The following is a 54,902-nucleotide window of genomic DNA, read 5'->3' on the forward strand; positions in this document are numbered from 1 at the left end:
AACAATCGTAGAGCGGCTGGTGATGCAGATCCTCCAGAGTAACCGGAAAGCCGGGGGCGCAGACGGGATAGTAGTGATCGGTCCGCAGCATTTCCGTGCGCACCGTGTCGGCCGGGCGCAGCGAATAGCGGATCTCGACCGCCGCGCCCTCGGCCATTTCGCGGGGCTCCCACAACTCGGTGAAGATGTTCAGATGCACTTCCGGGTGCAGGGCGCGAAAGGCGGGCAGGCGAGGGGCCAGCCAGTTCACCGCGAAGGTGATGTTGCACTGCACCTGCACCGTGTTCTGCCGGTCGCCGGTCACGGCCTGCGTCCCCCGAACCAGTGTCCGGAACGCTTCGCGGACCACCGGCAGATAGGTGATCCCGGCCTCGGTCAGTTCCAGCGCCCTGGGGCGGCGGTGGAACAGGGGCTGGCCCAGATAACCCTCCAGCGACTTGATCTGCTGGCTCACCGCGCTTTGCGTCATGTTCAGGTCGCGCGCCGCGCCCGTGAAGGACAGGTGGCGCGCCGCCGCTTCGAACGTGCGGAGCCAGCCGAGCGGTGGGAGAGACGTCTTCATCGCATAACCTTGCCATAAGCGATACTAATGAGAAAGTCGTGATTTTTTCGTTGGTCAAAGAGGGGCAGCGGATGCAGGTTTTCCCAAACCCAAGGCGTATGCCGTGGCAACCGGGAGAATCGAGATGAGCGTTACCAATCTGCGGCCGAATATCGATCACTGGCAGGAACGCGTGGACATGGCCGCCGCCTTCCGCTGGACCGAGCGTCTGAACATGCATGAAGGGGTGGCCAACCATTTCAGCTTGGCCGTGAACGAGGATGGCACCCGGTTCCTGATGAACCCGAACCAGATGCACTTTGCGCGCATCCGCGCCTCCGACCTGTTGCTGCTCGACGCCGACGACCCGGACACCATGAACAAGCCCGGCGCGCCGGACCCGACTGCCTGGGGTCTGCACGGGTCCATCCACCGGCAATGCCCGCATGCGCGTTGCGTCATGCATGTGCATTCGATCTTTGCCACCGTTCTGGCCTCGCTCGCCGACAGCAACCTGCCGCCGATCGACCAGAATACAGCCACCTTCTACAACCGCTACGTGATCGACGAGGAATTCGGAGGTCTGGCCTTCGAGAGCGAGGGTGAACGCTGCGCCACGATGCTGCAGGACCCGAAGAAGAAAGTCATGATCATGGGCAATCACGGCGTTCTGGTCATCGGCAGCGATACGGCGGATGCGCTGAACAGGCTCTATTATTTCGAGCGTGCAGCCGAAACCTTCATCCGCGCCTTGCAGACGGGGCAGAAGCTTCGGGTGCTGTCGGACGAAATCGCCGAAAAAACCGCTCAGGAACTCGACGACTATCCCGGTCAGGCCGAGGCGCATATGCGCGAGATCAAGGCCATTCTCGATACCGAAGGCTCGACCTACGCCCAGTAGGAAAGCCGCGATGATGGACACGGACATGCTCGGTGGCCTTTCGGCAAGCCGCAACCGTGCTGCTGCCTGTGCGCAGCAGAAGAAGGCAGTGCATTGGAAACGTGAAAAGGCCCTGAACACATGGACGCCCGAGTTCCCCTGAACGACGCCACCGACTACAGCAGGCGATTCGCGGCCAAGCCCCGGCCACTGACGCTGGAACAGGCCGCCTGGATGACACCGCCGACGCAACTGGTGGATACCGAGGGCATGATCGACGTGCCCCGGATGCGGCGCTATCGCCAGAACCGTCTGCGCGAACAGATGAAGGCGCACGGACTCGCGGCGGTGATCCTGACCGATCCGCTGTCCATCCGCTACGCCACCGGCGTCCGCAACTGCACCCTGTTCCAGATGCACATTCACGCGGGCTATCTTTTTCTGCCCGCCGAAGGCCCGGTGATCTATTTCGACAGCGAGCCGGGGCGCGAGACCGGGGCGCAGCTTGAGACCATCGACGAGATCCGCGCGGACCTGATGCCGCTCAGCTACATGTTCGCGGGCTACCGCCACCAGGAATGGTGCGCCAAGTGGGCGAAACAGATGAAGGCCCTGGTGGCCGAGCACTGTGGCGGCGAAACCCGGATCGGGGTCGAACGCACCGCGCCTCTGCCGCATCAGGCGCTGGAAAAAGAGGGTCTGACATTGGCCGATGCGGGCGAGGCGCTGGCCCACGCGCGAAAGATCAAGTCGCCGGAAGAGATCCTGTGCATGAACCAGACCATCGCCGTGGCCGAGGACGGCATGACCCGGATGCGCAATCACCTGGTCAACGGCATCACCGAACAGCAACTCTGGAGCCACATGTGGGCCGCCAATATCGAGGGCGGCGGCGAATGGATCGACTATCGCCTGCTGGCCTCGGGCGAGCGGACCAACCCGTGGCAGCAGGAGGCCAGCAGCCGCACCATCCGCGCAGGCGACCTGGTGGTGTTCGACTGCGGCTTGGTCGGTCCTTGGAGCTATGGCGCCGACATTTCGCGCGCCTATCACTGCGGGCCCGGGCGACCGTCGGACGAGCAGTGCAGGCTCTATCAATATGCCCACAACGAGGTGATGCACAACGCCTCGCTGCTGCGCCCGGGCATCAGCTTCCGCGAGCTGATCGACCGGCGCTATCGCCAGCCCGACGGCTACAACGAACAGACCTATCCCTGCATGATGCACGGCCTGGGCATGGCCGACGAATACCCGGTGATCTACTACCCCGAGGATGAGCAGTTCCATTACGACGGCGAGTTGGAGCCGGGAATGGTGATCTGCGTCGAAAGCTATGTGGGCAAGCTGGGCGGGCACGAGGGGGTCAAGCTCGAGGACCAATACGTCATCACCGACACAGGCGCGATTTGTCTGTCGCGCTACCCGTTCGAAGACGCGCTGCTGTCGCGCGAGATCTGAGTTTTGGCAAACAGGGAGACGCCAAAATGACCGATGCCATATCGACCCTAAACAAGGCGATCGAACCGATCCAGGGTGAACGGATGGAGGAGATGAGCCGGGAATGGAACTACCACCCCAAGCTACCGCTCCATAACCCCTCCATCTTCCGCTGGCCTCCCGATCCGGCTTTCCTGGCGCGTTGGCTGGCCCGCAACTGGCTGACGCTGAGCGAGCGGGTGATGATGACGCTCCTCGCCATTGCGCTGTGGTTTTTCTTCTACCCGTCGCTGGAAACGGCCCGGACTTTCGCTTTCGGCTGGATCCTGCAGGTATGGGTGGTGAATTTCGCGATGATCTTTGCCATGGCCGGCGGCCTGCACTGGTATTTCTACATGCGCAAGCGGCAGGGCAAGAAGCTGAAGTTCGAACACCGGGACCAGGGCAAGGACAACAAGCTTTGGGATTTCAACGACCAGGTCAAAGACAACATGTTCTGGTCGCTGGGTTCGGGTGTGCTGCAGCTGACCGGGTTCCAGGTTGTCACCATGTGGCTGATGGCCAACGGCTATGCGCCGGTCATCACCTTTGCCGAGCACCCGGTCTGGTTCGTTCTGTGGCTTATCATCCTGCCGATGTGGTCGGCCTTGCATTTCTACTGGGTGCACCGGTTGCTGCATCAGCCGTTTCTCTACAAACGGGTGCATTCGCTGCATCATCGCAACGTGAACATTGGGCCGTGGTCGGGGTTCTCGATGCATCCGGTCGAGCATTTCCTCTACCTGAGCACGCTCTGCATCCACTGGATCGTGCCGTCGCATCCGATCCACCTGTATTTCCACATCGTGTTCCAGGGGCCGGGCGCGGCGATGACCCACACCGGTTACGAAGACCTGCTGATCAAGGACAAGCGGCGGCTGGCGCTGGGCACCTTCTATCACCAGCTGCACCACCGCTATTACGAGTGCAACTACGGCAATCAGGAGATGCCCTGGGACCGCTGGTTCGGCACCTTCCACGACGGCTCGCCCGAGGCGACCGCCGAGACCCGCGCCCGCAAGAAGCGCATGTTCGGCTGAGGGTCTTCGGACTTCAGGACGCCGACGCCCGTACCGACCGCGGCGAGGTGCCGAATTCGGCGCGAAACGCGCGGGTCATGGCGCTTGGATCGTCATAGCCGGCGCGCAGGGCGATCTCGCCGATGGGCAGATCGGTTTCGGCCACCAGTTTGCGCGCCAGGTTCAGCCGCAGACGGCGGTAGACCTGCGTCGGGCTTGCGCCCAGATCGGCGCGCATCCGCGCCTCGAGCACCTTTTGCGAGCGGCCGACGCGCCGCGCGATCTCGGGGATCGACAGCGGTGTTTCCAGATGCTCCTGCATCAATGCCAGCGCCCGGTTGACGAAGGCGCTGGCCGATCCCGCCCCGCCCATATGCGACCGGGCCGAGTCTCGGGTCATGAACAGTTGGGCGACTTCCAGCGCCAGCGCCTGACCCTGATCGCGTCCGATGAGATGCATCACAAGGTCGAAGGCGGCCATGGCGCCCGAACAGGTGATGCGGTTGCCGTCGATGACGTAGCGCTCGCGGCAGGTGGCGACCTCGGGGAAACGTTCAGAAAAAGCCGTCAGTTCCTCCCAATGGATGGTGGCGCGATGACCGTCGAGCAGCCCGGCCTCGGCCAGCAGCCAGCTTCCGGTATCCATGCCGGCCATGGCGCGAAACCGGGTAGCGGCCGCACGCAGGCTGGCCTGCGTGCGCCAGCCGCTGTGACCGAGAAAGCCGTAGGAAGGCATCACCACCAGCATGTCTCCCGCCGCGTTGCTGAGCGTGTCATGCGGCGAAACCTGCAGGCCCGAGGATGACGTGACCGGACCTGCGGTCAGGGACAGGAACTGCCAGCGATAAAGCGCGCGGGCTGACAGGGTGTTGGCCGCCCGCATCGGCTCGACCGTGTTGGCGAGGCAATGGTTGGAAAACCCGTCGAACAGCAGTACGCCGAAATGTTGCGTTGCAGAGTATGATTTCGTCCATTCTTGCACGAAGAATATCTAACCCTGCATGATCCAGTACGCAAGACCCGCAAGTGTAGGCGCAACGCCGGCATGTGGAGAACAGCAATGCAATACGGACTGTCCGAAGAACAGGAAATGATCGTCTCGACCGTCCGCAGTTTCGTGGAGAAAGAGATCTATCCGCACGAGGAATTGGTGGAACGCACTGGCGAAGTGCCCAAGGAGATTGCCGATGAGATCAAGCGCAAGACGATCGCGCTTGGCTTCTACGCCTGCAACTTTCCGGAAAGCGTGGGCTGCGCCGGTCTGAACCACCTGGAATTCGCCCTGGTCGAGCGGGAACTAGGGCGCGGATCGATGGCGCTGAACCACTTTTTCGGACGGCCGCAGAACATCCTGATGGCCTGCGCGGGTGATCAGGTCGAACGCTACCTGATGCCCGCCGTGCGCGGCGAAAAGATGGACGCGCTGGCCATGACCGAACCCGGCGCGGGGTCGGACGTGCGCGGCATGAAATGCTCGGCCGTGCGCGACGGCGGCGACTGGGTGGTGAACGGCACCAAGCATTTCATCTCGGGCGCCGAACATGCCGATTTCATCATCGTGTTCATCGCGACGGGCGAGGATCAGACGCCGAAAGGCCCCAAGAAGCGGATCACCGCGTTTCTGGTGGATCGGGGCACGCCGGGTTTCACCATCCGCAACGGCTACAAATCCGTCAGCCATCGCGGCTACAAGAACATGATCCTGGAATTCGACGACTGCCGCCTGCCGGATGCGCAGGTGCTGGGGCAGGTCGACGGCGGGTTCGAGGTCATGAACACCTGGCTCTATGCAACGCGGATCACGGTCGCGGCGATGTGCGTCGGCCGGGCGCGGCGGGCGTTCGATTACGCCCTGGACTATGCGGCCACGCGCGAGCAGTTCGGCCAGAAGATCGGTAAATTCCAAGGTGTTTCTTTCCAGATCGCCGACATGATCACCGAAATCGACGCCGCCGACCTGCTGACATTGGCTGCAGCGGACCGGCTGGACAAGGGCCTGCCCGCCAATCGCGAGATCGCATCGGCCAAGCTTTATGCCTCTGAAATGTTGGCGCGCGTGACCGATGCGGCGATTCAGGTGCATGGCGGCATGGGGTTGATGGACGACTATCCGCTGGAGCGGTTCTGGCGCGATGCCCGGGTCGAACGGATCTGGGACGGAACGTCCGAGATCCAGCGCCACATCATCAGCCGCGACTTGCTGCGGGCAATGGGCGCATGAACGTGTCGTCGGATCTGCCGGACGCTGCAGCGGTTTCATTGCAAGACAAGTCCGGCGCCTTGAAGCGGCTGCTGGGGTTCCGGTCGCTGGCGGTGATCGGCGGCGGCGCGTGGTGTGCCGAGGTGATCCGGCAAGTGCGCAAACTCGGCTTCACGGGACCGGTCTGGCCGGTGCATCCGAGGGCGCAGGAAATCGCCGGCGAAAGGGTCTATGCCACGATCGAAGACCTTCCCGACGCGCCCGATGCGGGTTTTGTCGGCATCAACCGGCGCGCCACGGTCGAGGCGGTTGCCGCCTTGTCGCGTGCGGGCGCGGGCGGAGCGGTCTGTTTCGCATCGGGCTTTACCGAGGCCCGGGCCGAGGATGCCGACGGGGCGGATCTGCAGGCGCAACTGGTGGCGGCGGCGGGCGACATGCCGATCCTGGGCCCTAACTGCTACGGGTTCGTCAATGCGCTGGACCAGGTGGCGATCTGGCCGGACCAGCACGGCATGCGCCCGGTCGAAAGCGGCGTGGCCATACTGACCCAAAGCTCGAACATCGCCATCAACATGACGATGCAGCGCCGCGCGCTGCCGTTGGCGTTCATGTTGACCTGCGGAAACCAGGCCCAGACGCATCAGGCCGAGATTGCCATGGCATTGTTGGAGGATCCCCGGATCACCGCCGTTGGGGTGCATATCGAAGGGTTCGGCGACCTCCGCAAATGGGAGGCGCTGGCCGCGCGGGCGCGGGCGCGTGATGTTCCGATCGTGGCGCTCAAGATGGGCCGTTCAGAGCAGGCGCAGGCGGCGACGATCTCGCATACCGCCTCGCTCGCGGGAGGTGACGCCGGGGCGCAGGCGTTTCTGGACCGTTTGGGGATCGCACGGCTAGGGGATGTGCCGAGTTTCCTGGAGACACTCAAGCTGTTGCACGTCGCGGGCCGGTTGGAGGGCAATGGCCTTGGCATGATCAGTTGCTCCGGCGGCGAAGCGAGCCTGGCGGCGGACATGGCGATGGGACGCGATCTGCGCTTCCCGCCGCTGACCGCAGTCCAGCGCGGCGACCTGAGAGCGGCGCTTGGGCCGATGGTGGCCTTGGCCAATCCGCTCGATTATCACACCTATATCTGGCGGGACACGGCCGCGATGACACGCGCCTGGAAAGGCATGACCGGGTCACATGTGGCTCTAACACTGTCCATTGTGGACTATCCGCACACGGATGCCACCGATTGGGAATGCGCCACGCAAGCGGCGCTGAACTGCGCGCAGGAATCCGGAAGACCCTTTGCCGTGGTGGCCACCTTGCCCGAATTGATGCCCGACGTCGTCGCCCGGCAGCTGATCGCGGGAGGCGTGATCCCCTTCGCCGGTCTGCACGAGGCGCTGGCGGCCGCCGAGGCAGCCGCACGCCCTTTGCCGGCACCGGCCGATCCGGTTCTGCTGCCGGGAAATGGCGAGGCCGACACCACTCTGACCGAGGCCGAGGCGAAGGAAGCGCTTGCCGAATTCGGAGTGAAGGTTCCGCGCAGCGTGACCGTTCGTGCCAATCAGGCGGAAACGGCGGTCCGCCACCTGACCGGTCCCTTTGCGGTCAAGGGTGTCGGTCTTGCGCACAAGTCCGAACATGGCGCGGTGCTGCTGGACGTAAGCGCGCGGGATATCGGAGAGGCCGCGCGGCAGGTGGGTACCGAGGAGGTATTGATCGAGGAAATGGCAACCGGCGGCGTTGCGGAACTGCTGGTCGGCGTCACGCGCGATCCGGCGCATGGATTCGTGCTGACGCTCGGTGCCGGTGGCGTCCTGACCGAGATCCTGCGCGACACCGTTTCGCTGCTGATTCCCTCGGACCGCGACGCGATGCGCGCGGCCTTGGGCAAACTGGCATGTGCGCCTCTGCTGTCAGGGTATCGCGGCAAGCCCGGTGCGGATATCGAAGCGGTTCTCGACGCCGCCGAGGCGGTTCAGGCCTATGTGATTGCCAATGCCGGGACCATCAGCGAAGTTGAAATAAACCCACTCATTTGCACCGCCGGCGGAGCGGTCGCTGTGGACGCCCTCATCCGAAAGGCAAGCTCATGAATCCAGTCAAGACCAAGCGCGACGGCGCCATCCTGCAGGTTACCCTGGATCGACCCAAGGCGAACGCGATCGATCTGGCGACGAGCCGGATCATGGGCGAGGTGTTCCGGGATTTCCGCGATGATCCGGACCTGCGGGTTGCGATCCTGACCGGCGGCGGCGAAAAGTTCTTCTGCCCCGGCTGGGACCTGAAGGCCGCCGCCGACGGTGACGCAGTAGACGGCGACTATGGCGTCGGCGGTTTCGGCGGGTTGCAGGAGTTGCGGGACATGAACAAGCCCGTCATCGCCGCGGTCAACGGCATTGCCTGCGGCGGCGGGCTGGAGCTGGCGCTGAGCGCGGACATGATACTGGCGGCAGACCACGCGACCTTCGCCCTGCCCGAAATCCGGTCCGGCACCGTTGCGGATGCTGCCAGCGTCAAGCTGCCCAAGCGCATTCCCTATCACATCGCCATGGAGCTGCTGTTGACCGGACGCTGGTTTGATGCCGAGGAGGCGCATCGCTGGGGGTTGGTGAACGAGATCGTGCCGGCGGGCCAGTTGCTGGACCGCGCGTGGGAACTGGCGCGGCTTCTGGCGAGCGGTCCGCCGCTGGTCTATGCCGCGATCAAGGAGATTGTGCGCGAGGCGGAGGATTCCAGTTTCCAGGACACCATGAACCGCATCACCAAGCGGCAATTGCGGACCGTGGACGTGCTGTACGGCTCAGAGGACAACCTGGAAGGCGCACGCGCCTTTGCCGAAAAGCGCGATCCGGTCTGGAAAGGGCGATGACCGCGCTGATGTCGGGTTTCGGTCAGCCCTTTTCGAAAAGCACGATATAGGCGGTGTCGTCCTTGTTGGGGCCTGCGGCGAGATCGCCGTAGATGCGCACTTCGTACAGCTTCAGGTTCTCGATCTGGCCGTTTTCCAACTGCCGGAACGCCTCGGCAAAGCCCATCGTTTCGTAGTGCCTGGTATTGATCGACAGGGCGAATTGCGCGCCGTGGCGCGCGACGCGGATCAGGGCAGGCAGCGCCTCGGGGCCCAGGTGTCCGTGCGTGAAGGTGCCCGAGGACACGACGCCGGAATAGCTGTCGGGTGGAGTCGGGATGCCCTGATTCAGATCAGCCTCGATGGCGTCGCGATAGATGTCCTTTCGCATGGCCTCGGCCAGCATCTCGGGGCTGATGTCGGTGGCGTCGATCGGTCCGACACCCAAACCGGCAAGAACCGCGCCGCACAGCCCGGTTCCCGCGCCGACATCCAGGACCGGACCCTGCCCTCCGGCGGCGACGAAGGCGCGGGCGGTGTGGATGTGCAACTGGTAATCCTCGAGGGCCGCGAAACTCTCGTCATAGTCTCCCGCCCACTCGGCATAGAGCCTCTTGTGGTCTTCGGGGGATTCCAACGCATAGGCGGCGTGCAGGTTCGGTTTCTTGGCGCTCATGCCTCCATCAAAGGGCCAAGCGGGGATTCGAATCAAGTGCGTCGATGCGGCGCTTGCATTGGCGCCCGGCGGCGATCATCAAGATGCCATGACAGGCACACTTCTTTCCTTCGGACACGGGTATTCGGCACGGGCGCTTTCGCGCGTCCTGTCGCCGCGCGGTTGGCGGATCATCGGAACGACGCGCAATCGGGAACAGCTGGACGAGATCCGCGCCTCGGGGGCGGAACCGCTCTTGTGGCCGGGCGAGGCGCCGACGCTGGACGGCGTCACCCATATGCTGATTTCGACCGCGCCGGATTCTGAGGGCGATCCGGTTCTGGCCGCGCTGGGCGACGAGATTTCGGCCCGCGCGGGACAGCTCCAATGGGTCGGATACCTTTCGACCACGGCCGTCTACGGGGATCACGACGGCGGATGGGTGGACGAATCCACGCCGCCCGCGCCGACCGCCAAGCGCGGCCGTTGGCGGGTCAAGGCCGAAGAACAATGGGCGGCCATCCCCGGCCTGCCTCTGCATATCTTCCGTCTGGCCGGGATCTACGGGCCGGGGCGGGGGCCATTTGCCAAGCTGCGGGGCGGCGCGTTGCGGAGAATTATCAAGCCTGGTCAAGTGTTTAGCCGCATTCATGTGGATGACATCGCGCAGGTTCTGGCCGCCTCGATGGCGCGGCCCGATCCCGGAGCGATCTACAATGTCTGCGACGACGAGCCGGTGCCGCCGCAGGACGTGATCGGCTATGCGGCCGAGCTGCAGGGCCTGCCGCTGCCGCCCGCCGTGCCGTTCGACGAGGCCGAAATGACCCCGATGGCGCGCAGTTTCTACATGGAAAACAAGCGGGTACGGAACGACCGGATCAAGCAGGAACTGGGGGTCAAGCTGATCTATCCGAACTACCGGGTGGGTCTTGAGGCGCTGGCGGGCCAACTCTGACCGCTTGAAATCCGGGGGACCGGAGCGGAGCCGCCGGTCCCCGATTACCGGCGCGTTGTCCGTTTTGTACAGGATGCCAGATGGGTATGTGTTGTTTTGTACATGTCCCGACGGGGTGAACTTCGGGACCTTCGCGCCGACCTTCCCCGCGCCCGGCGCCTTAGCGACGCTGATTTCCGGTCGGGTGGGGCAGTCGACAATCGAAACACCGCGACGGCCGGTTCGAACTTGGAGCAGTAGTCGTTTCAATGCTGTTGGGGTTCTCTGCCAACCGGCATTGCCAGGAATGTCTGTCTCAGATGGCGGACGGTTTCCAGCCAAAGGCAAACGTATCAACACAGCCCCGGTCTCGCAGTGCGCAAGACACGCTACCGCAGAGCTTCTCTCAGAAAATCGATGAAAACGCGGACCCGAGCGGGCATCAAGGTTCGATGCGCATACAGCGCATAGACGCCCTGTTCGACGGTCTGGCAATCGGGAAGCAATCGGATGAGCCGCCCGGCCTCAAGTTCAGGCGCGGCCACGTATTCGTGCATCAGGGCACAATTGTCGCCGCGCAAGACCGCCCAAAACTGCGCCCTGTACCCATCGACGCAATAGTGATTGGGCAAGAGGAAATCGACCTCGCCTTGGGGCGTGGAGAGCTTTTGCACGTGACCCCAGCTGCCGGTGGCCAGCTTGACCATCGGGCGACCCTTCAGATCATTCAGCGTTTTCGGCAGACCGTACTTATCCACGTGTTTCGGTGTGGCGACAAATATCATACGAAAGCTGCAGATACGTGTGGCGGTCAGGGACGAGTCGGGGAGGTGACCGGCGCCGACCCGCAATGCAACATCCACGTGTTCCTCGATCAGATCGACCGAACGGCTACCGAGGCGCAGGTCGATCGAGACATTGGGAAAACGCCGCTGGAACTCAGGCAAGACCGGGGCCAGCATCTCGCTTCCGAAAGCGACTGCGCTGGTAACGACCAGATTGCCGCTGGGATTGAAGTGCTGATCCTCCGCAACATCCCGAAGCGCCTCGATTTCATGCAGTATCGCCTCGCTTCGTTGCAGAAAGCTCTTGCCCTCGGGCGTCAGGGCAAGACTTCTGGTACTCCGGTTGAAAATCCGGACGCCAAGGTTGGTTTCAAGCTCGCCGACAATGCGGGTAACGGATGGTGCGGACAGGTTCATGGCCCGCGCTGCGCGTGCAAAACTTCCATGGTAGGAGATTTCAGCGACGGCGCGCATCGCTTTCAGCATATCCATACGCTTCGCTGTTCTGTTTTTTGGAATAGTCAATGTTGAATTCAATTATTCTTCAGAAAAAGGGAATTGTCCATAGTGGTTCCAGTACCCATGAGGTCGCAAACCAAGAACCCGAGGAAACCCAAATGTTTGATCATCAATCGTTTCATCAGATCACACAAACCCATGAGACGCCGCCGCATCTTCGCGCCGACTTGATGCGGTGCGAGCATATCGAACGCCTGCGCCGCCGCGATGCTGAACAGCGGGCCAGAGTTTGGCGGGATGTTTGGCAGAACATCACGCTCGTGGCTGAAAGGCTCGCGGCGACTACCGGAACCGCGCTCGTCCGCTGGGTCGAGGACCGCAAGCTGGGGCAACGTGCGGACGACACGTCAATTGGACGCAGGGCGTGACCGCTCAGACCAGTTTCGCGGATTTTGACGGCCCAAACTTGCAGAACTTTCGGATGCGGCGCCGCGGCTGGTGCCCGAAACGACCCGCACTTGAACCCCCGACCGCGCCCTAGGCCCGCTTTTCCCCGATCCGCGCCACGCCCAGAACTTCGAGCACCCTGGCTTCGATCTGTTCGGAATTCATGCCGGCCACGGCATACATGTCCGCGGGGCTGGCCTGGTCGATGAAAGTGTCCGGCAGCACCATCGAGCGGTATTTCAGGCCGTGGTCGAACACGCCCGTCTCCGCCAGAAGTTGCGCCACATGGCTACCGAAGCCGCCGATGGCGCCTTCTTCGATGGTGATCAGCGCCTCGTGGTTCGCGGCCAGGTCCAGGACCAGGTCGCGGTCCAGCGGCTTGGCGAAACGGGCGTCGGCAATGGTCGGCGTGATGCCCTTGGCGGCCAGGGATTCGGCGGCCTTCTGCACTTCGGCCAGGCGGGTGCCGAAGGAGAGGAGGGCCACGCGCGAGCCCTGCCGGATCACCCGGCCCTTGCCGATCTCCAGCACCTCGCCGCGTTCGGGCATGTCCACACCCACGCCTTCGCCGCGCGGATAGCGGAAGGCGATCGGCCCGTCGTCATGGGCGGCGGCGGTGGCGACCATGTGCTTGAGTTCGGCCTCGTCCGCCGCGGCCATGACCACCATGCCGGGCAGGTTCGCCAGATAGGCGATGTCGAAGCTGCCCGCATGGGTGGCGCCGTCGGCGCCGACCAGACCGGCGCGGTCGATGGCGAAGCGCACCGGCAGGCGCTGGATCGCCACGTCATGCACGACCTGATCGTAGCCGCGCTGCAGGAAGGTCGAATACATGGCGCAGAAGGGTTTCAGCCCCCCGGCGGCCAGCGCCGCGGCAAAGGTCACGCCATGCTGTTCGGCGATGCCCACGTCGAAGCAGCGCGACGGGTAGCGTTCGGCGAACAGGTTCAACCCGGTGCCGTCCGGCATGGCGGCGGTCACGGCGACGATCTTGTCGTCGCGGCCGGCTTCTTCCACCAGCGACTTGCCGAAGACCGAGGTGTAGGAGGGCGCGTTCGACGGCGCCTTGTGCTGCTTGCCCGTCACCACGTCGAATTTCGCGGTGGCATGGCCCCGGTCGCGCGCGCGTTCGGCGGGGGCGTAGCCCTTGCCCTTTCTGGTCAGCGCGTGGATCAGGATCGGCCCGGTCGCCCGGGCCTTGACGGTGCGCAGGATGGGCAGCAGCTGCCCCATGTCGTGCCCGTCGATGGGGCCGATATAGCTGAACCCCAGCTCTTCGAACAGGGTGCCGCCGACGGCCATGCCCTTGAGCATCTCCTTTGCCCGCTTGGCGCCTTCGCGGAACGGTTCCGGCAGGAGCGAGACCGCGCCCTTGGCGGCGGCCTTCAGTTCCTGGAACGGCTCCTCGGCATAGAGGCGCGAGAGGTAGTTCGACAGGGCGCCGACAGGCGGTGCGATGCTCATTTCGTTGTCGTTGAGGATCACGATCAGGCGCTTGCGCAGGTGGCCGGCGTTGTTCATCGCCTCGAAGGCCATACCGGCGGACATCGAACCGTCGCCGATCACCGCGATGGCGTCGCCCAGCCCCTCGGGCGTCACGCCGCCCAGATCGCGCGCCACGGCAAAGCCAAGCGCGGCGCTGATCGAGGTCGAGCTGTGCGCCGCGCCGAAAGGATCATAGGGGCTTTCGCTGCGCTTGGTGAAACCGCTCAGCCCGTCCTTCTGCCGCAGGGTGCGGATGCGGTCGCGCCGCTCGGTCAGGATCTTGTGCGGATAGCTCTGGTGTCCGACGTCCCAGATGATCTTGTCGCGCGGCGTGTCGAACACCGCGTGCAGGGCGACAGTCAGTTCCACGACGCCGAGGCCCGCGCCCAGATGCCCGCCGGTCTCGGAGACCGCGGACACGGTTTCCGCCCGCAGCTCGCCTGCCAGTTGGGTCAGCTGCGCGTCCGAAAACTGCTTGAGATCCGCCGGGCGGTTCACAAGGTCCAGGAGCGGGGTATTCGGACGGTCTGACATGGCATCCCCAACGGTTTAGCTGTCCCGGGCAATAACGAAGCGGGCGGCTTCCTTCAAGGTTTCAGCCCGCGCCCCGTACCCGTCGAGCGCCGCGCAGGCCGCGTCCACCAGTTCCGCCGCACGCGCCCTGGCCGCGTCCAGGCCCAGCAGCGAGACGAAGGTGGCCTTGCCCGCGACGGCATCCTTCTGGAGGCGCTTGCCGGCCTTTTCCATATCGCCTTCGACATCCAAGATGTCGTCGGCGATCTGGAAGGCAAGCCCGAGCGCCCGGGCATATTGGCGCAACCTTTCGGGATCGGCCTGCGCCAGCCGGGCCCCGGCGCAGGCGGACCATTCGATCAGGGCGCCGGTCTTGCCGGCCTGCAGGCGTGTAATCTGATCCAGCGACAGCGGGGCGGCGGCGGTCTCGGCGGCGATGTCGAGCGCCTGGCCCAGCACCATGCCCTGGGCGCCGCCGGCCTGCGCCAGCGTCAGGGCCAGATCCGCGCGCACTTCGGCGGGGCCGGCCTCGGGCCGGGAGCAGAGTTCAAAGGCCAGCGTCTGCAGCGCATCGCCCGCCAGTACGGCGGTGCCCTCGTCCCAGGTCACGTGCACCGTGGGACGCCCGCGGCGCAGATCGTCGTCATCCATGCAGGGCAGGTCGTCATGCACGAGGCTGTAGGCGTGCAGCGCCTCGATCGCAGTGGCGGGCCAGATCGCCCGATCCGCCTCGACGCCGTGCAGCCGGGCGCTTTCCAGCACCAGGAAGCCGCGCAGGCGTTTGCCGCCCTGCGTCGCATAGGCCATGGCCCGGGTCACGCCGATATCGTCCAGCGCCCCCAGAACCAGATCGAACTGGTCCTGAATAAGCGCCGCATCCAGCGCCAGTCGTTCGCGAAACATCAGAGTCCTTCGACAGGCTTGGTCCCGGTGGGCTCGCCGCTGGCGTCGAGGGTGATCGCGGCGACCTTTTCCTCGGCGCGCTTCAATTCGTCCTCGCAGCGTTTCTTGAGCGCCGCGCCGCGTTCGTAAAGCGCGATGGACTGGTCCAGCGCCACGTCGCCGCGCTCCAGCTGGCCGACGACGGCCTCCAGTTCCTTCATCGCCTGTTCAAAACTCATCTGCTCAACGGGTGTCTCGGTCATCGGGCGGCCTTCATCAATTCTTCCACATGCGCGCGCGTCGCCGCGGCCAGTGCGTTCAGATCATACCCGCCTTCGAGAGTCGAGACGATACGTCCTTGGCAGAGCTCCCCGGCGAGCGCACAGATCTCGGCGGTGAGCCAGGCGAAATCCTCGGTTTCCCAGTTCAGATTGGCCAGCGGGTCATCCCTGTGGGCATCGAAACCGGCCGAGATCACGATCAGTTCGGGCCGGAAGGAGCGCAGCCTTGGAAACGCCCTGTCGCGCCACACCGCCCGCATCTCGGCCCCGCCGGTGCCCGGAGCCAGCGGCAGGTTCAGCACGTTGCCATGCGCCCCGGTCTCGTCCGGCCGTCCGGTCCCGGGCCAGAGCGGCATCTGCTGCGAGGTGATGACCAGCGCCCGCGGTTCATCCCAGAGCAGGTCCTGCGTTCCGTTGCCGTGATGAACGTCGAAATCCAGCACGGCCACCCGGTCCAGCCCGTGATGCTCGAGCGCGTGTTTTGCCGCCAGCGCCGGGTTGCCGAACAGGCAGAACCCCATCGCGGTATCGGTTTCGGCGTGGTGCCCCGGCGGCCGGATGGCGCAGAAGGCGTTCGGCGCCTCGCCTCCCAGCACCATGTCCACCGCCCGTACCGCGGCCCCGGCGGCGCGATAGGCCGCGTCGAGCGAGCCGGGCGACATGAAGGTGTCGGGGTCGAGACGGGCGAACCCCTCGGCGGGCAGGGCGTCGCGGATGTCGCGAATGTAGCTTTCCGGGTGAATGCGCCGCAGATCGTCGTCGGCGGCCAGCGGGGCGGTGACCCGGTTCAGATCCAGCGGTTCCAGCGCATGCAGCACATGCTCCAGCCGCGCCACCCGCTCGGGATGGCCGGTTGGCGTGACATGGCCGAGGCAATCCGCGTGGGTCAGAAGCGCCGTCTTCATCGATGTCCCCCCATTTGACTTGAATCAGTGCCGCAACGCCCGGAAGGCTCAGTCCGGCGCCAGCATGTAGCCCGCGCCCCGTACGGTCTGCAGGTAGCGCGGCTGTTTCGGGTCGGCTTCGATCTTGCGGCGCAGGCGGGTGATCTGCACGTCCACTGCGCGTTCCTGCGCCTGACCCTTGTCGCGGCCCAGATCCTCGACCAGCTTGGCGCGGCTGACCGGTTCGCCGGGCTGGGCCGAGAATATCTTCATCAGCTGGCTTTCGGTCGCCGTCAGCCGCACCGGGTTGTCGCCCTGCCACATCTCGCCGCGCTCGATGTCGTAGCGGATCGGGCCAAGGTGCAGGATCTTCGGCGCGTTCTCCTGCGCCGTGGTTTCCGGCACCCGGCGCAGGATGGCGTTGATGCGCAGCAGCAGTTCCTTGGGCTCGAACGGTTTGGCCAGATAGTCGTCCGCGCCGGCTTCGAGCCCCGCGATCCGGTGCTCGGTCTCGCCGCGCGCGGTCAGCAGCAGGATCGGCGTGGTATGGGTCTCGCGCAGCGCGCGGGTCAGGCTGACGCCGTCCTCGCCGGGCATCATCACGTCCATCACGATCAGGTCGAAATCCAGCCCGGACAGCACCCGCCGGGCATGGGCGGCATCCCGGGCGGCGGTCACCAGAAAGCCGTTCCGCATCAGGAACTTCTTGAGCAGATCGCGGATTCGTTCGTCGTCATCGACGATCAGCAGATGGGCGTCCTTTTCGCTCATGAAGTCGAATCCCGCAGTTTCGCATAGGCGCCACGCATATCAGCATCCATCATCGCTTCAAGCACCTTGCGGAAGCCGGCCACCGCTTCGGGCCCGGCATCCTTGTAGGCGGCGCGCATCCTGGCGCGCTGGGCGTCCGACAGGCGGGACTCCAGCGCCGCGCCGGCCTCGGTCAGGAACAGATGGCGTTCGCGCTTGTCGACGGTTCCGACGCGGCTTTCGACCAGCCCGTCCGCGATCAGCGTTCGGAGCACCCGGTTCAGCGACTGCTTGGTCACGCCGAGGATCGCCAGCAGGTTGTTCACCGTTGTGCCCGGGGCGCGGTTGATGAAGTGGATCGCGCGGTGATGGGCGCGGCCATAGGCCAGTTCGGCCAGGATCCGGTCGGGGTCGGCGGTGAAGCCGCGATAGGCGAAGAACATCGCCTCGATCCCCTGCCGCAACTGCTCGTCGGTCAGAAACAGCAGGCTCTCGCCGCCAAAGGCCGGAGCGGTGCGGATTTCGGACATGATGCGCCTCATTCGTCTGCCTGGTCCGAGTTTATGTCAGTCTTGTTGACATTCCAAGGGCGAACAGGTATCGAAGCGCAGCTTTTGCGCAACAAAGTGTCCTAAGTGGCTCTGTTCAGCGCAATTTTCAAATTTCAGCCCGCTTCAGGAGGATTCGGCATGGCGAGTTATGACGATCGTGATGGGGTCATCTGGATGGATGGCGAGCTTGTACCGTGGCGCGACGCCAAGGTGCACATCCTGACCCATGCGATGCACTACGCCTCGTCCGTCTTCGAGGGCGAGCGCGCCTATGGCGGCAAGATCTTCAAGAGCCGCGCCCATTCCGAGCGCCTCGTCGCCTCGGCCGAGGCGCTGGACATGCCGATGCCCTACACGGTGGACCAGATCGAGGCCGCCAAGCAGGAGGCGCTGAAGGCCAGCGGTCTGCAGGATGCCTACGTGCGCGCACTGGTCTGGCGGGGCTCGGGCGAGGACATGGGCGTGGCGTCGGCCCGCAACCCGGTGCGCATGGCCATCGCGGTCTGGGGCTGGGGCGCCTATTACGGCGACGCCAAGATGCAGGGCGCCAAGCTCGACATCGCCGAATGGAAACGGCCGAGCCCCGAAACCATCCCGGTTCACGCCAAGGCCGCCGGCCTCTACATGATCTGCACCATCTCCAAGCACAAGGCCGAGGCCAAGGGCTGCTCGGACGCGCTGTTCATGGATTATCGCGGCTATGTGGCCGAAGCGACCGGCGCCAACATCTTTTTCGTCAAGGACGGCGAGGTGCATACGCCCAAGCCGGACTGCTTTTTGAACGGCATCACCCGGCAGACAGTGATCCAGATGCTCAAGGACAAGGGCATCACCGTCCACGAACGCCACATCCTGCCCGAGGAAATGACCGGCTTCGAACAGTGCTGGCTGACCGGCACCGCCGCCGAGGTCACCCCGGTCGGCCAGATCGGCGACTACACGTTCGAGGTTGGCGCTCTGACGCGGGATATCGCGGAGTCCTACGAGAAACTCGTGCGGAGTTGATTCGCACGGGGGCCGGGACTATCCGGGTGCGGCGCAAAACGGCCAGAAGCCGGTGATCGAGAACAAACCGTCCCAGAGACCGGCGTCGACATTGTAGGCGACGGTCGAAAAGGCCGCCAGCGTTCGCAGGGCTCCGTCCTCGCCCAGCGCAAGCAGGTCGGGATTGGTAGACTGGTCCACGAAATAGGCGGCGTAGGCGTCCTGCGCTTCGGCAAAAGCGCCGGCCATCCGGGACAGCTGTTCGTCCGGCAGGGGTGCGGGCTTCGTCAGCGACGCGGCCCCATCCCCGACCTTGGTGAACAGGGGTTCAAACTTTGCGCTCAGCCATTCGTCGGTTTCGTACCCCGCCGGCTGCTTTTCGACCCGCGATGCATTCAGCTGATAGGCCAGCGACATCAGGCCCGAGCGATAGTCGGCATCGTCGAAGCGTTCGATCAGTTCCGCTTCCGCGGCGCGATAGGCCGCGTTGAAATCGGCGCTGAAATCCTGGGCCCAAGCGGAGCGGACGGTCAGGCACAGGACCAAGGCGAAAAAGGTGCAAAGAAACGTCTTCATCATACCCCCACGAATTTGACGGCATCGGCTGCGACGAGGATGAGTTCCGGCGCCGTGCAGGACATCACCTCAGCCAATACCCGAAATCAGGTTTCCGCGACGCTGGCGGTCAATAGGTGGAGTGTAGCATATTTTGCGGCGTTGTTCGCGCCGAAGCCGCTGCGGGCCCGGCGCGACGTCCGGCGCGGTCAGAAATCCACGCCGCGCTGGGCCTTGATGCCGGCCTGAAACGGGTGCTTTTCCTCGGTCATCTCGGTGACCAGATCGGCATAGTCGCGCAGCGCCTGCGGCGCGTCCCGGCCGGTCAGGAACACCGAGGTCCGGTCGGACCGGGCCTTCAGCCCGTCGATCACGACATCGACGGTCAGATATTCGTACCGCAGCGCGATGTTGATCTCGTCAAGCACCACCAGATCGTACTCGCCGCTTTCCATCAGCTCGCGGGCCTTGCCGAAAGCCGCGGTTGCCGCCGCGATGTCGCGGTCGCGGTCCTGCGTGTCCCAGGTGAAGCCCTCGCCCATCGTGAACCAGGTCACCAGCCCGTGTTCCTCGAAGAACCTGCGCTCGCCGGTCTTCCACTTGCCCTTGATGAACTGGACGACCGCGACCTTCTGGCCCCAACCCAGCGCGCGGATGACCACGCCGAATGCGGCCGAAGACTTGCCCTTGCCCTTGCCGGTGTTGATCAGCACGAGGCCGCGCCCGGGATCGACCGCCTCGGACACCTTCTTGCGGTGCTGGGCCTGCACCTCTTTCATCTTCTGCTTGTGATCCTGGGCGTCGCTCATGTGATGTCCTCGTTCGTTGTGCGGCCCAAACTAGGCAAATTGGCCGAAAGGTAAAGGTCAGGCCTTGGGGTCCGTCACCGCGCGGGCCTTGCCGCGTTCGAGGCCCAGCTGGTGCTCGCGCCAGATTACCAGGACGTTGCCCGCGATGACCAGCGCCGCCCCGGCCAGCATCACCAGGGTCGGCAATTCGTCGAACCAGACATAGCCGATGACGATGGCGAACAGCATCGATGTATAGTCATAGGGCGCCAGCATCGAGGCCTGGCCGAAGCGGTAGGAGGACGTGACGAGGATCTGCGCCACCCCGCCGATCAGACCCATGAGGATCAGCAGCGCCGCCTGCTCCCATGTCGGCATGGTCCAGCCGAAAAACGCCGTCAGCCCCGAAAGCAGCGTTGCGGTGAGCGAGAAATAGAACACCACCGCCGCCGGGTGGTCGACCTGAACAAGCTGCCGGATGTGGATCTGAACGAAGGCGCGGGCGATCGTCGCGCCCAGAACGCAGAGCGCGCCGATGGTCGCTGCGGTTTCCAGGCTGCCGCCGCCGAGACGCGGCCAGAGCATGATGAGCACCCCCAACAGCCCGATGGCGACGGCGCCGATGCGGATCATCCGGATGCGTTCGCCCAGCATCAGCGCGGCCAGGATCAGGGTGAAGATCGGGGTGCCGTAGCCGATCGCCGTCACCTCGGGCAAGGGCAGCAGGCTGAGGCCGGTGAAGGTCAGCCCCATCGCCGTCGTCCCCAGGACCCCGCGCCAGAAATGCCCCATCGGCTTGCGGGCGATCAGGCCCTGGCGCAGCTGCCCGCGCATGACCAGCCAGGCGAAGATGACGGGTATGGCGAAGAGCGAGCGGAAGAACACCATCTCGCCCGGCGGAAAGTCATCCGACAGCGCCTTGACCAGCGCCGACATGGCCGTGAACAGGAACAGGGCGCTCAGCTTGAGCGCCACGGCAAGTACAGGTCGATGCGATGTTAAGGAGATCGTCATTCACGCGACCCTGCGCCTTTGTGCCGCAAAGATCAACGGCAAGAATGCCGGGGTCAGCCGGCCGTCCAGCCGGGCGGCAGCGGACAGCCGATCTCTTCCGCGAAGGCGTCCAGGAAGTGCAGCATCCGGTTCACGCGGTCCTGCGCCATGGCCTTGCCGCCATCGGTCAGCATGTCCGAGGGCAGGGACAACAGCTTGACCTTCCAGTGGTCGATGGAGAATTGCAGATCGTCCAGCGGGCGGTTCTCGGCGAAGGGGTCCGCAGGGTCGTAAAGCGCGCGGCCCAGGGAGCCCGCGACCGAGAAGTTGCGGGCGATGCCGATGGCCCCCAGCGCATCCAGCCGGTCGGCATCGCGCAGGATACGCGCCTCGGGCGTTTCCGGCGGGATCCGGGCCGAGAAGCTGTGCGCCGCGATGGCATGTTGCGCCGCCCGGATCTCGGGGTCGGAATAGCCCAAGTCGGCCAGGATCGGAGCGGCCTGTTCGGCGGATTGGCGCGAGGCCAGATGCCGGTCGGGCGCATTCTTGGGCAGGTTCACCAGGTCGTGCAGGTAGCAGGCGGCGACCAGCACGCGCAGGTCGGTCCGCTCGTCGGCGATGGTGCGGGCATTGACCCAGACCCGGTCGAGATGCGCAAGGTCATGCGCCGGATCCGCCGTCATGCGGGCGTCGGCGATGTCGCGCAGCCGGTCGTGAAGCTCAGCCAATGCGGCCACGGTTCTCACCGATCTGGCCGCGGTGCAGCAGCAGGTGGTCGAGGATCACGCAGGCCATCATCGCCTCGCCCACGGGCACGGCGCGGATGCCGACGCAGGGGTCGTGGCGGCCCTTGGTGACGATTTCGGTCTCTTGCCCGGACTTGGTGATGGTTCTGCGGGGGGTCAGGATCGACGACGTCGGTTTGACGGCGAAGCGCACCACGATGTCCTGACCGGTGGAAATGCCGCCGAGGATGCCGCCGGCGTGGTTGGAGCTGTATCGCGGACCGTCCGGCCCCATGAAGATTTCGTCCGCATTGGCCTCGCCGGTCAGTTCGGCGGCGGCCATGCCCTCGCCGATCTCGACGCCCTTGACGGCGTTGATCGACATCATCGCGGCGGCAAGATCAGTGTCCAACTTGGCGTAAACCGGCGCGCCAAGCCCTGCGGGAACACCGCGGGCCACGACCTCGACCACCGCGCCGACCGAGTTGCCGGACTTGCGCAGATCATCGAGATAGGCGGCCCAGTCCCCGGCCGCCTGCGCATCGGGAACCCAGAACGGGTTCTGCTCGATCTGCGCCCGGTCGAAGCGGTTCCTGTCGATCCGGTGCGGGCCCATCTGAACCATGTAGCCGGTGATCTCGACATCCGGTGCCAACGCCTTGATCGCCTCGCGCGCCAACCCGCCCGCAGCCACCCGCGCGGCGGTTTCGCGGGCCGAGCTGCGCCCGCCGCCGCGGTAATCGCGGATGCCGTATTTCTGCCAGTAGGTGATGTCGGCGTGGCCCGGGCGGAACTTGTCCACGATGTCGCCGTAATCCTTGGACCGCTGGTCGGTGTTTTCGATCATCAGCTGGACCGGCGTGCCGGTGGTCTGCCCTTCGAACACGCCCGACAGGATCTTCACCGCGTCCGGTTCGCGCCGCTGGGTGGTGAACTTGCTCTGACCGGGTTTGCGCCTGTCGAGCCAGTGCTGGATCATCGCCTCGTCGATCGGAACGCCCGGCGGGCAGCCATCGACGGTCGCGCCCAGCGCCGGCCCGTGGCTTTCGCCCCAGGTGGTGACGCGGAAAAGATGGCCATAACTGTTCATCGACATGAGGCGGGCTCCTTTGAAGGATGTGATTAGCGGGGTGCGCCCTTGGCCTCAAGCGGATTTGCGTTGCCGGCATGGCAGAAGGCCGCGCTTGCCAAGGGTTTGCGCAGTCTGCAAGAGGGAGGGAATGCTTCGGGAGAATCGAGATGCATCCAAATCCGGCTTTCCGGGCCGAGGACCGGACCCGCAACATCGGTTTCGCGCGCGAACGGGCGTTCGGCGTTCTGGCGGTGCCGGGCGAGGACGCCCCGCTGCTGAGCCATGTGCCGTTCCTCCTGGATGAGGCCGGGGAAGTGGCCGAGCTGCACCTGGTGCGGTCGAACCCGGTCGTGCGGGCGCTGGCGCAGCCGCAAAAGGTGCGGATCGCGGTGACGGGGCCCGACAGCTATGTCTCGCCGGATTGGTATGGCGTTGCCGATCAGGTGCCGACCTGGAACTATGTCGCCGTGCATCTGGTCGGCGTCCTTGAACTGCGGCCTGATGCGGAGTTGCCGGATCTGCTCGACCGGCAGTCGGCCTTTTACGAAGCGCGGTTGCTGCCGAAGCCGCCCTGGACCACGGCCAAGATGGGGCCGGATGCCCTGCAGCGGCTGATGCGGATGATCGTGCCCTGCCGGATGCGGGTCGCCGAGATCCAGGGCACCTGGAAGCTGAACCAGAACAAGGAGCCCGCTGCGCGCCTTGCCGCCGCGGATCTGGTCGAGAGCGCGGATTTCGGGAGCGAAACCCGCGCGCTTGCGGCGCTGATGCGGAAGGCGTGACCCGCGCCGGGATTATTGCGCGCTGAAGGTGGCCAGGTAGGCGGCGATGTCCGGCGCGCCTTCCTTGAGCTTCGTGGTCATGTTCGGACGCGCGGTGTCGTCGCCCAGAAAGGCGCGGATGAACGCGATGGGATCCTCGGAATAGGCCGCGATGTTTTCCTCGGTCCAGACCAGCCCCTGCTGGCCGGCGCGGATCATGTCGTCGGTGAAAAGGCCGATCGGCAGCCGTTCGCTGCCGTTGAGGTAATCGTTCTCGGTGCCGGCGACGCGGCCGACCACGCCGTAGAGATTTGGGCCGGTGATGCCGCCCTTCACCAGAACCTCACCGTCCCGGATGATCGCGTGGCAGGAGGAACAGCGGTTGTAGAGCTGCTCGCCCTTTGCCGGATCGCCGGCGGCCAGGGCGGATGCGGCGCCCGTCACGGCCAGAACCAGGGCGGACAAGGTGGTCTTGATCATGCATTGTTCTCCTGCTGCTGACCGCGCATCCGCGGCTTAATCCGGTTCCCGTCAGGAGTGCAAGAAAAAGATCTCGTGCGTGAAAAATGAGAAACAATAGGCAGTAAAAATAGCGGTTTATCATTGGCGAGACACCACTTTAGGTTTAGCAAAAGCAGCGGTTTGGTCGCAAAATTCGCGCATCCTGTCGGACGTGAGCTAGCCGCGGAAAGACCGGCCGGGCGACGGGCGGGGTCCCGGAGTCGCGGGGCGCAATCCGGGCGCGGCGAATCACAATCGGGCGGCGCCGCGCGGCGATCGCCGCGCCCGGTTTTCCGAAGCGCCGCAAATTATCCAGAGCAGATATCTTGAAATTTTGTGTCTGCATTGCGACATGAACTGGCATCTGCGGCGTAGTGCGCGCCTATGACCGCTGGACGAACCGTTTTCTCCCCGCTAGATAGCCGCGATGAGACGCCGCTTTGATGCGGTGCTGATGCATGTTTGCCCGTCCGCCGGGCGCTGGAATTCGGAGAAAACCTCGTGTCCCACGCAGAAGACCACGAAGGCACCCGCAGAGATTTCCTCTACTACGCCACGGCTGGCGCAGGTGTCGTAGCCACGGGAGCCGCAGTCTGGCCCCTGGTCAACCAAATGAACCCTTCGGCAGACGTTCAGGCGCTGTCCTCGATTCGCGTGGACGTGAACGATGTCGAGGTGGGCACCCAGATCACCGTCAAATGGCTGGGCAAGCCGGTGTTCATCCGCCGCCGCACGGCGGAAGAGATCGAAGAGGCCCGCTCGGTCGATCTGTCGGAACTGCCTGACCAGAGCGACCGCAACGCCAACAAGCCCGGCCTGGATGCGGCCGACGAGAACCGCACCCTGGACGAAGCCGGCGAATGGCTGGTCATGATGGGCGTTTGCACCCACCTGGGCTGCGTTCCGCTGGGCGACGGCGCCGGCGACTATCACGGCTGGTTCTGCCCGTGCCACGGATCGCACTACGACACCTCCGGCCGTATCCGCAAAGGACCCGCCCCCGAGAACCTGCACGTTCCGGTGGCCGAGTTCGTCGAACCTACCGTCATCAAGCTGGGATAAGGAGACGCGCTCATGTCCGGAATTCCGCACGATCACTACGAACCGAAGAGCAACGGCGAAAAGTGGCTGAACAGCCGCCTGCCGATCGTCGGCCTGATCTACGACACGATCATGATCCCCACGCCCAAGAACCTGAACTGGTGGTGGATCTGGGGCATCGTCCTGGCCTTCTGCCTGGCGCTGCAGATCATCACCGGCATCGTCCTGGTGATGCACTACACCCCGCACGTGGACCTGGCCTTCGCCAGCGTCGAGCACATCATGCGCAACGTGAACGGCGGCTACATGCTGCGTTACCTGCACATGAACGGCGCCTCGCTGTTCTTCGTTGCCGTCTACATCCACATGTTCCGCGGCCTGTACTACGGCTCGTACAAGGCCCCGCGCGAGATCACCTGGATCATCGGCATGCTGATCTATCTCTGCATGATGGGCACGGCCTTCATGGGCTACGTGCTGCCCTGGGGACAGATGTCGTTCTGGGGTGCGACCGTGATCACCGGCCTGTTCGGCGCGATCCCGTTCGTCGGCGAAAGCATCCAGACCTGGCTGCTGGGCGGACCCGCCGTGGACAACGCCACGCTGAACCGCTTCTTCTCGCTGCACTACCTGCTGCCCTTCGTCATCGCGGCGCTGGTCGTCGTGCATATCTGGGCCTTCCACACCACCGGCAACAACAACCCCACGGGTGTTGAGGTCCGCCGCGGTTCGAAAGCCGAGGCCGAGAAGGACACGCTGCCGTTCTGGCCCTATTTCGTGATCAAGGACCTTTTCGCCCTGGCGGTCGTCCTGGTGATCTTCTGGGCCATCGTCGGCTTCATGCCGAACTACCTGGGCCACCCGGACAACTACATCGAGGCCAACCCGCTGGTCACCCCGGCGCATATCGTGCCCGAATGGTACTTCCTGCCCTTCTACGCGATCCTGCGCGCCTTCACCGGCGAGGTCTGGGTCGTGCAGTTCGCCAGCTTCATCACCGGCGGCATCATCGACGCCAAGTTCTTCGGCGTTCTGGCGATGTTCGGCGCGATCCTGGCAATGGCGCTGGCGCCCTGGCTCGACACCTCGACAGTGCGTTCGGGCAAGTACCGTCCGATGTTCAAGTGGTGGTTCTACCTGCTGATCATCGATTTCTTCGCCCTGATGTGGCTGGGCGCGATGCCGGCGGAAGAACCCTATGCGACCTTCTCGCTGATCGGTTCGGCCTACTGGTTCGCCTATTTCTTCGTGATCCTGCCGATCCTCGGCGTGATCGAGAAGCCGATGGCGCAGCCGGACACCATCGAGGAAGACTTCAACGCGCATTACGGCAAGGCTGACGCCGAAGCCACGCCCGCCGAGTAAGAAGAGGGACCGGAAACCATGTTCAAGAAACTTGCAATCGGTGCCGCGTTTGCCCTGGCCCTTGCTCCTGCCGCATCCTTTGCGGCAGGCGGCGGCGAGCAGCATATCGAGGACTTCTCGTTCTCGTTCGAAGGCCCCTTCGGCACCTACGACCAGAACCAGCTGCAACGCGGTCTGCAGATCTATACCGAGGTCTGCGCCGCCTGCCACGGCCTGCAATACGTGCCGCTGCGCACGCTGGCCGATCCGGGCGGAGTCGGACTTCCCATGGATCAGGTGCGGGCCTACGCGGCCGAAAACTTCACCGTCTACGATCCGGAACTGGACGAAGACCGGCCGGCCATCCCGACCGATCACTTCCCGGCGAACACCGCTGCCGGTGCGCCCGACCTGAGCCTGATGGCCAAGGCGCGCGCAGGGTTCCACGGGCCCTATGGCCTGGGGATCAACCAGCTGTTCAAGGGTATGGGCGGGGCCGAATACATCGCCTCGCTGCTCGACGGCTATACCGGCGAGGAAAAGGAAGAGGCCGGTGTGATCCTGTATGAAAACACCGCCTTCCCCGGCGGCTGGATCTCGATGGCGCCGCCGCTGTCGGATGAACAGGTCGAATTCATCGACGGCCACGAAAACACCGTCGAAGCCATGTCGGAGGATGTTTCAGCCTTCCTGATGTGGGCCGCCGAGCCCAAGATGATGGCCCGCAAGCAGGCCGGATTCGTCGGCGTGATCTTCCTGACCATCATGTCGGTCCTGCTTTACCTCACCAACAAGCGCCTCTGGGCACCGGTGAAGGGAAAGAAGTCGGTCTGACCTGATCTTCGGAACAGGAACGGAAAGCCCAGTGCCTTGCACTGGGCTTTTTTCTGTTTGTTGCGATGGCCCGAGTCCCTTGACGCATTCCACCGCCGCCGACACGCTTGGAACATTGAGATACGAGAATTTGGAGAAAAGTCATGGATACGCAAGCGAATGTCGGACGGCTGTACGAAGCCTATGCGAAGTGGAACGACACCAAGGGCAGTGACCTGAGCATGTGGGATGAGTACACGACAGAGGATCTCTGCCTGCGGTCGCTCGGCGACGGACAGTACGGGTTGGAATTCAGCTGCGCCCGCGATGGCCGGGCGCAGATGCGCGCCTACCTGGAGGAGCTTACGGGCGCGTTCGAGATGGAGCATTGGACGCTGCAGGACACGATCGCCCAGGATGACCGAGTCGTCGGGATGGGCGTGACCGCTTGGACGCACAAGGCCAGCGGAAAGCGGGTCGAGACCCGGGTCGTCATCATCTGCAGGTTCCGGGGCAATCGCGTGTGCGAATACGAGGAACTCTACGACACGGCGGCGGTGGCGGCGGCGGCCGGCTGAGGCATCGCGAGTCCGGTCCGCCGGTCAGGCCATGAGTTGCGTCGCGCTGTGACCGGTGATCGGTGCGGTGACGATCCGGCCCTCGCCGCGCGGCGCGGAGAAGGTGACCTCGGTGAACTGCTCGGTGCGGCCCATATGCGGGTTTTCCATCAGGATCCGGTGGGTCCTGCCGACCTGGGCCGCCAGGTGTCTTTCGACCTGTTTGTCGCCCGCGGCGCGCAGTCTGGCGGCGCGTTCCTTGATCACCTTGCCGTTGACCTGTTGCGGGATGCGCGCGGCCGGGGTGCCGTCGCGCCTGGAATAGGGAAAGACATGCAGCCAGGTCAGGTCGCAGTCGGTCACCAGTTTCAGCGAGTTCTCGAAATGCGCCTCGGTTTCCGTGGGAAAGCCCGCGATGATGTCGGCGCCAAAGGTCATCTCGGGGCGCAGTTTGCGGGCCTCTTCGGCGAACCGGATCGCGTCGTCGCGCAGATGCCGGCGCTTCATCCGTTTCAGGATCAGGTCGTCGCCATGCTGCAGGCTCAGATGCAGATGCGGCATCAGGCGTCGCTCGGTGGCGATGGCCTGCATCAGGTTCTCGTCCACCTCGATCGAATCGATCGAACTGATCCGCAACCGGGGCAGATCCGGAACCAGCCTCAGGATCCGCATCACCAGATCGCCCAGTTTCGGCTGCGCGGGCAGATCGGCGCCCCACGAGGTCAGGTCCACCCCGGTCAGCACCACCTCGTTGTAGCCCCTGTCCACCAGCCGCTTGATCTGATCGACCACCACGCCTGCGGGGACGCTGCGCGAGTTGCCGCGGCCGTAGGGGATGATGCAGAAGGTGCAGCGATGGTCGCAGCCGTTCTGAACCTGCACATAGGCGCGGCTGCGGGTGCCGAACCCGTCGATCAGGTGGCCGGCGGTTTCCGTGACGGACATGATGTCGTCGACCTGCACGGCTTCGGTCTTGCCGATGAAATCCGCCGCCATGCCGGCCCAGGTCTCGGGCCGCATCTTCTCGGTGTTGCCGATGACCGCGTCGACTTCGGCCATGCGGGCAAAGGTCTGAGGTTCGGTCTGGGCGGCGCAGCCGGTCACGATCAGGCGCGCGTTCGGGTTTTCCCGCCGCAGCTTGCGGATCTCCTGCCGCGCCTTGCGCACCGCCTCGGCGGTCACGGCGCAGGTGTTGACGATCACCGCATCCGTCAGGCCAGCCTGTTCCGACAGTTCCTTCATCGCTTCGGTTTCGTAGGCGTTCAGGCGGCAGCCCAGCGTGGTGAACTTGGGCGCGTTCATGCGAGCGACCTCAGAAAATCGGGCGTCAGCGTGCCCGAGAAGACGTGGCAGGTGGGGCCGGTCTTCCAGACGCCGTCCTCGCGCCAGTCGATCCAGAGCGTGCCGCCATCGAGGTCGACGCGCACCGTTCGCCCGGTCAGCCCGCGGCGGGCCGCCGCCACGGCGGTTGCGCAGGAGGACGAGCCGGAGGCCAGCGTGATGCCCACGCCGCGTTCCCAGACGCGCATGCGGATATGGTCCGGGCCCACGATCTGCGCCACCTGGACATTGGTCCGCTGCGGATAGAGCGGATGATGCTCGTAGCGCGAGCCGAATTCCTCGAGCGGGATCGCTTCGGCGTTTTCGACGAAAAAGGTGCAATGCGGGTTGCCCATGCCCGTGGCGGTCGGCCCGCCCTCGATCGGCAGTTCCAGCGTGTCCGCCTCTTCGGCCAGCGGAATGTCCTGCCAGTCCAGCTGCGGCGCGCCCATGTTCACCGAGGTCAGCCCCTCGCCCGCATCCCTTGCGATCAGCCCGCCGCGGTCGGTGGTCAGCCTCAGTTCCGTCTTGCCGGTCTCGTCCATCAGGTGCCGCGCGATGCAGCGGGTGGCATTGCCGCACGCGGCCGAGGTCGAACCGTCCGCATTGTAGAAGATCAGGTGCGCGTCGGCGTCACCGGTGCGGATCAGCGCCAACTGGTCGAAACCCACGCCGAACTGGCGGTGCGCGATGCCGCGCGCCAGTTCCGGCGTGATCTCGAAATCCCGCGCGCGCGCATCGACGATGACGAAGTCATTGCCGAGCCCGTGCATCTTCATGAAGGGCAGACCGGTGTCCATAACGCGTTTCATGGCGGGCATATAGCGCCGGTCCAAGGACGAATCCACCCTGTCGCGCAGATTCCTGAAAAAAGGGGTTGACCCCCCTGCGCCGTCTCCCTAATTAGGCCGCCTATCGGGTCGCCGGAAACAGTCGAAACAAACGCGATGCGATGCGCAAATAGGACCTTGAACCCGGTCGGGAAAACGGTCTAGAGAGCGCACACGGATCGAACGATCCAGCAGAAAAGTGGGCCGTTAGCTCAGTTGGTAGAGCAACTGACTTTTAATCAGTGGGTCGCAGGTTCGAATCCTGCACGGCTCACCACTTTGTTCCTGAACGCAGAAAATTCGCGCGCTTTGGGCCGGTAGCAACCGGCTTTGCCCGGCTGTGGTGCGCAGTGGCACGGGATTCCGTTGCCATGCTCGAAGGCGTCGCGGTCCGGTCTTGCGGGGCAAGACCGGACTTGCTTCAAAGGGCCCTAGCGTTTCCTGAAGGCGTCGGCGAGGGCGGCGCCGAGCGCGCCGTTGGTGTCATTGCCCTTGGGCCTGGACCCCTGCGATTGCTTGGCCTGCGGGCGTCCGCGGGGTTGGGACGCCTCGCGCGCGGCGCGGTCCTCGCGGGCCGAGGCGCCGCCGTCCTTGCGCATGGACAGGCCGATGCGTTTGCGCGCAACGTCCACTTCGACCACCCGGACCTTGACCACCTGCCCGGCCTTGACCACCTCGTGCGGATCCTTGACGAAGCGGTCGGCAAGCTGGCTGACATGCACCAATCCGTCCTGATGCACGCCGATGTCCACGAAGGCGCCGAAGGCGGCGACGTTGGTGACGGTGCCTTCCAGCACCATGCCGGGTCTGAGATCGGTGATCTCTTCGACGCCGTCGGCGAAGGATGCGGTCACGAAGCTGGGGCGCGGGTCGCGGCCGGGCTTTTCCAGTTCCGCCAGGATGTCCCGCACGGTAGGCAGGCCGAACCTGTCATCGACGAACTGCTCGGCCCGCAGGCCCTTCAGCACGCCTTCGGTTCCCATGATCTGCCGGATGTCGCGTCCGCAGGCTTTCACGATCCGGCGGGCCACGTCATAGGCCTCGGGGTGGACGGCCGAGGCGTCCAGCGGCTCGGCCCCGTCCCGGATGCGCAAGAAGCCGGCGCATTGCTCGAAGGCGCGCGGGCCAAGGCGCGCGACCTTCAGCAGATCCTTACGCGCCCGGAACGCGCCATTGAAATCGCGATGCAACACGATGGCCTCGGCCAGGCCGGGACCCAGGCCCGAAACATGAGACAGCAGCGGCGCCGAGGCGGTGTTGAGATCGACGCCGACCGCGTTCACCACATCCTCGATCACCGCCTCCAGCGATTGCGACAGGCGGTGCTGATCGACGTCGTGCTGGTACTGGCCGACGCCGATGCTTTTGGGTTCGATCTTGACCAGTTCCGCCAGCGGGTCCTGCAGGCGGCGGGCGATGGAAACGGCGCCGCGCAGAGACACGTCCAGATCGGGAAACTCGCGCGCGGCAAGTTCCGAGGCGGAATAGACCGAGGCGCCCGCCTCGGAGACTACGACCTTGGTCGGGGCCTTTACGGAAGCCGGAAGCAGTTTCAGGGTGTCCGCGACCAGCCGCTCGGTCTCGCGGCTGGCGGTGCCGTTGCCGATGGCGATGAGTTCGACCTTGTGGTCCGCGATCAGCTTCAGGATCGCGGCCTGCGCGCCGCGCAGGTCGTTCTTGGGCTGGAACGGATAGAGCGTCTCGGTGGCCACGAGCTTGCCGGTGCCGTCCACCACCGCGGCTTTCACGCCGGTGCGGATGCCGGGGTCGAGACCGAGCGTCGGGCGGGCGCCGGCCGGCGCGGCAAAAAGCAGGTCTTTCAGATTGCGGGCGAAAACCTGGATCGCCTCTTCCTGGGCGCGGCTGCGCAGATCGGCCATGAGTTCGACCATCATCGACAGCGACAGCTTGACCCGCCAGGTCCAGCCGGCCACCTTGCGCAGCCATTGGTCGCCGGGCCCGTCGCCGCGGGTTTCCAGATGCGCCGCGACGATGGCCTCGGCCCGCGCGGCGCCGGTTTCCGGCTCGGGCGCGATATCCAGCGTCACAACGCCCTCTTTGGAGGCGCGCAGCATCGCCAGCGCCCGGTGCGAGGGAACCTTGGCCCATAGTTCGGAATGATCGAAATAGTCGCTGAATTTCGCGCCTTCCTGTTCCTTCCCTCCGATCACTTTCGACGTCAGCACCGCCTCGCGTTGCATGAAGCCGCGCAGCTCGCCCAGCAGCGCGGCGTTTTCGGTCAGCCGCTCGGTGATGATGTCGCGCGCGCCGTTCAGCGCGTCCTTCGTCGTCGGAACGGCCTCGGTCACATAGCCTTGGGCCAGGGTTTCGGGATCGGCGCCGCGATCGGCGAGGATGGCGTCGGCCAGCGGCTCGAGCCCGTTTTCGCGGGCGATCATTGCCTTGGTGCGGCGCTTGGGCTTGTAGGGCAGGTAGATGTCTTCGAGCTGCGCCTTGGTTTCGGCCTGAACGATCGATCTGGTCAGGTCGTCGGTCAGTTTGCCCTGTTCCCTGATCGAGTTCAGGATCGTCTCGCGCCGCGACTCGAGCTCGCGCAGATAGGTCAGGCGGTCGGCCAGCGTGCGCAACTGGCTGTCGTCCAGCCCGCCCGTCACCTCCTTGCGGTAGCGGGCGACGAAGGGCACGGTCGCGCCTTCGTCCAGCAGTTTGACCGCGGCGCCGACCTGTTCGGGGCGGGCGTCGATTTCCGTGGCGATGGTGCGGGCGATACGGTCCAAAGGCGTCTCCTCGAAGGCTGTCGGAACGACTTCTAGCCAGCGGGGGGCGAGAGGGAAAGAGGATGCGGCGGCGTTGAGAGGAAAACCGCGATCGGGCAGGGCATCGCCTGATTCAGCCCGTTCATGGCCGCGAAGGGCCGCCGGAACGCCCGCCGCCGCCTGAAATCGCGGCAAAGCAAGGGTTTTTCGCAAACTGGGGCAAAATGCGCAGGTCTGGTCGATTGATCCGGGGCGCGTGGTGATTTAAGGGGAGCCTGTCAAATCAGAGTCACCCATGGACCGGATCGTACAAGAGCCGCTCCATCCGCGCCGCGGCGACCGTGGCACAACACTCTTGGATCTTACGCCCCACGAAAGGCAAAAAAGGTAAGGAAACATGGCAGAAAAATCGAACTTCGACGTATTGTATACCATTGTAGACGAAGCGCCCGAGCTGGCCAGCGCGTCGTTCCTTCCGATCATCCGCAAGTTCGCTTCGGCTGCCGGAGTGAGCGTCGGCACCAAGGACATTTCGCTTGCCGGCCGCATCATCGCCGCTTTCCCGGAGAAGCTGACCGAGGCGCAGCGCCAGTCGGACGATCTGGCCGCGCTGGGCGAACTGGTGAAGACGCCCGACGCCAACGTGATCAAGCTGCCGAACATTTCGGCCTCGGTGCCTCAGCTGGTGGCGGCCGTCACCGAGCTGCAGAAGCAGGGATATGACATCCCGAACTACCCCGAAGAGCCGAAGAGCGACGCCGAAAAGGCGATCCGCGCCCGCTACGACGCCATCAAGGGCTCGGCGGTGAACCCGGTCCTGCGCGAAGGCAACTCGGACCGCCGCGCCGCAAAGGCGGTCAAGAACTTCGCCCAGAAGAACCCGCATTCGATGGGCGAATGGTCGTCGGACAGCAAGACCAAGGTCAGCTCGATGCCGGGCAACGATTTCTACGCCAACGAGAAATCGGCCACGATCACCGCGGCCCAGGCCGGCGATGCCAGGATCGAATTCGTGGGCAAGGACGGTTCGGTCACGGTCCTGAAGGACGGCTGGAAGCTGGACGAGGGCACCGTGGCGGACGCCACCTTCATGTCGGTCAAGGCGCTGTCGTCCTTCCTGGCGGACGCCATCGAGGACACCCGGAAAGACGGCACCATGTTCTCGCTGCACATGAAGGCCACGATGATGAAGGTCTCGGACCCGATCATCTTCGGCTACGCGGTCAGGGCTTGGCTGGCGCCGGTGTTCGAGAAATACGGCGCAGAGCTGGAGGCGCTGGGCGTGAACCCGAATTCCGGCATGGGCGACCTGCTCGAACGCGTGAAGGGCAAGCCCGAGATCGTGGCCGCCATCGAGGCGGTCCGGGCCGAGCGTCCGTCGATGTACATGGTGGATTCCGACAAGGGCATCACCAACCTGCACGTGCCGTCGGACGTGATCATCGACGCCTCGATGCCGGCGGTGATCCGCGCCGGCGGCAAGGGCTGGGACGAAACCGGCGCCAAGGGCGACACCAACTGCGTGATCCCCGACAACTGCTACGCGCCGGTCTATGACGAGACCATCAAGTTCTTCAAGGCCAACGGCGCGCTGAACCCGGCCACCGCCGGGGCCGTGGCCAACGTCGGCCTGATGGCGCAGAAGGCCGAGGAATACGGCAGCCACCCGACCACCTTCGAAGCACCCGCAGACGGCAGCATCCGCATCGTATTGGCCAATGGCGAGACGCTGCATTCGCATGACGTCGAAAAGGGCGACATCTGGCGCTCTTGCACCGTCAAGAAAGCGCCCATCGAGAACTGGATCCAGCTGGCGATGGACCGCCAGCGCCTGACCGGATCCGAGGCGATCTTCTGGCTGGACGCGAACCGCGCCCATGACGCGGAACTGATCAAGTACGTCAAACCCGTGCTGGAGGCGGCGGGCGTGGCCGACAAGTTCCTGATCCTCGCGCCCCGCGAAGCGACCCGGCAGTCGCTGGAAACCATCACCGCGGGCAAGGACAGCATCGCCATCACCGGCAACGTGCTGCGGGATTACCTGACCGACCTGTTCCCGATCCTGGAGCTGGGCACGTCGGCCAAGATGCTGTCGATCGTCAAGCTGATGAACGGCGGCGGGCTGTTCGAGACCGGTGCCGGCGGCTCGGCCCCGAAACACGTGCAGCAGCTGGTCGAGGAAAACCACCTGCGCTGGGATTCGATGGGCGAATTCTGCGCGCTGGGCGAATCGCTGAACTTCCTTGCCGACAGCAGGGGCAACGCCAAGGCGGGGGTTCTGGGCGCCGCGGCCGAAGCGGCGACGCAGGGCATCCTGGACCACAACCGTTCGCCCAGCCGCAAGGTGGGCCAGCCGGACAACCGCGACAGCCATTACTGGTTCGCCCGCTACTGGGCCGAGGCGTTGGCGGCGCAGTCCGACGATGCGGACCTGGCCGCGCATTTCGCGCCGATCGCCAGGGAACTGGCCGACAAGGAAGAACAGATCGTCGCCGAACTGGCGGCGGCGCAGGGCAAGCCTGTTGATCTGGGCGGCTACTACCACACCGACCCGGCCAAGACCGCGGCTGTGATGCGCCCCTCGGCCACGCTGAACGCCATCATCGGCTGACGGCGGATTTCGAAAGACCTGAAAGCCCCCGGTTCCCGGGGGCTTTTTCGTTGAAGGTCCGGATCAGAAATCCAGCCCCAGATCTAGGGTCCGGTAGGAATGGGTCAGCGCGCCGGACGAGATGTAGTCCACCCCGGTCGCGGCAATGGCGGCGACGGTGTCGCGGGTGACGTTGCCCGAAGCCTCGGCCACCAGGCGCCCGTCGATCATCGCCACGGCGTCGCGCAGCATATCGGGCGACATGTTGTCGAGCAGCACCGCGTCGGCGCCCCCGACCTCCAGCACTTCGGCCAACTGGTCCAGCCGGTCCACCTCGATCTCGACCTTCATCATATGCGACGCGGCGGCCTTGGTGGCCTCGAGAACCGCGCGCACGCTTCCGGCCGCGGCGATGTGGTTGTCCTTGATCAGGATCGCGTCCGACAGCGAATAGCGGTGGTTGAAGCCGCCACCATGCAGCACCGCCTGTTTCTCGACGATGCGCAGGCCCGGCGTCGTCTTGCGCGTGCAGGTGATGCGGGCCCTGGTGCCCCTGGTCTCGGCGACCAGCGTCGCGGTTTGCGTGGCGATACCGCTGAGCCGTCCGGCGAAATTGAGCGCCACGCGCTCGCCGCTCAGGATCGACGCGGCGTCGCCCCGGATCTCCATCAGCGTGTCGCCCCTGGCGCAGGGCTGGCCGTCGGAAACCCGGGCTACGATTTCAAGCGAGGGGTCCACCAGCCGGAAGGCAAGCGCCGCGACCTGCATTCCCGACACGATGGCGTCTTCGCGCGCATTCAGCCGGGCGGCATAGGTTGTGCCCGCCGGGATCACCGTGCGGGTGGTGATGTCGCCGTAGCTGCCCAGATCCTCCATCAGGGCTGCGCGCACCAGCGGTTCCAGGACCAGGTCGGGGAGGGCGGCGTGGTTCATACGGTGTCCTTTGCGACTTCGTCGCGCAGCGCCATGGCCTCGCCCAGCGTCAGGCGCGAGCGTTGGCCGGGGCCGGGCAGCGGTTCGGGATGATCGGATCGGTAATGCGCGCCCCGGCTTTCCTTGCGCCGCAGCGCCGCGGCGGCGATCAGCGTGGCGGTGGCGGTCATGTTCCGGAAACTGTCGTCGGGTGCATGTGCGGCCTCGAGCCTGGCGATAGCGGTCAGGGCCGCGCGCAACCCAGCTGCGTCGCGCACGACGCCGACCTTGTCGGTCATGACGTGGCGCAAATCGGTGATGGATCGCGGATCGGGGACGGCGCCGCCCGGTTCAAAGCTCAGCGGCACCTCGGGAACGGACTCGCGCAAGGGCAGGGCGTCGGCGATGTCGAGCGCGCAGGCGCGGGCAAAGACCAGCGCCTCGAGCAACCCGTTCGACGCCAGGCGGTTGGCCCCGTGCAGGCCGGTCGAGGCGGCCTCGCCGCAAGCCCAGAGGTTGTCCAGGGTGGTGCGCCCTTTCAGGTCTGTGGCGACGCCGCCCATGTGATAATGCGCCGCGGCCGCCACCGGGATGGGAGCCGACACCGGGTCGATACCGTTGCGGGCGCAGGCCTGCACCACGGCGGGAAAGAGGCTGCCGATCGCGCCTCCGATCGCGTCGCGCGTGTCCAGCGCGGGCCGGTTGCCGGCCTGGGTCTGGGCATAGATCGCGCGCGCCACCACGTCGCGGGGCGCCAGTTCGGCATCGGGATGCACGTCCTGCATGAACCGGTGGCCGTGACGGTCGATCAGGATCGCCCCTTCGCCCCTCAGCGCCTCGGTGGCGAGCGGCGCCGGATCCTCGCCCGCATCTATGGCGGTGGGGTGGAACTGCACGAATTCGGCATCGGCGATCACCGCTCCGGCGCGGGCGGCCATGCCGATCACCTGCCCGCGAATGCGCGGCGGGTTGGTGGTCAGCGCATAGAGCCCGCCCGATCCGCCGCCGGCCAGCAGATGCGCCGCGCCGCGGAGCAGTACGGGCTTCGACCCTGCATCCGAAGACGAGGTGAGGATGACGCCCGCCACCCGGTCGCCGTCGGTTTCCAGCCGGACCGCCTGTGCGCCTTCGAGCACCTGCACCGAGGGGGTCTCGCGCAGTTCCGCGATCAGCGCCCGCATGATCTCGGCCCCGGCCTGATCGCCCTTGACCCGGACCACGCGGGCGATGCTGTGGGCGGCCTCGCGCGACAGGACGTAATCGCCGCTGGCGGTCCGGTCGAAGCCGGTGCCCAGATCCGTCAGGTCGAGAATGTGGTCGCGCGCGGCGCGGGTGACGTAATCGGCGACCTCGCGCAGCACGGCGCCCGCGCCGGCGCGTTCGGTGTCTTCGGCATGGGCCTCGGGGCTGTCGGCGGGATTCATCGCGGCTGCGACGCCACCTTGCGCCCAAGCCGAACTTGCGCCGGTTCCCAGAGGGTCGGGCGAGATCATCACCACCGGACGCGGGGCCAGCTTGAGCGCCGCGTAGACGGCGGCCAGGCCGGCGCCAACGATGACCACCCGGTCGGTGGTGACACTGCGCATCGGCGTCTTCAGATCCCCAGCTTGCGGCTGAGGTCGATCATGCGCTGCACCGACAACCGCGCCTTTTCCGCGACGGCGGCGTCGACCTCGACCTGCCCGGTCATGGTGTCGAGCGCGAAGAGCACTTTTTCCAGCGTGATCTTCTTCATGTAGGGGCACATGTTGCAGGGGCCGACGAATTCCACCTGCGGCAGTTCATCCGCGATGTTCGAGGCCATCGAGCATTCGGTGATCAGCAGCGCCTTTTCCGGTTTCTCGTCGGTCACATACTTGATGATGCCGCTGGTCGAGCCCGAGAAATCGGCCTCGGCCACCACGTCGGGCGGGCATTCAGGATGCGCGATCAGCCGGGTTCCCGGGTTCCATTCGCGGAATTCGCGCAGGTCCCGGGCGGTGTACTGCTCGTGCACGATGCACGAGCCTTCCCACCAGACCACGTTCTTGTGCGGCACCTGCTTGGCCACGTTCTGCGCCAGATACTGGTCCGGCGTCATGATCACGGTGTCGCTGTCCATCGCCGCGACGATCTGGGCCGCGTTGGACGAGGTGCAGCAGATGTCCGAGGCGGCCTTCACCTCGGCCGTCGTGTTCACATAGGACACCACGGGCGCGCCGGGATAGCGGCGGCGCATCTCGGCGACGCCTTCGGCGGTGATCGATTCGGCCAGCGAACAGCCCGCCTCCATGTCCGGCATCAGCACGGTCTTGTCCGGGCTGAGGATCTTGGACGTTTCGGCCATGAAATGAACGCCGCATTGCACGATCACATCCGCTTCGACCTCGGTCGCCTTGATCGCAAGCTGCAGGCTGTCTCCGACGAAATCGGAGACGCCGTGAAAGATCTCGGGCGTCATGTAGTTGTGCCCCAGGATCACCGCGTTCCGCTCTTTCTTGAGCGCGTTGATCGCCTTGACGTAGGGCGCGTGGATCGCCCAGTCGGCGGGGGGAACGACCCGGCTCATGCGGCCATAGACATCGCTCATCTCGGCCGCCAGTTCGGGCGACGGGGCGAGATCGTATTTCTCGGAGAGGGTGGCGCGCAGCGCGGGTAGGTCGAACACGGTTTCTGTATTCTCTGCCTGTTAAATCGGGCTTGAGATAGTCCATTTGCCCGGGGAATTCCACCCTCTGATTCGGAACAATATTCCCGCTTTGCCGGACTATGTGAAATAATCCTCGGACAGCGGTCGGGCCGCCGGTCACGTCCGGCGCGCATTCGGGTTCCTGGCGTGCGGAGCGTTCTTTTTCCGCCGCGGAGAACTCCGCGTATGGCCCCGCGCCCGGAAGATTGGTAAATGAGCGCGCATGACAACCGGTTGCACATATTCCGGCGACGCTATTTGCTTGCGTGATGCGGCGCTTGAAGACCAGAAAGCCCGGCGCGGCGCGGGCATCGCCGCCGTCGTCTCTGTACGCGGCACCGGCGAATTGAATGCTCTGGCGACCGGAGAAGGAAACGGAGTGGAGTCCACCCGATGAACGCCCCCCTGGACATTTCGGCCCGCAGCCTGACCGCCACGCGCCTTCAGATGGCGGGTGTCTGCTATGGCAAGGGCGGGGTGGACATCCTGACCGATGTCACGCTGGACCTGACCGAGCGGCGGATCGGCATCGTGGGACGCAACGGTTCGGGCAAATCGACGCTGGTGCGCCTGCTCTGCGGATTGATCGCGCCGGACAGCGGCGAGGTCCGCGTCGGCGGGATCGACTGTTTCGCCGACCGGCGCGCGGCGCTGCGCACGGTGGGCATCCTGTTCCAGAATCCCGATCATCAGATCATCTTTCCTACGGTCGGGGAGGAGGTCGCCTTTGGCCTGCGCCAGATGGGCCACGCCAAGACCGAGGCGCGGAAAATGGCGCATGCGGCGCTGGAAGGCTTTGGCCGTACGGATTGGTACGACCGCCCGGTTCAGACCCTGTCGCAGGGACAACGGCATCTGGTCTGCCTGATATCGGTGCTGGCGATGCAGCCCAAGGTCATCGTTCTGGACGAACCGTTTTCGGGCCTCGACATCCCCACGACCCGCGCCCTGCGCCGCGTTCTCGACGATATCGACGCGACGCTGGTGCATGTGACTCATGACCCCGGCAGCCTTGCCGGTTATGATCACGTGATCTGGCTGTCGGAAGGCCGGATCGCGGACCAGGGCCGGGCCGAGCCCGTGCTGGCGCATTTTCTGGACCAGATGGACCGGGAGGGAGACAGAGATGCTTTCGCTGACCTCTCCGGTTAAGACGCGCTATCACCGGCTGCCCGCCGCGGCCAAGTTGCTGGCGCTGTCGCTGGCCACCTTCCTGCTGTTCGTGATCGAGACGCCGGTTTTCGTCGTTGCCGTGCTTCTGGCGACGGCGCTGCTCTACGCGGTTCCCGGCCGCGCCTTCTGGACCGAAGGGCTGCGTCTGCTGCGTCCGGTGGTGTTTTTCGTGGCGGTGGTTCTGGTCTGGCACATCGTCACGAACGATGTCGCGACCGGCATCATGATCTGTTTGCGCCTGGTCGCGGCGGTCGCGCTTGCCAATCTGGTTACGATGACCACGCGGCTCGAGGATATGCTGGACGTGGTGCGAAAGCTTTTTGCGCCCTTCCGACGGTTTGGCCTGTCGCCCGACGTTCTTGCCTTTTCGGTCGCGCTGGTGGTTCGCTTCGCGCCGGTATTGCTGGAAAAGGGCACGAGACTGGCCGAAGCCTGGCGCGCCCGAAGTGCGAGACGGGCGCGCTGGAACATCATTCTGCCCCTGACGCTGATCGTGCTGGACGACGCCGACCATGTCTCGGAAGCACTGCGCGCCAGGGGCGGGGTCGAGACCACTTACTAGGGAGAATACGGAAATGGAAAGAAACGTGGTGCTGATTGCACTGTTCGCCGCGCTGATCGCGGTGCTGGGGCTAATCCCCAAGATCAACCTGATCTCGGGCGTGCCGATCACCGCGCAGAGCCTGGGGGTGATGCTGTGCGGCACCGTTCTGGGCGCGCGGCGCGGCGCGCTGGCGGTGCTGCTGTTCCTGCTGCTTGTGGCGCTGGGCCTGCCGCTGCTGGCCGGCGGACGCGGGGGCCTGGGCCTGTTCGTCTCGCCGTCGGCGGGTTTCCTGATCGGCTTCCCGATCGCGGCCTTCGTGGCCGGGTTGGTGGTCGAGAAGCTCAAGGCCATTCCGCTGACCGCCTCGGCGATCCTGGGCGCGGTACTGGGCGGGATCGTCGCGCTTTACATCCCCGGCATCATCGGCATGGCGATCACGCTGGAGAAATCCTTGCCCGAGGCGGCGATGCTTGCCCTGCCGTTCCTGCCGGGCGATCTGATCAAGGCGGGGATCGCCGGGATGCTGACGGCGGCGCTGGCCAAGGCGCGTCCCGACGCGGTGCTGTCGCGCGCCTGACGATTTCGGACCATGTCCGGGGGCCGGCTGCCGAAAGGTGGCCGGCCTCGTTCATCCGGAACGCCGTTCCGGTTTCCCGAGCGGCCCGTTCCTTTCCAGCGTTCCCGGCGCGACGACCTCGCAGAGTATTCCGCGCAGCCGCAGCGCCCGGTTGCGAGGGTCGTTGATCCACTGGACTGAGTCCGCCCCGTAGCGGCTCCGCCATTTGACGCAGCCATCGTTGAACAGGTCCGACACCCGCAACTGCGCCGAACCGGCCTGCAGCAGGCTGCCTGCCGGCAGGTTTTCCTCGGACAGGTCCAGATCCGCGATGATCGTGTCGCCGGGATGGGGCATTTCCGGGTCGCGGCAACAGACCTGGCGGTAGACGCGCGCGCCGAGGATGCAGACCTGGATGCGCGGATCCGGATTGCCCTGCGCGTCGCGCAGCCAGGGCTTGTCGCGCCAGCGATCCCCGACCACGCCGCGTTCCGGGCAGAATTCAATCCGGTCGGCGAAGACGCGTTGCCGGAAATCGGGACGGTAGCAGATGATCTCGGCCGCCGAGCGGTCCTTTGGGGCCGCGGCGATCCAGGGCAACAAGGCGTCCAGGTCCGTCCGGCTTGCAAATTCGCTCATGCTTCGACCCTTTCCAGAACGAGCGCGGAGCCCAGTCCGCCTGCCGCGGCGATGGCGGCCAGTCCCCGGCCCCCGCTCGGTGCCAGGTCATGGAACAGCCGAACCGCCAGAACCGCGCCCGAAGCGCCTATAGGATGACCCCGGGCCAGCGCGCCGCCCTTGCGGTTCACGATCGCCGCCGGGATAGCAGCCTGTTCCACGCAGGCGAGGGCCTGCACTGCAAAAGCCTCCATGATTTCGGCGGCCGCCAGGTCATTCGGGGACATCGAAATGTTCTCCAGCGTTTCACGGATCGCCGCGACCGGAGCGATCCCGGGCAGGTCCGGCGGCCCGCCGCGCGACGCACCGCCGAGGATGCTCGCGCCGGAACAGGCCAGCCGCCTGCGGACCCGGTCGGACACCACCAGGCAGAAGGCCGCGCCATCCGCCGCGACTGCCGTATTGGCGCCCGTGATCGTGCCGCATATGACCGGCGCGCGCGCGCTGAGGCGCGGGCTGAGTGGCCGTGCGAACGGGTCGCTTCGATCCTGCGCCGGACCCAGGGGAACGATCTCGCCGGCCAGATCGTTTTGCGCCGCCAGCGCCTTTTCGTGGCTTCGCATGGCCCAAGCGTCCTGCCGGTCCCGGCCGATGCCCAACTGCCGCGACAGGGTCTCGGCGGCCTCTGCCATGCCCGGGTCGCGCTCGGGCCAGGGGGCAAAGGGCGGCTGGTCATAGGGCTGCGGACCGGATCCGTCGGCTAATGTGCGCATCCGGACGGGCCTGCGGGAGTAGCTTTCGGCGCCGCCCGCCAGTATCACCTCGGCCTGTCCGGACAGGATCATGGCGCGTGCCAGCATCAGGGCATCCAGCCCGCCGCAGCATTGCCGGTCGATGCTCAGCCCCCCGACACGCTCGGGCAGACCCGCCTGCAACGCCGCCAGCCGCGCCGGGTTGCCGCCGCCGCCCATGGCGTTGCTCAGGATGACCTCGTCCACCGCGTCAGAGCCGATGCCGGCATCGGCCAGACAGGCCAACAGGACAGGCGCGGCCAGTTCGTGCAACTCGAATCCTGCCAGCACGCCGTTGCGGGGCGCCACGATCGTCCGCCGGGCTGCGATGACATGGGCCTGCATCAGCCCATCTCTTCCAGCCGCAGTGCGAGGGCCTGCAGGTCAGTCTTGCCCGAGGGCAGGCAGGGCCAGTCGGCCACGCTGATCAGCTTGCGCGGGGTTTTCAGCGCGCCCAGTTTTCGGCGGCACTCGGCCTGCAGATGCGCAAGCCCGTCCTGATCCAGCGCGGCGGCGACAAAGGCGAACGGCACCGCGCCGCGCTTGGCATCCGGTTTGGGCAGGACCGCCGCCTCGGACACCAGCGGATGCGCGCGCAGCACGTCTTCGATTTCTTCGGGAAAGATGTTCTGGTCGGCAACCGTGAACATGCGGTTGGTGCGGCCCACGAGAAACAGGTTTCCCCGCGCATCGCGATGACCCAGATCCCCGACGGTGAGGAACCCGTCGCGCCAGCGCGTTTCCGAGGAATGCCCGGCGGCATAGCCGTCGAACAGGTAGGGGCTGCGCACCCAGATCTCGCCGACCTCGCCCGGCCCGCAGTCCGAGCCTTGCGGCGTCAGAACCCGGATCTCGACCCCCGGGTAGGCGCGCCCGATCGAGTCGGCGGGGCTTGTGTCGTCGGCCATGGTGACGAAGCTGGTCTCGGACGCGCCGTAGAACACGGTGATCCGCGCAGAGGGGAACAGTTCCGCAGCCCGTCGGCGCGTGTCGCTGTCCAGAAACCCGCCGCCGACGGCGAGCCTGCGCACCGAAGCCAGGGGGGCCCCGACCGCCGCTTCGCCCAACTGCCGCAGCTGGGTCGGTGTCGCGTATAGGATGGAAGGCGGCATGGCCTGCATCTGGACCCATTGGCGTCTGGGCGGCAGGCCCGAAAGGACATTCACCTTCGCCCCCTGGTGCAGTCCTTCGATGAGGCCATAAAGCGAAAGCGAATGCTGCAGGCTGCCGAGGACCGCATAGGCGTCGGCAGGGCCCAGCGACCACTGTTCGCCGTTGATGCGGAAACTCTCGATCCAGGATTGGTGGCTGCGCCGGATGCGCTTTGGCGCGGCGATCGTTCCGGAACTGGAGCACTGGAAAAACCCGGCCTCGCCGGGCGTGTCGCCGCCGGCGGGCGCAGCCGTGCCGACGCAGAACTCGTGCCCGCTTGCCAGACAATCCAGCAGGTGCGCGACCGCGTCCCCCACGGGGTCGGGTGCAATCGTGCGGACTTGACCGCACGAGGTCTTTTCGTCCGGCATCGCGCGACGCGGAACAAGGCTGCCGTGCAGCAGGAGTTCCGCTTGCGGGTGAACTTGAAACAAAACGCTGTCTTTCCCTGGTGCCGACATGCGGCGTCCGGACAATTCTAGATATGCGGGATGACATTGCCAAACCGGATTTTGCAGGCCCGGCGATCCGAGCGGGGTTCCCTGTCAATTCCGCGCGTCCATTTCCGAGGCCGTTCTGTACGCGGCGGAGAAGTCGCTCTAAAGTCCCGCCGAAACCGCCCGCCGGGCGAAACCATTCTGCGGAGGTCGAGGGAATGAAACTGCTGCGCTACGGGCCGGCCGGAGCCGAAAAACCGGGTCTTCTGGATGAGAACGGGCAGGTTCGGGACCTGTCGGATCATGTCGCCGACATCGCGGGCGACGCGCTGCTGCCGGACAGCCTTTCGCGCCTGCGGGCGCTGAGTCCGGCCGATCTGCCTTTGGTGGATGGCGCGCCGCAGCAGGGTCTGCGCCTTGGCCCCTGCGTGGGCCAGGTCGGCAAGTTCGTCTGCATCGGCCTGAATTACGCCGATCACGCCGCCGAAGCGGGTCTGGACATTCCGCCCGAGCCGGTGATCTTCGGCAAGTGGACCTCGTGCATATCCGGCCCCGACGATGACGTGGAGATTCCGCGTGGAGCGAAAAAGACCGACTGGGAGGTCGAGCTGGGCATCGTCATCGGCAAGGGCGGGCGGTACATCGACGAAGGTGCCGCGCTGGACCATGTCGCCGGTTTCTGCGTGGTGAACGATATCTCGGAACGCGATTTCCAGATGAACCGCGCCGGCACCTGGGACAAGGGAAAGGGCAGTGACACGTTCGGCCCGATCGGGCCGTGGCTGGTTACGCCGGACGAGGTGGGAGATTTCGAGTCCCTCGCCATCTGGCTTGAGGTGGACGGGCATCGCTATCAGGACGGGACGACCGCCACCCTTGTTTACAAGGTGCCGCACCTGATTTCCTACTGCAGCCAGTTCATGAGCCTGCAGCCCGGCGACATCATTTCGACCGGAACGCCTCCGGGCGTGGGCATGGGGCAGAAGCCGCCGGTCTATCTGAAGGGCGGCGAGGTGATGCGGCTGGGGATCGACAAGCTGGGCGTGCAGACCCAGAAGGTCAGGAAATGGGCGCCGGACGCCGGATGATGGCCGCCGGCGCCCGGTTGTCCGACTTGTAGGGGACCCGCCGTCAGGCCGGTTCGGTTTGTACAAGCGACGGGCGCGCCGAGACCGTCTTGTACCACGCGGCCAGGCGCGGGCGGCCCGCGCGCCAGTCGCCGACCGGCTGGCGGAAATCGATGTATCCCAGCGCGCAGACCAGACCGATGACGGCGGCATCGAAGCGGGCGTCCAGCGCGTCCGCCACATGCGCCTCGAACCAGTCGAGCGCGCGGGCGATCTTGTCGGCCTGCCCGTCCAGCCAGGCTTGCGACACGTGGGCCGCGTCGCGGAACCGTTTTTCGTAGACGCAGAGCAGCGCGGCCTCGATCACGCCTTCGGCCAGGCTTTCCAGCGTCAGCCGGTCAAAGGCTGAGTCGCCGCTTTCGTAGAGTGGCGCGGCATCCCCCAGCCCGTCGACGTAACGCAGGATCGCGCGGCTGTCGTAGATCACCCGCCCGTCGGCGCGCTGCAGGCAGGGGATCTTGCCCAGCGGGTTGCGGTCGGCAAGTTCGGCGTTGGTGTCCAGCGGCGACGTCGCGACTTCCACCAGGTCGAACTGGTCGGCAAGGCCCTTTTCGATGATGGCGATCCGCACCTTGCGGGCGAAGGGCGAGAGCGGCGAGTAGTAGAGGCGGTTCATGCGGCGTGCTCCGGGCTGGGCAGGTTGTTTCGCCGACACCTTGGCGGATAGGGTTGCCTCTGGCCAGAGTGTCTTTTGCCGGAGGGTGCCGTTCAGGTTGCCGGCTCGGGGCGCAGACCCAGTATCTCGCGCGCCTGCCGCCAGGTGGCCACGGGGCGCTCGTACTTCTCACACAGCTCGGCGGCGCGCCTGACGAGGGCCGCGTTCGAGGGGGCCAGCGTGTTCTTGTCGAGACGCATGTTGTCCTCGAGGCCGGTGCGCGTGTGCCCGCCCGCCGCGATGGCCCATTCGTTGACGGCGATCTGGTTGGGGCCGATTCCGGCGGCGCACCAGCCCGCCTGCGGCGCGCGGGTCTGCATGATGCGGACGTAGAAGTCGAACACCTCGCGGTCGGCGGGCATGGCGTTCTTCACCCCCATTACGAACTGCACGTAGAGCTTGCCATAAAGCACGCCCTGCTCGTGCAGGCGGATCGCCTGCAGGATGTGGCTGAGGTCGAACGCCTCGATCTCGGGGGTGACCTCGTGGGTGCGCATCTCGGCGGCCAGCCAGTCCACCAGGTCGGGCGGGTTCTCGTAGACGCGAGTGGGGAAGTTGTTCGATCCCACCGACAGCGAGGCCATGTCGGGGCGCAGGGGCAGCATTCCGCCGCGCTCCTTGCCTGCGCCCGAGCGCCCGCCGGTCGAAAGCTGGATGATCATGCCGGGGCAGTGCTTTTTCAGGCCCTCGACCAGGCGCGCGAATTTCTCGGGATCGCTGGTGGGGGTCTGGTCGTCGTTGCGCACGTGGCAATGGGCGATGGCGGCCCCGGCCTCGAACGCCTCATGGGTGCTTTCGATCTGTTCCGTGACCGTGATCGGCACTGCCGGGTTGTTCGCCTTGGTCGGTACCGACCCGGTGATGGCGACGCAGATGATGCAGGGATTGGTCATGTCGGCGTTCCCTCAGATGTCGAAGAAGACGGTCTCGTTCTCGCCCTGCAGGCGGATGTCGAAGCGGTAGACGGCCTGCCCGCCGCGCGCGCCGCGCCGGGCGATCAGCGTCTGGCGGCGGTTTTCCCATTCGATCAGGTTGATGACCGGATCGGCGGCGTTGGCCTGTTCCTCGTTGCTGAAATAGAGCCGGGTGTTGAGCCCGATATTGATGCCGCGCGCCACGATCCAGAGGTTGATGTGCGGCGCCATCATCGAGCCGGACCGGCCGGGAACCGGGCCGGGCTTGACGGTGTCGAAGCCCCATTCGCCGGTTTCGAAATCGGTGATCACCCGGCCCCAGCCGCGAAAGCCGTCCTCGACCTCGCCCGGATGTTCGGGATGGGCGTAGACGCCCTGCGCATTGGCCTGCCACGCCTCGATCAGCACGTCCTTGACCGGGCTGCCGGTGCCGTCGATCACGATGCCCTCGACGCGGATGCGCTCGCCCTTGGCGTTGGGGCCGGCGATGTCCCAGCCCAGTTCCTGGCGGTAGATGTCGAAGCCCGCGGCGCCGGGGGCCAGCCCGATATGGACGTAGGGGCCGGCGGTCTGGGACGGGGTTTCCTTGAGATAGTTCAGTTCCTGCGGCATGGCCTTCTCCTTTGTCGCGTTTCCGAACCGGCAAACCGGTTCCCGCTTTGACTGGAAACGCTTCAGTTCCCCTCCAGTCGGTTTTCGAACAGCGTCGAGCGGCGGCCGCGCAGCACGATGTCGAACTTGTAGGCGATGGCGTCGAGCGGGATCGTTGCGTTCAGGTCCAGCGGCGCGATCAGGCGTTCGACGGCCTTTGGATCGGGGATCGTGTTCACGATCGGGCATCTGGCGATCAGCGGGTCGCCCTCGAAATAGCATTGGGTGATCAGGCGCTGCGCGAAGGCGGTGCCGAAGATCGACATGTGGATATGTGCGGGCCGCCAGTTGTTGACCCAGTTGCGCCACGGGTATGCGCCGGGCTTGACGGTGCGGAAATGGTAATAGCCGTTCTCGTCGGTCAGAACCCGGCCGCAGCCGCCGAAGTTGGGGTCGATCGGCGCGAGATAGGTGTCCTTCTTGTGGCGGTAGCGGCCGCCGGCATTGGCCTGCCAGATCTCGACCAGCGTGTTCGGCAGCGGCCGGCCGTTTTCGTCCAGCACCCGGCCGTGCAGGATGATCCGCTCGCCGATCGGGCTTTCGCCGGGCTTGGCGTAGTTCGACAGAAGGTCGTTGTCGATCGGGTCCACGTCATTGTGCCCGAAGACCGGCCCGGTGATCTCGCTCATCGAGTTCTGCAGGCTGATCAGCGCGTTTCGCGGGGACCGCGCCACCGAGGTCTTGTAGTCCGGGCTGTAGGCAGGCGGCTGCCATTCGCGGTCTCGCTGGTAGAATTCGCCGGGTTTCAGCATGTCGGCTTTCTCCTCTGGTGGCGGGGACTGCGCGTTTCCCGTGTCATTCCCGTTCCATCTCCGCATAGGTCTGCTTGGCCAGTTTCAGCGCGTGATTGGCGCGCGGCACCCCGGCATAGATGGCGACGTGCTGGAACGCCTCGAGCACGTCCTGCTTGCTGGCGCCGGTATTGGCGGTGGCGCGGATATGCATCGGGATCTCCTCGAAATTGCCGAGCGCGGCGAGCAGCGCCAGCGTCAGCATCGATCGTTCCCGCGGGCTGATCCCGTCGCTTGCCCATACCGTGCCCCAGGCGCTTTCGGTGATCAAGTTCTGGAACGGCTCGTCGAACGCGGTCTTGGCGGCTTCGGCCCGGTCCACATGGGCGTCGCCCAGAACCTTGCGGCGCACACGCATGCCTAGGTCATGACGGTCGGACATGGGTCATCTCCCTGACCTGCGGATCGGTGAAATCGGGCCGGCCATCAGAACGGCAGGCCGACATAGTTCTGCGCCATCACCGACTGCGCCTCGCGGTTCTCGCGCAGAAACTCGATGTCGGCGCGCTGCATCTTGAGGTCGAAATCGGACTGGTCGGGGAACCGGTGCAGCAGGTTGGTCATCCACCAGCTGAACCGTTCCGCCTTCCAGATGCGGGCCAGCGCCTTTTCGGAATAGCGGTCGATGCCTTCGGTCTCGCCGGTCTCGTAGAACTGCAGCAGGCCGTGATAGAGGTAGTGGATGTCGCTGGCCGCGGTGTTCAGCCCCTTGGCGCCGGTGGGCGGCACGATATGGGCGGCGTCGCCGCACAGGAACAGGCGGCCCCAGCGCATCGGCTCGGTCACGAAGGAGCGCAGGGGCGCGATGGATTTCTCGATCGACGGGCCGGTGACCAGCCGCTCGGCGGCCTCGGCGGGGATGCGGCGTTTCAGTTCCTCCCAGAACGCCTTGTCGGTCCAGTCCTCGGGGTCGTCGCTGAGCGAGCATTGGATGTAATAGCGGCTGAGATTGGCGTTGCGCATCGAGCACAGGGCGAAGCCGCGCTCGGAACTGGCGTAGATCAGTTCATCGTGAACCGGCGGCGTTTCGGACAGGACGCCGAGCCAGCCGAACGGATAGAGCTTTTCGTATTCGCGGCGCACCGCCAGCGGGATGGTCTGGCGGCTGACGCCGTGGAACCCGTCGCAGCCGGCGACGAAATCGCAGTCGATCCGGTGTTCGGTGCCGCCCATGTCGTAGGTCACGTAGGGGGTATCGGTATCGGCGTCGTGGATTTCGACGTGATCGACGTTGAAGACGATCTTGCCGCCCATCGCCTCGCGCGCATCGTAGAGGTCGCGCGTCACTTCGGTCTGGCCGTACACCACGACGTGGCTGCCGGTCAGGTCTTCGAAATCGACGCGGAACTGCTGATCGCCGTAGGAGATGACGGTGCCGTCATGCACGAAACATTCCTTGTCCATGCGCCCGGCCACGCCCGCCTCGCGCATCAGGTTCACGAAACCGACCTCGAGAATGCCCGCCCGGATCCGACCCAGCACGTAGTCGCGGGTCTTGCGTTCCAGCACCACCGAGTCGATGCCCTTGCGGTGCAGCAGCTGGCTGAGCAGCAGGCCCGACGGACCGCCGCCGACGATGACAACCTGTGTTTTCATGGCGAACCCTCCCGTGGAAGGAGGATGAATGGATGGAAGCGCAAAGTAAAATGAGATATTCTAGAGTTTACTTGCCGAAATGGGAAAGTGAATGATCGACCGCCGCATCAAGTTCCGCCACATCCAGTGCTTCGTCGAGATCGCGCGCGAGCAAAGCCTGAAACGCGCCGCCGAAAAGCTGTTCCTGTCGCAACCGGCGATCTCGAAGACGCTGAAGGAGCTGGAAGAGATCATCGGCGCGACCCTGATGGAGCGCAGCCGGTCGGGCGTGACCCTGACCGGCGCGGGGCAGGTGTTCCTGCGGTTCGCCCAGATGTCGCTGGCCAGCCTGCAGCAGGGGCTGGACGGGGTCGAACGGGAAGGGCGGCAGGAGAAGGACCGGCTGACCGTTGGCGCCCTGCCCAGCGTCGCGGCCTGGCTGATGCCCAAGGTGGCCCGGGAATTCGCCGCGCTCGCGCCGAACGCCATCCTGCGGATCATGGACGGGCCGCACGGATACCTGGTCGACCGCCTGCGGCTGGGCGAACTGGATCTGGTCATCGGCCGGCTTGGCCGCCCCGAATCCATGCAGGGGATATCATTCACGCAGCTCTACAACGAGCAGGTCGTGTTCGTGGTCCGCCCCGGGCATCCGTTGCTGGCGGAACCGGACCTGCGCCGGATCGCGGAGTGGCAGGTCATCTACCCGCCCGAGGGCTCGGCGATCCGCCCGCTGGTCGAACGCTACCTGATCGCCAACGGCATCGGCGACATCGCCAACCGGCTCGAGACCGTCTCGGGCGCGTTCGGGCGGGTTTATGCGCGGCAGTCGGATGCGGTCTGGATCATCTCGAGCGGCGTGGTCGCCAACGAGATCGCGGACGGCCGCCTGGTCAGGCTGCCCTTCGACACCGGCATCACGCAGGGCCCGGTCGGGCTCATGACCAGGCCCGACGCGGCGGTGGGCGCGGTGCAGGAGATCTTTGGGATCGCGGTGCGCAACATCGTCGGCGCGACGTGAAAGGGAGTACCCGCAAGCGAAAGGGGCCGACACCCCATATGCCGGCCCCTTTCTGAGTGAGCGGTTCGGCAATGCCGGACCGAATTCCATGTACTCAACGTACCAGAATCAGGCGGTCTGAGAATTAGGGGTTTCCCGTAGATCGGGCGTTTTCTTGATCTAAGTCCGGGAAATTTGGCGATTAAGTCTGTGCAAATAGCAAAAGGGCCGGTCTGTGGACCGGCCCTTTGCGTTGCGGTGCTGGCGATCGGATCAGTTCGACGCCGCCATCAGCTTTTCATTGTGCTCGCGCAGGGTGTCCGAGATGATCGCGTACCATTCGCCAGACTCGCGCATCTCGTTCAGGCCGGCGTTCAGCATCGCCATGTACTGACGGCCGTAGGGGTTGGTCCGGTGGGTGACGAAGCGCAGGCCCGCGACGGTGTTGACGAACGGGTTCTCGACGATGTCCTTGGGGGTCAGGCCCATGTCGCTCATGGCGTCGGCGGCCAGTTGGACCTCGAACGAGGCGATGTCGGCCACGCCGGTCAGGACCGCATCCATGCATTCCTGCGCGCTGACCGGCTGAATCATGGTCACGTGCGGCTCGAACACGCCTTTTTCCTCGAGATCGTGGGTGAACCAGCCTTCCATGCGGCAGAGGCGGGCGCCCTTGAAATCCTCGAAGGACCGGGCCTTGGCATAGTCGCTGTCCGGCAGGGTGTAGAAGCCGATGACGGTGTCATACACGCTGACGGTCGAGTCGAACTGCGTGCAGCGCTTTTCGGTCTCGGCCGACCATTCGTAGTCGCGGTTGCTGCAGTCCGGGATGTACCAGGCCAGCGACACGTCGAAGGCGCCCAGCGGCAGCAGCGTTTCCAGATGCGCGCTCCAGTCGTTGACGAAGCTGACCGAGTAGTCGCGGTTGTTGCCGGCGCGGTTCAGGGCGGTCGAGGCCAGGCGCACGAGGAAGCCGCCGCCGGTCAGGCTTTCGTCCGCGAAGGGCGCATAGTTGCCGCCGGTCACGATCTTGATCGGCGGTTCATAGACGTTTGACACCTTGTTGTTGGCGTTGCGCGCTTCTTCGGCGGCGATCAGTTCCTGGGCGCTCTGGCCGTTGGGAAGGCTGCCGTCGTCACAGGGCAGCGCCAGAACCAGCCCCGGCTTCAGCTCGGTCGGGTTGGAGATGACGTTGCGGTTCGCGTTGAAGATCGGCTGGTAGTTCGAGGTGCCGTAGGCCGCGATGGCGATGGTCGAGAGCGTGTCGCCATCGGTGACCGTGTAGTTGGTGCAGGCCTCTTGCGCGCTGGCGCCGCCGGCCATCAATGCCGAGGCCGCGACCGCCGACATTGCGAGTTTCCTGAGATCGAGATTGAACATTGCTACTTCCTCCAGTGACTGCTGATTTCCGGCCTTCCCCAAGGCCTCACCCGTTTTCCATTTGATGACGCAGGGCGGTCGAGACGATGTCGCGCCATTCGCCCGATTGCTGCATGATCGCCAGACCCTGGTTCAGCGTCTCGAGGATCGCTTCGCCATCGGGATTGTCTACGTGGGTCATGACGTTGAGCGGCTTGATCGCCGCCAGATTGGGGTTCTCGATGATCTGGTGCTCGAACCCGAGACGGTCGATGGCCTCGACGGCCAGATGCGCCTCGACCGCGACGATGTCGGCCCGCCCGTCCATCACCGCGTAGAAGCACTCGTCCGGGGAGACCGGCCGGAACAGCTTGATCGCCGGCTCGTAGAGGCCCACCGCATCCATGTGCGACAGCGTCCAGCCTTCGGGGCGGCAGATCGTCGTGCCGGCGAAGTCGGCATAGGTCAGCGTGGCCTCGTAGCCCGAGCCTTCCTTGGCGAAGAACGTGTCCACCACCTCGTAGAAGGGGTTCGAGAAATTGTAGGTCTCGCACCGGTTGCGGTCGCTTTCGGACAGGGATTCCGCGGCGTCGCAATCGGGGCGCGACCAGGGAAAGGTCGCGTCGAAGGCCAGCGTCGGCATCAGCAGGTCCAGATGCGAGTTCCAGTCGTTCACGAACTGGATCTTGTAGGCCTGTTCCGGCGCGGCTCGCAGCAGCGCGGTTTCGACGAGCTTGGTGTAGAGGCCGCGGTTGGGCAGGTTCTCGTCCGTGAAGGGGGCGTAGCCGCCGCCGGTGATGAGCAGAATCTGACGGTCGCGGATCGCCGGCTGTTCGCCGTCGCCGGCCTTGCGGATCAGGGCGGCGCCCTCGGCGCGGGCGGATTCGATCTCCTGCCTGGCGGCGGCTTTTGCCGCCAGGACCGCGTCCTCGCTGGCCTTGCGCGCCTCTTCCTTGGCGGCGGCGACCCGCGCTTCGGCCTCGGCGATGGCCTTTTCGGCGCGTTCCTCGGCGGCGCGGATCAGTTCGGCGGCCATCTCGGCGGCCATGCGCTCGGCTTCGGAGCCGCTGTCGGCGGCGGTCGTCGTGGCGTTTTCGACGCAGGGCATCTGCAGGGTGTCGCCCACGCGAATGACGTTCGGGTTCTTGCCGATCGTGTCTCGGTTGGCATCGTAGATGGACCGGTAATCTTCGGTGCCATAGACCCTCAGCGCCAGTTCCCGCAGGCTGTCGCCGCGCTGGATCACGTAGCTTGCGCAGGCTTCCTGTGCCGAGGCCGAACCAGCCGCAGCCGCCAGCGCAAGGCTGGATACGAACAGATATTTCCTCATGGTTCCCGTTTCTTCGTGTTGGACTAGATGTTTGCTGGCTTGATCACCGCGATCGAGACGTTGTCCTGATCGGGATCGCCTACCCTGTTGAGCTCCCTGAGCAATGCGTCGGCTATATCCTGAGCGAGGTTTTCCCCCTGTGCTTGCAGAATGGTCCGGATGTCGGCGTCACCGAGATATTGCAGGCCGTCGCTGGCCGCGATCACGATGTCCCCGCGTCTGAGGTCCAGCGGCGCCTCGGGGCAGTCCACCTTGGGAATGGCCCCCCCCATGATGACCGAGGTCAGTTGATTGCGGTTCGGATGGGTCCGCGCCTCTTCGGCCGAGATCTGCCCGTCGCGGGCCTGGGCGTCGATCACGGGCGCCATCGAATGGTCCTCGTTGATCTGCGTCAGCCGGCCCTCGCGGAACAGGTAGAGCGGGCTGTCGCCGATCGAGATCCAGAACAGGCGCGGCCCAAGCATCAGGACGCCGAGCAGGGTGGAGCCCATGTTGAAGCCTTGGGGCTGCGCTTGCGCATGCCCCGCCACGGCGGCGTTTGCCTGCATGGCCGCCAGCGGCAGGGCATCGAGCATTGCGGCTCCGGATCCGGCCCCGTCCTCGAGCAGATCGTCGAGCACCGCTTGCCAGTTCGCGATCACCAGCCCCGATGCGATTTCCCCGGCCTCGTGCCCGCCCATACCGTCGGCGATCACCACATAGCCCGCCTTGGCGGCGTCGAACACGCGCGCCGCGATCGCGTCTTCCTGCGTGTCGCGACGCCCCTTGTCCGCAAGCAGGGCGATGTCATATGCCGGAGACGCCAGCATCGATCAGGCGTCCCGCCAGTCGAAGGATTCGTCGCAGAACGCGACGAAGCGCATGGTGGTTTCGCTGATGCGGATCATGTCGCCATTGGACAGCGGCACCGTGCTGAGCACCGGCCCGCCGTTCAGGCGCACGAGGTTGGCCTTGCCGCCGTGGCCCAGGTAGCATTTGCGGTCCTCGGGGTCATAGGCGATCACCGCATGGCTGCTGCGGGAGATGCCGGTATCGCCGAAGTCGATCTGGATGGCCTGATCGTCGTTGCGCCCGATCTGCATCAGCCCTTCGGACAGCACGATGCTGGTCCCGCGGCCGGGCCCGGCGGTGATGACCAGCCAGCCGACGGGATAGGTCGCCTGCGCCACCGCCGGTTTCGCCGCCGGGGCGTTCTCCATCAGGTCCTGCACATGGGTGTCGGGCCGCTCGAAGCCAAGGAAGGTGGTCTTGACGCGGCTGCGGCGGTCCTCGGCCGGGGCCGGGATCGGTTGCGGGACGGGCGCCGCGGCGGCGGGCGCCGAAGGCTCCGGCGCTGTCTCAGCCGCGGCGTCCGGTTGCGCCGGGGCTTCCGCCTCGGCAGGGGGTGCCGTTTCGGCGGCGGGCTTCGGCGGTTCGGGCTGCTCCAGCGCCTGCGCGACCCGCAGCGTCACCACCTGGTCGGCCGCGTCGTCGT

The 54,902-nt window shown here is 65.4% G+C and carries 56 protein-coding genes and 1 tRNA gene (2 of these 57 only partly in view); 22 read left to right on the forward strand and 35 right to left on the reverse strand.

The features are described 5' to 3' along the window. Positions 1 to 562, reverse strand: the 5' portion of a protein-coding gene (locus tag FGK63_RS15920) for a LysR family transcriptional regulator (protein ID WP_138844050.1). Its footprint begins 320 nt before the window's first position; only the first 562 of its 882 coding nucleotides appear in the window; the start codon lies at positions 560 to 562; the stop codon falls past the left edge of the window. Positions 563 to 686: 124 nt separating this feature from the next. Here FGK63_RS15920 and FGK63_RS15925 point away from each other — a divergent pair, with 124 nt between their 5' ends. From FGK63_RS15925 to FGK63_RS15935, 4 genes are read left to right on the forward strand one after another with little or no spacing between them, the layout of a single operon-like run. Next, positions 687 to 1,442, forward strand: a complete 756-nt coding sequence (locus FGK63_RS15925) for a class II aldolase and adducin N-terminal domain-containing protein (protein WP_138844052.1) — start codon at positions 687 to 689, stop codon at positions 1,440 to 1,442. 10 nt (positions 1,443 to 1,452) lie between these two features. Beyond that, positions 1,453 to 1,584, forward strand: coding sequence for a hypothetical protein (locus FGK63_RS21135; RefSeq protein ID WP_281282124.1), 132 nt, complete (start codon positions 1,453 to 1,455; stop codon positions 1,582 to 1,584). Continuing rightward, positions 1,563 to 2,879, forward strand: coding sequence for a M24 family metallopeptidase (locus FGK63_RS15930; protein WP_138844053.1), 1,317 nt, complete (start codon positions 1,563 to 1,565; stop codon positions 2,877 to 2,879). The genes FGK63_RS21135 and FGK63_RS15930 overlap by 22 nt, the downstream gene beginning before the upstream one ends. A 26-nt stretch (positions 2,880 to 2,905) precedes the next feature. After that, complete coding sequence (locus tag FGK63_RS15935) at positions 2,906 to 3,937, forward strand: sterol desaturase family protein (RefSeq protein WP_138844055.1); 1,032 nt, start codon at positions 2,906 to 2,908, stop codon at positions 3,935 to 3,937. Between the two features lie 13 nt (positions 3,938 to 3,950). Here FGK63_RS15935 and FGK63_RS15940 read toward each other — a convergent pair whose 3' ends face one another. Beyond that, positions 3,951 to 4,898: a GlxA family transcriptional regulator gene (locus FGK63_RS15940; protein ID WP_138844057.1), complete on the reverse strand. Its 948-nt coding sequence runs from the start codon at positions 4,896 to 4,898 to the stop codon at positions 3,951 to 3,953. A 78-nt stretch (positions 4,899 to 4,976) separates the two neighbouring features. Between FGK63_RS15940 and FGK63_RS15945 the strand changes: the two genes are divergently transcribed. The 3 genes from FGK63_RS15945 to FGK63_RS15955 are packed head-to-tail and all read left to right on the forward strand — an operon-like array spanning position 4,977 to position 8,979. Continuing rightward, a complete protein-coding gene (locus tag FGK63_RS15945) occupies positions 4,977 to 6,137 on the forward strand; it encodes an acyl-CoA dehydrogenase family protein (protein ID WP_138844059.1) in 1,161 nt (386 codons plus the stop codon). After that, the gene (locus FGK63_RS15950; RefSeq protein WP_138844061.1) at positions 6,134 to 8,203 is read left to right on the forward strand and encodes an acetate--CoA ligase family protein; all 2,070 of its coding nucleotides are present in this window, start codon (positions 6,134 to 6,136) and stop codon (positions 8,201 to 8,203) included. The genes FGK63_RS15945 and FGK63_RS15950 overlap by 4 nt, the downstream gene beginning before the upstream one ends. After that, positions 8,200 to 8,979 (forward strand): carnitinyl-CoA dehydratase, encoded by a 780-nt coding sequence (locus tag FGK63_RS15955; RefSeq protein ID WP_138844063.1) that lies wholly within the window; start codon positions 8,200 to 8,202, stop codon positions 8,977 to 8,979. Before FGK63_RS15950 ends, FGK63_RS15955 begins: the two co-directional genes overlap by 4 nt. A gap of 22 nt (positions 8,980 to 9,001) precedes the next feature. On the opposite strand, the gene FGK63_RS15960 is transcribed toward FGK63_RS15955, so the two are convergent. Next, positions 9,002 to 9,634: a class I SAM-dependent DNA methyltransferase gene (locus tag FGK63_RS15960; protein WP_138844065.1), complete on the reverse strand. Its 633-nt coding sequence runs from the start codon at positions 9,632 to 9,634 to the stop codon at positions 9,002 to 9,004. An 88-nt stretch (positions 9,635 to 9,722) separates the two neighbouring features. Between FGK63_RS15960 and FGK63_RS15965 the strand changes: the two genes are divergently transcribed. After that, positions 9,723 to 10,568, forward strand: a complete 846-nt coding sequence (locus FGK63_RS15965) for an SDR family oxidoreductase (protein ID WP_138844068.1) — start codon at positions 9,723 to 9,725, stop codon at positions 10,566 to 10,568. 368 nt (positions 10,569 to 10,936) lie between these two features. On the opposite strand, the gene FGK63_RS15970 is transcribed toward FGK63_RS15965, so the two are convergent. After that, on the reverse strand, positions 10,937 to 11,869 hold the full coding sequence (locus FGK63_RS15970; protein ID WP_138844070.1) for a LysR family transcriptional regulator: 933 nt from the start codon (positions 11,867 to 11,869) through the stop codon (positions 10,937 to 10,939). An 80-nt stretch (positions 11,870 to 11,949) separates the two neighbouring features. Here FGK63_RS15970 and FGK63_RS15975 point away from each other — a divergent pair, with 80 nt between their 5' ends. Next, on the forward strand, positions 11,950 to 12,219 hold the full coding sequence (locus FGK63_RS15975) for a hypothetical protein (protein WP_138844071.1): 270 nt from the start codon (positions 11,950 to 11,952) through the stop codon (positions 12,217 to 12,219). Positions 12,220 to 12,328: 109 nt separating this feature from the next. Here the strand turns inward: FGK63_RS15975 and dxs are convergent, their stop codons facing one another. The 6 genes from dxs to FGK63_RS16005 are packed head-to-tail and all read right to left on the reverse strand — an operon-like array spanning position 12,329 to position 17,563. After that, positions 12,329 to 14,257: a 1-deoxy-D-xylulose-5-phosphate synthase gene (gene dxs / locus FGK63_RS15980; RefSeq protein ID WP_138844074.1), complete on the reverse strand. Its 1,929-nt coding sequence runs from the start codon at positions 14,255 to 14,257 to the stop codon at positions 12,329 to 12,331. A 15-nt stretch (positions 14,258 to 14,272) separates the two neighbouring features. Beyond that, entirely contained in the window at positions 14,273 to 15,139 is an 867-nt protein-coding gene (locus tag FGK63_RS15985; protein WP_138844076.1) for a polyprenyl synthetase family protein, read from the reverse strand. Then, positions 15,139 to 15,381 (reverse strand): exodeoxyribonuclease VII small subunit, encoded by a 243-nt coding sequence (locus FGK63_RS15990; protein WP_138844078.1) that lies wholly within the window; start codon positions 15,379 to 15,381, stop codon positions 15,139 to 15,141. The genes FGK63_RS15985 and FGK63_RS15990 overlap by 1 nt, the downstream gene beginning before the upstream one ends. Continuing rightward, positions 15,378 to 16,304, reverse strand: a complete 927-nt coding sequence (locus FGK63_RS15995; protein ID WP_138844080.1) for a histone deacetylase family protein — start codon at positions 16,302 to 16,304, stop codon at positions 15,378 to 15,380. Before FGK63_RS15995 ends, FGK63_RS15990 begins: the two co-directional genes overlap by 4 nt. A gap of 48 nt (positions 16,305 to 16,352) precedes the next feature. Further along, a complete protein-coding gene (locus tag FGK63_RS16000; protein ID WP_138844081.1) occupies positions 16,353 to 17,054 on the reverse strand; it encodes a response regulator in 702 nt (233 codons plus the stop codon). After that, positions 17,051 to 17,563, reverse strand: a complete 513-nt coding sequence (locus FGK63_RS16005) for a MarR family winged helix-turn-helix transcriptional regulator (RefSeq protein ID WP_138844083.1) — start codon at positions 17,561 to 17,563, stop codon at positions 17,051 to 17,053. Before FGK63_RS16005 ends, FGK63_RS16000 begins: the two co-directional genes overlap by 4 nt. A 159-nt stretch (positions 17,564 to 17,722) precedes the next feature. On the opposite strand from FGK63_RS16005, the gene FGK63_RS16010 reads away from it, so the two are divergent. Further along, positions 17,723 to 18,589 carry a branched-chain amino acid aminotransferase gene (locus tag FGK63_RS16010; RefSeq protein ID WP_138844085.1) on the forward strand — a complete coding sequence of 289 codons (867 nt, stop codon included), beginning with the start codon at positions 17,723 to 17,725 and terminating at the stop codon, positions 18,587 to 18,589. Between the two features lie 18 nt (positions 18,590 to 18,607). Here the strand turns inward: FGK63_RS16010 and FGK63_RS16015 are convergent, their stop codons facing one another. The 5 genes from FGK63_RS16015 to aroC all read right to left on the reverse strand — a co-directional run bounded on the left by FGK63_RS16015 (position 18,608) and on the right by aroC (position 22,725). After that, positions 18,608 to 19,144: a hypothetical protein gene (locus FGK63_RS16015; RefSeq protein ID WP_138844088.1), complete on the reverse strand. Its 537-nt coding sequence runs from the start codon at positions 19,142 to 19,144 to the stop codon at positions 18,608 to 18,610. A gap of 188 nt (positions 19,145 to 19,332) precedes the next feature. Then, complete coding sequence (gene cobO, locus FGK63_RS16020; protein WP_138844090.1) at positions 19,333 to 19,932, reverse strand: cob(I)yrinic acid a,c-diamide adenosyltransferase; 600 nt, start codon at positions 19,930 to 19,932, stop codon at positions 19,333 to 19,335. Positions 19,933 to 19,989: 57 nt separating this feature from the next. Beyond that, complete coding sequence (locus FGK63_RS16025) at positions 19,990 to 20,925, reverse strand: DMT family transporter (RefSeq protein WP_138844092.1); 936 nt, start codon at positions 20,923 to 20,925, stop codon at positions 19,990 to 19,992. Between the two features lie 53 nt (positions 20,926 to 20,978). Further along, complete coding sequence (locus FGK63_RS16030; protein ID WP_138844094.1) at positions 20,979 to 21,641, reverse strand: HD domain-containing protein; 663 nt, start codon at positions 21,639 to 21,641, stop codon at positions 20,979 to 20,981. Further along, positions 21,625 to 22,725 carry a chorismate synthase gene (aroC, locus tag FGK63_RS16035; RefSeq protein WP_138844096.1) on the reverse strand — a complete coding sequence of 367 codons (1,101 nt, stop codon included), beginning with the start codon at positions 22,723 to 22,725 and terminating at the stop codon, positions 21,625 to 21,627. The genes FGK63_RS16030 and aroC overlap by 17 nt, the downstream gene beginning before the upstream one ends. A 143-nt stretch (positions 22,726 to 22,868) precedes the next feature. Here aroC and FGK63_RS16040 point away from each other — a divergent pair, with 143 nt between their 5' ends. Beyond that, complete coding sequence (locus tag FGK63_RS16040; RefSeq protein WP_138844098.1) at positions 22,869 to 23,483, forward strand: FMN-binding negative transcriptional regulator; 615 nt, start codon at positions 22,869 to 22,871, stop codon at positions 23,481 to 23,483. A gap of 12 nt (positions 23,484 to 23,495) precedes the next feature. Here FGK63_RS16040 and FGK63_RS16045 read toward each other — a convergent pair whose 3' ends face one another. Next, a complete protein-coding gene (locus FGK63_RS16045) occupies positions 23,496 to 23,942 on the reverse strand; it encodes a c-type cytochrome (protein WP_138844100.1) in 447 nt (148 codons plus the stop codon). 522 nt (positions 23,943 to 24,464) lie between these two features. On the opposite strand from FGK63_RS16045, the gene petA reads away from it, so the two are divergent. From petA to FGK63_RS16065, 4 genes are all read left to right on the forward strand, one after another. Next, the gene (gene petA, locus FGK63_RS16050; RefSeq protein ID WP_138844102.1) at positions 24,465 to 25,025 is read left to right on the forward strand and encodes a ubiquinol-cytochrome c reductase iron-sulfur subunit; all 561 of its coding nucleotides are present in this window, start codon (positions 24,465 to 24,467) and stop codon (positions 25,023 to 25,025) included. A gap of 12 nt (positions 25,026 to 25,037) precedes the next feature. Then, positions 25,038 to 26,369, forward strand: coding sequence for a cytochrome b (petB, locus tag FGK63_RS16055; RefSeq protein WP_138844104.1), 1,332 nt, complete (start codon positions 25,038 to 25,040; stop codon positions 26,367 to 26,369). 18 nt (positions 26,370 to 26,387) lie between these two features. Then, complete coding sequence (locus FGK63_RS16060) at positions 26,388 to 27,182, forward strand: cytochrome c1 (protein ID WP_138844106.1); 795 nt, start codon at positions 26,388 to 26,390, stop codon at positions 27,180 to 27,182. A 143-nt stretch (positions 27,183 to 27,325) separates the two neighbouring features. Continuing rightward, positions 27,326 to 27,739, forward strand: a complete 414-nt coding sequence (locus tag FGK63_RS16065) for a nuclear transport factor 2 family protein (protein WP_138844108.1) — start codon at positions 27,326 to 27,328, stop codon at positions 27,737 to 27,739. 24 nt (positions 27,740 to 27,763) lie between these two features. Here FGK63_RS16065 and mtaB read toward each other — a convergent pair whose 3' ends face one another. Then, positions 27,764 to 29,020 (reverse strand): tRNA (N(6)-L-threonylcarbamoyladenosine(37)-C(2))-methylthiotransferase MtaB, encoded by a 1,257-nt coding sequence (mtaB, locus tag FGK63_RS16070; protein ID WP_138844110.1) that lies wholly within the window; start codon positions 29,018 to 29,020, stop codon positions 27,764 to 27,766. Then, a complete protein-coding gene (gene dapF / locus FGK63_RS16075; RefSeq protein ID WP_138844436.1) occupies positions 29,017 to 29,859 on the reverse strand; it encodes a diaminopimelate epimerase in 843 nt (280 codons plus the stop codon). The genes mtaB and dapF overlap by 4 nt, the downstream gene beginning before the upstream one ends. 210 nt (positions 29,860 to 30,069) lie before the next feature. Here dapF and FGK63_RS16080 point away from each other — a divergent pair. Further along, positions 30,070 to 30,145: transfer RNA gene (locus tag FGK63_RS16080), tRNA-Lys, on the forward strand. A 154-nt stretch (positions 30,146 to 30,299) separates the two neighbouring features. Here the strand turns inward: FGK63_RS16080 and FGK63_RS16085 are convergent. Next, positions 30,300 to 32,606: a Tex family protein gene (locus FGK63_RS16085; RefSeq protein ID WP_138844112.1), complete on the reverse strand. Its 2,307-nt coding sequence runs from the start codon at positions 32,604 to 32,606 to the stop codon at positions 30,300 to 30,302. A 376-nt stretch (positions 32,607 to 32,982) separates the two neighbouring features. Here FGK63_RS16085 and FGK63_RS16090 point away from each other — a divergent pair, with 376 nt between their 5' ends. Beyond that, on the forward strand, positions 32,983 to 35,196 hold the full coding sequence (locus FGK63_RS16090; protein ID WP_138844114.1) for an NADP-dependent isocitrate dehydrogenase: 2,214 nt from the start codon (positions 32,983 to 32,985) through the stop codon (positions 35,194 to 35,196). Positions 35,197 to 35,259: 63 nt separating this feature from the next. Here FGK63_RS16090 and nadC read toward each other — a convergent pair whose 3' ends face one another. Genes nadC through nadA form a run of 3 tightly spaced genes read right to left on the reverse strand, consistent with a single transcriptional unit; the run spans position 35,260 to position 38,734 of the window. Next, the gene (nadC, locus tag FGK63_RS16095; protein ID WP_138844116.1) at positions 35,260 to 36,108 is read right to left on the reverse strand and encodes a carboxylating nicotinate-nucleotide diphosphorylase; all 849 of its coding nucleotides are present in this window, start codon (positions 36,106 to 36,108) and stop codon (positions 35,260 to 35,262) included. After that, entirely contained in the window at positions 36,105 to 37,673 is a 1,569-nt protein-coding gene (locus tag FGK63_RS16100) for an L-aspartate oxidase (RefSeq protein ID WP_138844119.1), read from the reverse strand. The genes nadC and FGK63_RS16100 overlap by 4 nt, the downstream gene beginning before the upstream one ends. Positions 37,674 to 37,681: 8 nt before the next feature. Further along, positions 37,682 to 38,734: a quinolinate synthase NadA gene (gene nadA, locus FGK63_RS16105; protein ID WP_138844121.1), complete on the reverse strand. Its 1,053-nt coding sequence runs from the start codon at positions 38,732 to 38,734 to the stop codon at positions 37,682 to 37,684. Between the two features lie 414 nt (positions 38,735 to 39,148). Here nadA and FGK63_RS16110 point away from each other — a divergent pair, with 414 nt between their 5' ends. Genes FGK63_RS16110 through FGK63_RS16120 form a run of 3 tightly spaced genes read left to right on the forward strand, consistent with a single transcriptional unit; the run spans position 39,149 to position 41,049 of the window. Further along, positions 39,149 to 39,907: an energy-coupling factor ABC transporter ATP-binding protein gene (locus FGK63_RS16110; RefSeq protein WP_138844124.1), complete on the forward strand. Its 759-nt coding sequence runs from the start codon at positions 39,149 to 39,151 to the stop codon at positions 39,905 to 39,907. Beyond that, on the forward strand, positions 39,882 to 40,490 hold the full coding sequence (locus tag FGK63_RS16115; RefSeq protein ID WP_138844126.1) for a CbiQ family ECF transporter T component: 609 nt from the start codon (positions 39,882 to 39,884) through the stop codon (positions 40,488 to 40,490). Before FGK63_RS16110 ends, FGK63_RS16115 begins: the two co-directional genes overlap by 26 nt. Before the next feature lie 13 nt (positions 40,491 to 40,503). Further along, positions 40,504 to 41,049, forward strand: a complete 546-nt coding sequence (locus FGK63_RS16120) for a biotin transporter BioY (RefSeq protein ID WP_138844128.1) — start codon at positions 40,504 to 40,506, stop codon at positions 41,047 to 41,049. Between the two features lie 51 nt (positions 41,050 to 41,100). On the opposite strand, the gene FGK63_RS16125 is transcribed toward FGK63_RS16120, so the two are convergent. From FGK63_RS16125 to FGK63_RS16135, 3 genes are read right to left on the reverse strand one after another with little or no spacing between them, the layout of a single operon-like run. Next, a complete protein-coding gene (locus FGK63_RS16125) occupies positions 41,101 to 41,667 on the reverse strand; it encodes a hypothetical protein (RefSeq protein WP_138844130.1) in 567 nt (188 codons plus the stop codon). After that, the gene (locus FGK63_RS16130) at positions 41,664 to 42,782 is read right to left on the reverse strand and encodes a thiolase family protein (protein WP_138844133.1); all 1,119 of its coding nucleotides are present in this window, start codon (positions 42,780 to 42,782) and stop codon (positions 41,664 to 41,666) included. The genes FGK63_RS16125 and FGK63_RS16130 overlap by 4 nt, the downstream gene beginning before the upstream one ends. Further along, positions 42,782 to 43,960 carry an AMP-binding protein gene (locus FGK63_RS16135; RefSeq protein WP_218961148.1) on the reverse strand — a complete coding sequence of 393 codons (1,179 nt, stop codon included), beginning with the start codon at positions 43,958 to 43,960 and terminating at the stop codon, positions 42,782 to 42,784. Before FGK63_RS16135 ends, FGK63_RS16130 begins: the two co-directional genes overlap by 1 nt. Before the next feature lie 284 nt (positions 43,961 to 44,244). Between FGK63_RS16135 and FGK63_RS16140 the strand changes: the two genes are divergently transcribed. After that, positions 44,245 to 45,114, forward strand: a complete 870-nt coding sequence (locus FGK63_RS16140; protein WP_138844136.1) for a fumarylacetoacetate hydrolase family protein — start codon at positions 44,245 to 44,247, stop codon at positions 45,112 to 45,114. A gap of 43 nt (positions 45,115 to 45,157) precedes the next feature. Here FGK63_RS16140 and FGK63_RS16145 read toward each other — a convergent pair whose 3' ends face one another. The 6 genes from FGK63_RS16145 to pobA all read right to left on the reverse strand — a co-directional run bounded on the left by FGK63_RS16145 (position 45,158) and on the right by pobA (position 49,760). Beyond that, positions 45,158 to 45,769: a glutathione S-transferase gene (locus FGK63_RS16145; RefSeq protein ID WP_138844139.1), complete on the reverse strand. Its 612-nt coding sequence runs from the start codon at positions 45,767 to 45,769 to the stop codon at positions 45,158 to 45,160. Between the two features lie 92 nt (positions 45,770 to 45,861). Beyond that, positions 45,862 to 46,701 carry a 3-oxoadipate:acetyl-CoA acetyltransferase gene (locus tag FGK63_RS16150; RefSeq protein WP_138844141.1) on the reverse strand — a complete coding sequence of 280 codons (840 nt, stop codon included), beginning with the start codon at positions 46,699 to 46,701 and terminating at the stop codon, positions 45,862 to 45,864. Positions 46,702 to 46,713: 12 nt separating this feature from the next. Further along, entirely contained in the window at positions 46,714 to 47,334 is a 621-nt protein-coding gene (gene pcaG, locus FGK63_RS16155; protein WP_138844143.1) for a protocatechuate 3,4-dioxygenase subunit alpha, read from the reverse strand. Between the two features lie 62 nt (positions 47,335 to 47,396). Then, complete coding sequence (pcaH, locus tag FGK63_RS16160; RefSeq protein WP_171052675.1) at positions 47,397 to 48,125, reverse strand: protocatechuate 3,4-dioxygenase subunit beta; 729 nt, start codon at positions 48,123 to 48,125, stop codon at positions 47,397 to 47,399. A gap of 43 nt (positions 48,126 to 48,168) precedes the next feature. Then, the gene (gene pcaC / locus FGK63_RS16165) at positions 48,169 to 48,546 is read right to left on the reverse strand and encodes a 4-carboxymuconolactone decarboxylase (RefSeq protein ID WP_138844145.1); all 378 of its coding nucleotides are present in this window, start codon (positions 48,544 to 48,546) and stop codon (positions 48,169 to 48,171) included. Between the two features lie 44 nt (positions 48,547 to 48,590). Continuing rightward, a complete protein-coding gene (pobA, locus tag FGK63_RS16170) occupies positions 48,591 to 49,760 on the reverse strand; it encodes a 4-hydroxybenzoate 3-monooxygenase (protein ID WP_138844147.1) in 1,170 nt (389 codons plus the stop codon). 91 nt (positions 49,761 to 49,851) lie between these two features. Here pobA and pcaQ point away from each other — a divergent pair, with 91 nt between their 5' ends. Next, a complete protein-coding gene (pcaQ, locus tag FGK63_RS16175; protein ID WP_138844149.1) occupies positions 49,852 to 50,760 on the forward strand; it encodes a pca operon transcription factor PcaQ in 909 nt (302 codons plus the stop codon). Positions 50,761 to 51,012: 252 nt separating this feature from the next. On the opposite strand, the gene FGK63_RS16180 is transcribed toward pcaQ, so the two are convergent. The 4 genes in view from FGK63_RS16180 to FGK63_RS16195 are tightly spaced (at most 46 nt apart) and all read right to left on the reverse strand, a layout consistent with a single transcriptional unit that may run on beyond the window. Next, positions 51,013 to 52,119 carry a LysM peptidoglycan-binding domain-containing protein gene (locus tag FGK63_RS16180; RefSeq protein ID WP_138844151.1) on the reverse strand — a complete coding sequence of 369 codons (1,107 nt, stop codon included), beginning with the start codon at positions 52,117 to 52,119 and terminating at the stop codon, positions 51,013 to 51,015. A gap of 46 nt (positions 52,120 to 52,165) precedes the next feature. Beyond that, positions 52,166 to 53,428 carry a transporter substrate-binding domain-containing protein gene (locus tag FGK63_RS16185; protein ID WP_138844153.1) on the reverse strand — a complete coding sequence of 421 codons (1,263 nt, stop codon included), beginning with the start codon at positions 53,426 to 53,428 and terminating at the stop codon, positions 52,166 to 52,168. Between the two features lie 23 nt (positions 53,429 to 53,451). Next, a complete protein-coding gene (locus FGK63_RS16190; RefSeq protein ID WP_138844155.1) occupies positions 53,452 to 54,237 on the reverse strand; it encodes a PP2C family protein-serine/threonine phosphatase in 786 nt (261 codons plus the stop codon). Positions 54,238 to 54,240: 3 nt separating this feature from the next. Further along, a protein-coding gene (locus tag FGK63_RS16195) for an FHA domain-containing protein (RefSeq protein ID WP_138844157.1) crosses the window boundary here: on the reverse strand, positions 54,241 to 54,902 show its 3' portion. Its footprint extends 328 nt past the window's final position; 662 of the gene's 990 nt are visible here — the last part of the coding sequence; the start codon falls outside the window, past its right edge — the gene reads right to left on this strand; it ends in the stop codon at positions 54,241 to 54,243.

The organism is Ruegeria sediminis (assembly GCF_005938215.1).
GTDB classification, from domain to species: Bacteria; Pseudomonadota; Alphaproteobacteria; order Rhodobacterales; family Rhodobacteraceae; genus Ruegeria; species Ruegeria sediminis.

Coding starts and splice junctions, on each gene's coding strand:
- FGK63_RS16120 (WP_138844128.1), top strand. CDS start 40,504: ATGGAAAGAAACGTGGTGCTGATTGCACTGTTCGCCGCGCTGATCGCG.
- petB (WP_138844104.1), top strand. CDS start 25,038: ATGTCCGGAATTCCGCACGATCACTACGAACCGAAGAGCAACGGCGAA.
- FGK63_RS16015 (WP_138844088.1), bottom strand. CDS start 19,144: ATGAAGACGTTTCTTTGCACCTTTTTCGCCTTGGTCCTGTGCCTGACC.
- pcaG (WP_138844143.1), bottom strand. CDS start 47,334: ATGCCGCAGGAACTGAACTATCTCAAGGAAACCCCGTCCCAGACCGCC.
- FGK63_RS16005 (WP_138844083.1), bottom strand. CDS start 17,563: ATGTCCGAAATCCGCACCGCTCCGGCCTTTGGCGGCGAGAGCCTGCTG.
- FGK63_RS16140 (WP_138844136.1), top strand. CDS start 44,245: ATGAAACTGCTGCGCTACGGGCCGGCCGGAGCCGAAAAACCGGGTCTT.
- FGK63_RS15990 (WP_138844078.1), bottom strand. CDS start 15,381: ATGACCGAGACACCCGTTGAGCAGATGAGTTTTGAACAGGCGATGAAG.
- pobA (WP_138844147.1), bottom strand. CDS start 49,760: ATGAAAACACAGGTTGTCATCGTCGGCGGCGGTCCGTCGGGCCTGCTG.
- FGK63_RS16110 (WP_138844124.1), top strand. CDS start 39,149: ATGAACGCCCCCCTGGACATTTCGGCCCGCAGCCTGACCGCCACGCGC.
- FGK63_RS16010 (WP_138844085.1), top strand. CDS start 17,723: ATGGCGAGTTATGACGATCGTGATGGGGTCATCTGGATGGATGGCGAG.
- FGK63_RS16185 (WP_138844153.1), bottom strand. CDS start 53,428: ATGAGGAAATATCTGTTCGTATCCAGCCTTGCGCTGGCGGCTGCGGCT.
- FGK63_RS15955 (WP_138844063.1), top strand. CDS start 8,200: ATGAATCCAGTCAAGACCAAGCGCGACGGCGCCATCCTGCAGGTTACC.
- FGK63_RS15925 (WP_138844052.1), top strand. CDS start 687: ATGAGCGTTACCAATCTGCGGCCGAATATCGATCACTGGCAGGAACGC.
- FGK63_RS16125 (WP_138844130.1), bottom strand. CDS start 41,667: ATGAGCGAATTTGCAAGCCGGACGGACCTGGACGCCTTGTTGCCCTGG.
- FGK63_RS16040 (WP_138844098.1), top strand. CDS start 22,869: ATGCATCCAAATCCGGCTTTCCGGGCCGAGGACCGGACCCGCAACATC.
- FGK63_RS16135 (WP_218961148.1), bottom strand. CDS start 43,960: ATGCCGGACGAAAAGACCTCGTGCGGTCAAGTCCGCACGATTGCACCC.
- FGK63_RS16190 (WP_138844155.1), bottom strand. CDS start 54,237: ATGCTGGCGTCTCCGGCATATGACATCGCCCTGCTTGCGGACAAGGGG.
- FGK63_RS21135 (WP_281282124.1), top strand. CDS start 1,453: ATGATGGACACGGACATGCTCGGTGGCCTTTCGGCAAGCCGCAACCGT.
- FGK63_RS15975 (WP_138844071.1), top strand. CDS start 11,950: ATGTTTGATCATCAATCGTTTCATCAGATCACACAAACCCATGAGACG.
- FGK63_RS16090 (WP_138844114.1), top strand. CDS start 32,983: ATGGCAGAAAAATCGAACTTCGACGTATTGTATACCATTGTAGACGAA.
- pcaH (WP_171052675.1), bottom strand. CDS start 48,125: ATGCTGAAACCCGGCGAATTCTACCAGCGAGACCGCGAATGGCAGCCG.
- FGK63_RS15985 (WP_138844076.1), bottom strand. CDS start 15,139: ATGTTTCGCGAACGACTGGCGCTGGATGCGGCGCTTATTCAGGACCAG.
- FGK63_RS15950 (WP_138844061.1), top strand. CDS start 6,134: ATGAACGTGTCGTCGGATCTGCCGGACGCTGCAGCGGTTTCATTGCAA.
- pcaC (WP_138844145.1), bottom strand. CDS start 48,546: ATGTCCGACCGTCATGACCTAGGCATGCGTGTGCGCCGCAAGGTTCTG.
- FGK63_RS15945 (WP_138844059.1), top strand. CDS start 4,977: ATGCAATACGGACTGTCCGAAGAACAGGAAATGATCGTCTCGACCGTC.
- FGK63_RS16145 (WP_138844139.1), bottom strand. CDS start 45,769: ATGAACCGCCTCTACTACTCGCCGCTCTCGCCCTTCGCCCGCAAGGTG.
- FGK63_RS16100 (WP_138844119.1), bottom strand. CDS start 37,673: ATGCGCAGTGTCACCACCGACCGGGTGGTCATCGTTGGCGCCGGCCTG.
- dxs (WP_138844074.1), bottom strand. CDS start 14,257: ATGTCAGACCGTCCGAATACCCCGCTCCTGGACCTTGTGAACCGCCCG.
- FGK63_RS15930 (WP_138844053.1), top strand. CDS start 1,563: ATGGACGCCCGAGTTCCCCTGAACGACGCCACCGACTACAGCAGGCGA.
- FGK63_RS16150 (WP_138844141.1), bottom strand. CDS start 46,701: ATGACCAATCCCTGCATCATCTGCGTCGCCATCACCGGGTCGGTACCG.
- FGK63_RS16045 (WP_138844100.1), bottom strand. CDS start 23,942: ATGATCAAGACCACCTTGTCCGCCCTGGTTCTGGCCGTGACGGGCGCC.
- FGK63_RS16025 (WP_138844092.1), bottom strand. CDS start 20,925: ATGACGATCTCCTTAACATCGCATCGACCTGTACTTGCCGTGGCGCTC.
- FGK63_RS15960 (WP_138844065.1), bottom strand. CDS start 9,634: ATGAGCGCCAAGAAACCGAACCTGCACGCCGCCTATGCGTTGGAATCC.
- FGK63_RS16000 (WP_138844081.1), bottom strand. CDS start 17,054: ATGAGCGAAAAGGACGCCCATCTGCTGATCGTCGATGACGACGAACGA.
- mtaB (WP_138844110.1), bottom strand. CDS start 29,020: ATGAACGCGCCCAAGTTCACCACGCTGGGCTGCCGCCTGAACGCCTAC.
- nadC (WP_138844116.1), bottom strand. CDS start 36,108: ATGAACCACGCCGCCCTCCCCGACCTGGTCCTGGAACCGCTGGTGCGC.
- FGK63_RS15995 (WP_138844080.1), bottom strand. CDS start 16,304: ATGAAGACGGCGCTTCTGACCCACGCGGATTGCCTCGGCCATGTCACG.
- FGK63_RS16115 (WP_138844126.1), top strand. CDS start 39,882: ATGCTTTCGCTGACCTCTCCGGTTAAGACGCGCTATCACCGGCTGCCC.
- FGK63_RS15965 (WP_138844068.1), top strand. CDS start 9,723: ATGACAGGCACACTTCTTTCCTTCGGACACGGGTATTCGGCACGGGCG.
- FGK63_RS15935 (WP_138844055.1), top strand. CDS start 2,906: ATGACCGATGCCATATCGACCCTAAACAAGGCGATCGAACCGATCCAG.
- FGK63_RS16065 (WP_138844108.1), top strand. CDS start 27,326: ATGGATACGCAAGCGAATGTCGGACGGCTGTACGAAGCCTATGCGAAG.
- FGK63_RS16130 (WP_138844133.1), bottom strand. CDS start 42,782: ATGCAGGCCCATGTCATCGCAGCCCGGCGGACGATCGTGGCGCCCCGC.
- FGK63_RS16180 (WP_138844151.1), bottom strand. CDS start 52,119: ATGTTCAATCTCGATCTCAGGAAACTCGCAATGTCGGCGGTCGCGGCC.
- aroC (WP_138844096.1), bottom strand. CDS start 22,725: ATGTCGATGAACAGTTATGGCCATCTTTTCCGCGTCACCACCTGGGGC.
- dapF (WP_138844436.1), bottom strand. CDS start 29,859: ATGCCCGCCATGAAACGCGTTATGGACACCGGTCTGCCCTTCATGAAG.
- cobO (WP_138844090.1), bottom strand. CDS start 19,932: ATGAGCGACGCCCAGGATCACAAGCAGAAGATGAAAGAGGTGCAGGCC.
- FGK63_RS16060 (WP_138844106.1), top strand. CDS start 26,388: ATGTTCAAGAAACTTGCAATCGGTGCCGCGTTTGCCCTGGCCCTTGCT.
- pcaQ (WP_138844149.1), top strand. CDS start 49,852: ATGATCGACCGCCGCATCAAGTTCCGCCACATCCAGTGCTTCGTCGAG.